Origin of the sequence: Flavobacterium chungangense LMG 26729 (assembly GCF_000735715.2) — a bacterium.
Classification (GTDB): Bacteria; Bacteroidota; Bacteroidia; order Flavobacteriales; family Flavobacteriaceae; genus Flavobacterium; species Flavobacterium chungangense.
This window is the reverse complement of record NZ_JASY01000012.1, coordinates 1-57,671: the sequence shown is the minus strand read 5'-3', so window position 1 is coordinate 57,671 and position 57,671 is coordinate 1. Positions and strand designations below refer to the sequence as shown.

The following is a 57,671-nucleotide window of genomic DNA, read 5'->3' as shown; positions in this document are numbered from 1 at the left end:
CTTTAAGAGTAGATTCCTGTTGAATGATTTCCTGTATATTGGTAAACCTGATCTGGCGAGCCAACTGTACATTGGCAGTTTGTTGTATCAGGATGTTGTCTGTATCTTTTAATAAAGCACCTTTGAAAAACAAAAGCGCGCAATATTCCTTAAAATCATGTATTAAAACAATATTGTTTTCCTGAAATGTATAACAAGGAACACCCCATTTTAATTCTTCGTATAGTTGACAATCGAGAACTATTGCTCTTAATTTCTCGGTTTCGTTTTGCCACTTTTCGTTTTTGCTAAAATAAAAATCAACTTTAGGATTCATTCTTTCTCAATTTAATTTTCTGTAAAAGTTTGATTATTTGCAAATGCTTTATTCAGTTTTTGAAATGGTGTATCGCATAAACATTTTTGTTCATATGTTTGATATTTCAAAATGCAGTTATAGTTATTTTTTCTTTTTAGATGTTGTTACAATTAGAACTCCGGCTTTTCCAAAATTGCCAAAAATATTGATGCCTTTTTGCCTGTCAATTGGTATAATTGTAAGAATTTCATTTTTCGATAATGGAAGTTTGTTTTTTTCTAAATCCTGAAAACGATAAGGAACACCATCAATCACAACAATAGGTTCGCTGGTAATGATTTTTTTTTCAGCCATTTTTGAAATAGTATCAGAAAGGTAAAGTTTCTCTTTTCCTTCATCTTGCAATTCGTATCTGTTTTGTGAATACACTGAAAATGATAAAAGTGAAATAATCGAAATAATAAAGGCTTTCATGGGGTTGGTTTATGGTTAATTAATTTGTGTATACTAAATTTAATGTAATCAACAATGCTGTTTTATTCAGGAGCTAAAATACGCTTTTATAGTAAAAAATATCTCACAATAATTATTTCTTTATATAAATAGGCGTCACTTTGAGAAGCAGATAGTCAGGTCTGGACAAACGTCCTAAGAATTTATTACAGTTTACGTTTCTTATATTTGCGGTCACATAAAGTTTTATACCATGGCTAAAGGACCCGAAAAAAATACTAAAAACAAGGCTTTGCATACCAAATTGTTAAATCGGAAAAATGCTAAGCTTCAGGAGGAAAAAAAAGAACGTGCATTGCGATTGAAAGCCTTAGTCGCAAAAATGAATGAAAAAAAGAGTAATAACAGTGATGTCCTATAAAACAATCCTAAAACAAAAATAAAAATGGAGGAATTCGGAAGAATAATAATTTCAGAAACAGCAATAAACAGCGAATATCCTCAGGATGTTGTTAATTCAAATATTTCGGTAATCAATTTAATGCGCGAAGAAAAAATCGATGATGATTTAATACATGAAGATGCTTTATTGAGTTATTATTTAGATTATTATACTTCAAAATATACCGAAGGTAATTTTGCAAAGTTTGTATATGATTCCGGATGGAATAAAGAACTGAACGAATTGATTGAAGAAGGTTTGACCATAATTGGCGCCGAAAAGCATTTAGCGTTATTTCAGGAGCAAAGCAGGAAACTGCGTTTACAAAGCAATATCAAACTTGGTAAATTTTTAAAGGGAAAATTAGACGGACCAAATCCGTTTCGGGATCTTTTAAATAATGATTTGTTTTTTGAACTGGAGGAGAATATAACCGTATTAAATGCTGCATTCCTCAAATCACATCCTGATACCGAAGTACTTTCTGTAGATGATATGTTTGAGGTTTTGGAGAAATTTGTTGGGCATGAGATTAAGAGAGCATAAAACAGGAAACAAAGGTTCAGCGTTTAAAGTTTTTTTCAAAGTCTGAAATAAAAAACTTTAAAATTCTGTCTTTTCTAAATTTGTTAATTTTTTAAAAAATCTCTGCAAATTTTTGTATATCTATGTAAAATGATTTCAAATTTTTGATTTTATTTAAAAAGCTTATTAAGAATATTTTATATTTGAAAGCCCCAATACTAAAATCAAAACCAATGAAAATCAAAACCTACTTAATTCTCATCGGCACTTTTTTATTTTTAAGCTCCTGCGAAAAAAACAAAAAACAAGCCATCGAAGAAAATAACACTGCATTAGCCTTACACGCTCAGCCTGAAAATGTGAAACAAAAAGTTATTGAAAAACTTATTTTTAAAGATAATGATGCTATAATAGTGTCTGAAGAACTGGATTTGGCTCTTTTGAAAAAAGTAACCACAAATTTAAACATAAGGTATGCTGATTTAAAAATCAATGAAACAACTTCTATAAGTTACAACGATAAAATCGCCTTTTTTGTAATTACTTATTTTGTTAAAACAGAAGAATCCGAAAAAGAAAATACAGGAGAGGATGACCCGGGAGATTTTTTTGAAAGAAAATATCTTTTTGTTAATAAAGCTGATGGAAAAATCATTGATCAGGAAACAGATTTTAATTTGAGTTATAATGAAAATGAAGGAATGAAGTTTTCGAAAACATATATTCTTAATAATCTGTTTCAGCTCAACCAAAATACAACAGCAGTTGCATTTTATACAGAAGAAAGCTCAGGAAGTCGTGTTGCTTTATATTCTCAGCAAAAATTTACGATAATTGCATTGGTAAATAATAAAATTAAAAAACTTTTATACGAATACCCAATTAGAAAAACGCAGGGAGATTCTAATGACAGAGGCTCTTTTGAATTGGAAACTTTAGAGACAGGTTTGATAATTTCTGATACAGAAACAAATGGTTTTTTGGATTTAATTGTTTCAAAAAACTTTTTATATGAAGTTGCAGTTGAAGAAGATCCGGAAAATGGAACAAAAGAACAAAGTAATATTAAAGTTAAAAAAGAATCTGAAAGGATAAAGTATAACGGAAAGACTTATGAGTTTAAAAAAGATGACAGATACAGATTTCTGGATAATTAAAACTGTAAGTTCAAAACGATAACCTATAAATTATGTATAAAAAAATAGTATTTGCCTTTATGCTTTTCCCTGCCTTGTTATTGGCTCAGGGTTACGATAAATCTAATAGAGTTACCCGTTATTTTTATGATGATCAGGTACCTTCAATAGAGATTTGGTATGGTACGGATAACATTAAAGACAGCATTAAAACATATTATCCAAACGGAAATTTGAACGAGGTTTTTTATCATGATGAAAAGGGCAGGAAAAATTCGAATTGTTTTCAATATAACAGACAAGGGGAGAAACTCGTTACCTGGAATTTTTTGCACGGAAAACTGCTCAGCAGAATCGATCATAAACTGCCTTTTAATAAAGATAGTGAAGAGGCAACAGAAAAAATGCTCAAATCACTTACAGAACTGAATCTAAAAACGAATTATAACCCGACAAATATCAAAGATATTTCAACAAGGGGCTATCTAAGGGCCCGCCTTGGAAATAAAACTTTAGCGCTCGAGGATTTAAAAAGAGCCGAATTTCTGATAAATAAAAAACCTAAAGATACTACTAAAGTGGTTTCAGAATCTATAAAGGCAAGCAGAGAAAAATTCAAAAGCTCCCTTTATGATGTACTGGCAAATACCTATATGAGCCTTGAAATGGAAAATCCTGCATTTCAGTATTTTTACAAAGCAATGATTTGTGCTCCGTATGATTATCGAATTTTATACAATTTTGCTAATTATTTACAACTAAGAAAATCCAATGATCTGGCACGATATTATTTAGAAAAAATTATAAAAGAAAAGCCGGAACATGGTCATGCCAGATGGGGGATTGCTAAATTATATTCGGATTTAGGAGAGTATGATAAGGCAATGGAAAATATTGAAATTGCTTTTAAGAAAGAAAAAACAATAATAGATCATTCATCAGATTACGGTGGAAGGGATTTAAAAACAACAAGAGGTTTGCTTTACCATAAATTAGGAGAATCTGAAAAAGGGATTAAAGATCTCAAAGAAGCTTTGGAAATGGATAAAAACAATTCCTATGCAATGAAAAATCTTGGAATTATTTATTTGGAACAGAATAAATATAACGAAGCATGTCAGTTATTTACAAAAGCAAAAGAGCTGAATTATACCTTAATGTTTGATGAAAATGATTTGGATCTACTATTAGAAAGCGCCTGCAATAATATTCAGCGCGAAACAGTTCAAAAACAAGCAGCGTATGTTTTTCCTAATCCTGCAGTTTCTGTGATTTCAATTGAGAATTTCAATTCTAAAAACTTTGATTATTCATTCTTTGATTTCGAATCTAATCCAATCCTGAACGGAAAAAGTACAAATGGATCAATTGATGTTTCAGGCTTACCTTCAGGATTTTATATTCTTAAAATTTCAAACAGAGAATCTTCAGAAACATTTAAAGTGATTAAGGAATAACATTTTCTAAAATCGGACTTAACTAAAATGGATTTTACAATTGAAAAAATAGGTAATACCGAGTATAAAAACATACAAAAGCGTTATCAGCAAATTAACCGTATGAAAAAATAAAAAAGCTGTTTTTTCGTCTTTGGGAAAATTCATTTTGATCTTCTTTAATAAAAAACCTGACAAATCTCTGTCTAACCTTGGTAAAACTTTGCGAAACAACCTTTATAATGCATTTTTCCCTTAAAAGTTTGTCGTAATCTTAGGAAACATTTCCTTAAATTTGCTTCCGTTATAAAAAATACAATAGTTATAAAAACCAAGCTATGTTACAAATCGCATTTATTAGAGAAAATCAGGAGAAAGTAATCAAGGCTTTAGCAAAACGAAATATCGATGCTAAAAGCGTTGTTGAAGAGGTGGTGCAATTAGACGAAAATCGTCGCGCAACACAGGCAGAATTAGACAATACTTTAGCTGAATCTAATAAATTATCCAAGGATATTGGTGAATTAATGAAAGCGGGAGAGAAATCAAAAGCCGCAATCTTAAAAGAGAAAACAGTTTCACTAAAAGAAAAAAGTAAAGAATTAGGTGAAAAAGCAGAAGCTTTAGCTACCGAATTAACGAATAAATTATATACATTACCTAATCTTCCTGCTGATATTGTTCCGGAAGGGAAAACGCCCGAAGAAAATCTAAATGTTTTTGAAGAAGGTGATATTCCGGTTTTACATGAAGGCGCACAACCTCACTGGGAATTGGTGAAAAAATACGATATCATCGATTTTGAATTGGGTGTAAAAATTACTGGTGCAGGTTTTCCGGTTTACAAAGGAAAAGGTGCCCGTTTACAGCGTGCTTTAATCAATTATTTTTTAGATAAAAATACGGCTGCAGGTTACAACGAAGTTCAGGTGCCTCATTTGGTAAACGAAGCTTCAGGTTACGGAACAGGACAACTACCGGACAAAGAAGGACAAATGTATCATTCAACGATTGATGATTTATACTTGATTCCAACGGCTGAGGTTCCGGTTACAAATTTGTTCCGCGACGTACTTTTGACAGAAACGGAATTACCTGTTTTATATACAGCTTACACCCCATGTTTCCGTCGTGAGGCAGGTTCTTATGGAGCGCATGTACGCGGATTAAATCGTTTGCACCAATTTGATAAAGTTGAAATTGTACGCGTTGAACATCCTGATAAGTCTTACGAAGCACTTGACGGAATGGTAGAACATGTAAAAAATATTTTAAAAGAGTTAAAATTACCATACAGAATTTTACGTTTGTGTGGCGGTGATATGGGTTTCACTTCGGCTTTGACATATGATTTCGAAGTATTTTCTACCGCACAAGATCGCTGGTTAGAGATTAGCTCTGTATCTAACTTTGAGACTTTCCAGGCAAATCGTTTGAAATTACGTTTCAAAGATAAAGACGGAAAAAACCAATTGGCTCATACGCTTAATGGAAGTTCATTAGCTTTACCAAGAGTTTTGGCCGGTATTTTAGAAAATTACCAAACTCCGGAAGGAATTGTAATCCCTGAAGTTTTACGTCCTTACTGCGGATTTGATATTATAAATTAATTATATAGTAATTAGCTAAACCTAACAGGTTTCCAAAACCTGTTAGGTTTTCTTTTTTACAATAAACAATGGAAAAATGAGTGGAATATTAAACTGGAATGTCGATCCTGTTATTTTTTGGATAACAGATACTTTTCCTCTAAAATATTATGGAGCATTTTTTGCTGCCGGACTCCTGCTTGGTTTTTATATTGTTAGAAATATTTATAAAAAAGAAAATGTATCTTTAGAAAGTCTGGATAGTTTGCTGATTTATGTTATTGTTGGTACAGTACTTGGAGCCAGGCTTGGACATTGTTTTTTTTATGAACTGTCTTATTTTATTCAACATCCGATAGAAATACTTTTGCCAATTCAAAAAGTTAAAGGTTCTTATGAATTTGTTGGTTTTCAGGGTTTGGCAAGTCACGGTGGAACTATTGGCGTTTTAATTGCGATACTGTTATACTGCAAAAAACACAAAGTACAACTGCTGTGGATCTTAGACAGAATGGCCGTTGCCGTTCCCATTACAGCTGCTTTTATCAGGTTTGGTAATTTCATGAATTCAGAAATTTACGGGAAACCAACTAATGGAAAGTGGGGAGTAATATTTCAAAGAGATGATTTGATTCCCAGACATCCAACGCAGTTATATGAGGCATTCTCGTATTTGTTTATTTTTGGTTTCTTGTTTTTTATGTTCCGATCACAAAAAATAAAAGAACGAGAGGGACTGATTTTTGGTTTTTTCCTGACTTTATTGTTTCTGGCTCGTTTTATAATTGAATTCTTCAAAGAAAATCAGGAAGTTTTTGAAAACAATATGCCAATTAATATGGGACAGATTTTAAGCATTCCCTTTATTTTAATTGGATTAACTTTGATAATCTGGAAATCAAAGCAAAAAAGGAATACATTGAAATTTGATAATGCTTAAAGTTAGCTTCTAAAAACCGAAATATGAAAAACATCTGTATCTATATCGTTTTGTTGTGGTCTACTTTTGTATTCTCCCAAAATGAGCAGCTCGCTCAATATTATTATGATAAAGGTGATTTCGAAAAAGCAAAGATCAGTTATGAAGAGCTTTTAAAAAGTGTACCATCCAATACACAGTATTTTTTAAGAACAGTTGAATGTTATCAACAGCTGCAGCAATTTGCCAATGCTGATAAAGCCATTCAGGAAAGGTATAATAGATATAAACAGGGTGTTTTTTTAGTCGAATTAGGATATAATTTTCAATTACAGAAAAACGAATCTAAAGCTAAGAATTATTATGATCAGGCTATCGAAAAAATAAAAACGAATCCGAATGATGTTTACGGAGTTGCGAATTCTTTCGAGAAAAAAGTATTGCTTGAATATGCCTTGAAATCCTACCAAACTGCAATGCAGGTGCAGCCCAATTACAATTTTAATTTCCAGATTGGAATGTTGTACGGGCAATTAGGCAAAACCGATTTAATGATCGATCTTTTACTGACAGAATCATTTCAAAATCCACAAAATTCAAATCTGATACAGGCACAATTATCCCGTTTTATGAACGGTGAAAATGATAATACGGCTTTTAAAGATGCTATGCGTAAGGCTCTAATTCTGAAAACACAACAAAATCAGGATGTATTTTGGAACCATTATCTAAGTTGGTTTTATGTACAGCAGAAAGAATTTGGAAAAGCTTTTATTCAGGAAAAAGCCATTTATAAACGTGAACCGGAATCGTTGACAAGTATAGTTAATCTAAGTCAGTTTGCACTGAATGAAAATGATACTGAAACGGCTACTGAAATTTTGAATTTTATTTTACAGAATACCAAAGATTTAAATTTACTGATTCAGACCAATGCTAATTTGATGCAAATTAAAATTGATAAGGCGCAGGAAAAGGATTACCCGGGCATCACTATCGAATTGGAACATTTGCTTGCAACTTACGGAATAACTCCTTTTACCTTATCTTTGCAAATAATTCAGGGGCATTTCCTGGCTTTTAATTTAAAAAAGACAGAAGAAGGCAAGGCAGTTGTGAAAAAAGCCTTAGAGCTTAATTTGAATGAGTATCAGAAAGCAGATGCCAAAATGGAATTGGGTGATATTTTACTTTTGGAAGAAAAATACAATCAGGCATTGATTTATTATTCCCAAATTCAATTGGATTTGAAGAATGATGTGATGTCTCATGAAGCAAGTTTAAAAGCAGCAAAAGCAAGTTATTTTAAAACAGATTTTGAATGGGCTTTAAAGCAATTCAAGGAATTAAAGTCGGCCAATACACAATTAATTGCAAATGATGCCCTGGAATATTTTTTGCTGATCAATGACAACACAGTTGCTGATTCGACACAAACGGCTTTGAAGCAATTTGCAAAAGGTGATTTTTTAATTTATCAGAATAAACAACAAGAGGCAATTATACAGTTTCAGAATATTTTGAAGTCTTTCAAGGGACAGGAAATTGAAGCTGTAACAATGTTGCGTTTAGGTAAAATATATGAAAGCCTGAAAGATTATAATTCGGCTTTAAGCCAATACCAGCAAATCATTGACCATCATAGCGACGGAATTTATGTAGATGAAGCGCTGTTTTTTTCGGCAGAAATTTACAACGATGAATTAAAAGATACAGAAAAAGCAAAACCTTTGTATGAAAAGGTGATTTTTAATCATCAGGATAGTATTTACTTTGTTGATGCCAGAAAAAAATACCGCGAGTTAAGAGGAGACAAGAATTTATAAAAATAGATTTTTGGATTATTAGAAAGTTAGATCATTAGATGTCTAACAATCTAAGATGTCTAACAATCTAATAATCTAAGAAAAAAAATGATTATTTACAACGTTACCACCAATATACACGAAAGCGTTCATGACCAATGGTTAAAATGGATGCAGGAAAAACATATACCGGAAATTCTGGCTACAAACAAGTTTTCTTCAGCACGAATCGTAAAAGTTTTGATTGAAGAAGACATGGGGGGAATTACATATTCTGTTCAGTATTTTACAGACAGCAAAGCAACTTTAGAGAAATATTATCTTGAAGATGCACCAAAATTTCGTCAGGAAGCCCAGGAATTGTTTGCCGATAAAATGCTTTCTTTCAGAACCGAATTAGAAGTGATCTCGGAACATTAAAATAGATAGTTAGATTTTTAAACTTCTTAGACAGTTAGAACCTTTTTCTAAAAATCTAAGAAGTCTAACGATCTAATAAGTCTAACAATCTAAAAGAAATAATGGAAAAAGTAAAAGCCAAAAAACATTTAGGACAACACTTCCTGAAAGACGAAAGTATCGCAAAAGCAATTGCTGATACTCTGAGTTTACAGGGGTACGATGAGGTTTTAGAAATAGGGCCGGGAATGGGTGTGCTGACTAAATATTTGCTTGACAAACCAATTAACACACACGTAATCGAGATTGATACGGAATCTGTAGTGTATTTGGGTGAAAATTATCCAAAATTAAAAGACAAGATTATCTCTCAGGATTTCCTGAAATACAATATTAATGAGGTTTACGAAAACAAGCAATTTGCCATTATCGGAAACTTCCCTTATAATATTTCGACACAGATCGTTTTTAGGACTTTAGAATTTAAACATCAGATTCCGGAATTTTCGGGGATGTTTCAAAAAGAAGTTGCTGAGCGAATCTGCGAGAAAAAGGGCTCTAAAGCTTACGGAATCTTGTCCGTTTTAGCACAGGCTTTCTATGATACTGAGTATCTGTTCACTGTTGACGAAAATGTTTTTATTCCTCCGCCCAAGGTAAAATCGGGTGTGATGAAAATGACCCGAAAGGAAGATTATAGCCTTCCTTGTGGTGAGAAGTTGTTCTTTACGGTAGTGAAAACTGCTTTTCAGCAAAGACGAAAAACATTACGTAACAGTTTGAAAACATTAAATTTAACTGATAATTTGCGATTAGACACTATCTTTGATAAACGTCCCGAGCAACTAAGTGTAGATGAATTTATTGAACTGACTCAAAAGATAGAAGCCGATGGAGTTCAAAGTTAGCAAAGAATTAATACATCAATTAGAAGAGCACATTGTTCACAAAAACGACAAAGAACTTGAAGTTTTACTTAACGATCTGCACCATGCCGATATTGCCGAAATCCTCGATGAACTGGATTTTGACGAGGCAACCTATATTTTTAAGGTTTTAGATAGTGATAAAACCGCAGAAATTCTTCTTGAACTGGAAGATGATTTGCGGGAGAATATCTTAAGCCGACTTTCGCCAAAAGAGATTGCAGAAGAGCTTGATGAGCTCGAAACTAATGATGCGGCAGATATTATTGCCGAACTTTCGCAGGAAATTAAAGCCGAAGTAATCTCGGAGTTAATTGATGTTGAACACGCAAAAGACATTGTTGATTTATTGCGTTACGACGAAAACTCGGCCGGAGGTTTGATGGGAAAGGAGCTGGTAAAAGTCAATGAGAATTGGAATGTACTGACTTGTGTGAAAGAAATGCGTATTCAGGCCGAAAATGTGTCCAGAGTACATTCAATTTATGTGGTTGATGATGAAAATCGCTTAAAAGGAAGATTATCACTTAAAGATTTATTGACAACTTCAACCAAAACCCAGATTGGAGATATTTATATTCGAAAATTAAATTTTGTAAACGTAGATACTGAAGATGTTGAGGTAGCACGTATCATGCAAAAATACGATTTGGAAGCTATTCCGGTTGTAGATGAATTGGGTCGTCTTGTTGGTAGAATTACAATTGATGATATCGTAGACGTAATCAAGGACGAAGCTGATAAAGATTACCAGTTAGCGGCGGGTATTACACAGGACGTTGAATCAAATGACAGTGTTTTAGAATTAACAAAAGCACGTTTACCCTGGCTTTTAATTGGAATGGTAATCGAAATAGTAGCTTCTTTTGTTTTAAAAGGAAATGAAGAAACATTTCAAACCTATTCAACCTTAATTATTTTTGTGCCTTTGCTTTCGGCAACAGCAGGAAACATAGGCGTTCAGGCTTCAGCAATCGTAGTTCAGGGGCTTGCAAACGGAACGTTGAAAGAATTTAGCCGTGGTTATTTTACCAAAGAAATTACGGTTTCGATGATTTCAGGAAGTATTATTTCATTGCTTTTACTTGGATATCATTCCATTATGTATCAACAGTACTTAGTAGGTCTGGCAATTTCAATTTCGATGATTGTAGTGATTTTATTTGCTGCAACTTTGGGAACTTTGGTGCCGCTTTTCCTTCATAAAAATAAAATAGATCCCGCTATTGCAACGGGTCCGTTTATCACAACAACCAATGATGTTTTTGGGATTATGCTCTATTTTGGAGTTGCCAAACTGATTCTTGGATTTTAAGTTTTGCAACAAATTAATAGATTGGAGTGATTTAAGATCTTTAAAATCTGTGTAATTTGGGGCTTGAAAAATACGCTATTAATCAGCAATAAATAAGCATGAAAGTACATATTATAGGGGGAGGAAATCTAGGGGTTTCTGTTGCCGTGGGGATTGCAAAATTTTCAAAAAATAACCAGGTTACCGTTACTAGAAGAAACACTGCGAGTATTCAGTATTTAACAGAATTAGGAATTACCGTTTCATCTGATAACAAGCATAATATCCAAGAAGCCGATGTAGTAATTCTGACTATAAAACCGTATCAGGTGGATACTGTTCTGGCAGAGATTTTACCGGTTGTTCAGGGAAAAACCATTGCATCTGCAGTAAGCGGTTTGTCTTTGGAAATGCTTCAGTCAAAAACGAATAATGAATATCCGGTAGTGAGAATCATGCCGAATATTGCTGCACAATTTGGAGAATCAGCTACTTGTATTTCTTTTCCTGAAAAAGACAGAGAGAAGGCTTTGCCAATCGTAGATTTGTTTCAGGATTTAGGGACTGCTCCGGTTATTGACGAAAAACTAATGGACGCTGCAACTGTTTTAGGTGCTTGTGGAACCGCTTATGCTTTAAGATATATTCGTGCTTCGATGCAGGCCGGTATCGAAATTGGATTTGATTCTCAGACAGCTTTGGCAATTGCGGCACAAACTGTAAAAGGAGCAGCAAAAATGTTGTTGGAAGAGAAAGTGCATCCGGAACAGTTAATCGACCGTGTAACAACTCCTCAGGGCTGTACAATTGTAGGTTTAAATGAAATGGAACACAATGGTTTCAGTTCATCTTTAATAAAAGGAATTAAAACTTCTTTGAAACAAATCAAGGGATAGTTTTTAAAAGAAATTCCAATATAAAAAATTCCAAATATCAATTATTATTGAGTTTGGAATTTTTTGCTTTTAGAGTTTAATATTGTGTTTTTGAACAATAATCTATTAGGAAAGTAAGATTTTCTTGATTGAGAACATCTTTAAACATTGTTCGATGATAATCTATTCCTAAGTTTTCAATTTTGTTACTGTCGATTCTGTGATTTTTTATGAGCATCCATTTTACAAAAACTAAAGAATCAATATTACGAAGTGCTGGTCCAGTACTCTTGGCATCTAGTTTGTGGCAGGCAGCACAATTGGAGTTAAAAATCTCTTTTCCTTTGTATCGGCTTCCTGTTAATTCAAAAGATTGAGTTCCACAAAAAGGAACGGGAATTTGACAATTCAGATCAGGACTTGTGGAATTATATTTTATTTGATAAAGTATTACCCCTACCAGTAATATTATAAGAGATAGTGATACAGTAAGGATTTGTCTGGTTCTTTTCATTTTTCTCAATTACAAGTTCTGGTTTTTATTAGTACAGGCATAAATTGCAGGAATGTGTCGAAAAATTAAATGGATTTCATATTAAGCTCTTTTCTTTGATAAAATAAACTTCAAATAAACAAATCCGAAAATACCCGAAATCACAGAAGCAATCAGAATCGCAATTTTAGAAAAAACAATGATTTCAGGATCTTTAAAGGCTAAAACAGTAATAAAGATTGACATCGTAAAACCAATTCCGCCAAGCATTCCGGCACCTAATATGTGGGACCATTTTAACTTTTTTGGTAAAACACAAAAACCGGCGTTTACTCCAATAAAGGAAAAAAGTAAAATTCCTAAAGGTTTCCCGACAACTAATCCTAAAACAATTCCGAATGTGTTTGTATGGTTTAAACCTTCATGCCAATCAGATTCTATGGTGATGCATGTATTTGCAATAGCAAATAATGGCAAAATCAGAAACGCTACAGGTTTGTGTAAAAAGTGCTGTAGTTTATAGGATGATGATTTTTTACCGCCATCTCCAAACGGAATTACAAATGCTAATATAACCCCGGTAATGGTTGCGTGAACTCCTGAAGTCAGCATGAAATACCACATCGCAGTTCCGCCAATTAAATATGGAATCAGGTTATGAATTTTCATTCTGTTCAAAACAAATAAAAGTCCCCAGATTCCTAAGGCAATAGCAAGATTTATAAAAGCAATTGAAGACGTATAAAAAATAGCAATTACGATAATAGCACCTAAATCATCAATAACTGCCAATGCTGTTAGAAATACTTTTAGTGATACTGGGACTTTATTTCCTAATAGGGATAAAATTCCAATAGCAAATGCAATATCAGTTGCCATTGGTATTCCGGCTCCTTTTTGAGTAGCAGTTCCGTAGTTAAGTGCTAAAAATAATGCTGCTGGGACCAACATTCCTCCTAATGCAGCGATCATTGGTAAAGATGCATTTTTGATACTTGACAATTCACCATGATAAATTTCCCGCTCCAGTTCTAATCCAATCAGTAAAAAGAAAATGGTCATCAAACCATCATTAATCCAGTGATTGATAGAGTGTCCACCCCAATTTTTCCCCCACAGTGCAATATAATCTGTCTGAAATGATGAATTGGCCAGTGTAAGCGAAAGAATAGTAACAAAAAGTAATAAGAGTCCTCCCGATTTTTCGTTTTCAAAAAAAGCTTTAAATGTTTTGGTCAATTTCATTTGAGATGAGTTGTATTGCAGTAAGGAGTTGTTTTCAAAGTTAAAAAAAATAGGTCAATAAAAACCTGCGTTTATCAGTTTGAAACAATCTCAATTAAAAAATAAAGAATAAACTGTATTTTTGTTTTATCTAAATTTAAAAATAATGAGCATAAAAATTCTACATATCGATAGCAATCATCCCACTCTCTGGAAGCAATTAGAAGAGGCCGGTTTTGAAAATCATTCTGATTTTGCATCTTCAAAAGAAGAGATTGAAGCCAAAATTCAGGATTATAACGGAATCATAATCCGAAGCCGTTTTAAAATTGACAAACAATTTATCGATAAAGCTGTTAACCTTCAGTTTATTGCCAGGGTAGGAGCAGGACTAGAAAGTATTGATTGCGATTACGCATTAGATAAGGATATTCATTTGATTGCTGCTCCTGAAGGTAATTGCAACGCTGTTGCAGAACATACTTTAGGGATGATTTTGTCACTTTTTAATAAACTAAATCAGGCAGACAGCGAAATCCGATCTGGTGCATGGAATCGTGAAAGTAACCGCGGATATGAACTAGACGGAAAAACAGTCGGAATTATTGGATATGGTAATATGGGGAAAGCCTTTGCTAAAAAGCTCCGTGGTTTTGATGTAGAGGTATTGTGTTATGATATTGTGGATAACATGGGAGATGAAAATGCAAAACAGGTTTCATTACAGGAATTACAGAAAAAAACAGATGTTTTGAGTCTGCATATTCCATGGACACCGGACACAGACAAAATGATCGATCTGAATTTTATTAATGCATTTGCAAAGCCGTTCTGGATTATTAATACATCTCGTGGTAAAAATATAGTGACGGCAGATTTAGTTGAAGCCATGAAATCTGAAAAGGTTTTAGGAGCTGGTTTAGATGTATTGGAATATGAGAAATTATCTTTTGAGACCCTTTTTCAGGATAAAAATACTCCAGAAGCTTTTCAGTATCTCTTAGATGGTAAAAAAGTGATTCTGACTCCTCATATTGCCGGATGGACATTTGAAAGCCATGAACGTTTAGCCCAAGTAATTGTAGATAAAATAAAAGCTCTGTATGTAAAATAACAGGCCCGTTAAGTTTTAGGTTTTAATAACAGGTTTTTTCTGTAAAATATATTTTGCAGAATTAGTTTTTGAAGTTATTTTTTTTTAATATTGTTGCTAAATTTAACAAAATTTTAAATTAAGGAGGAACTGAAAATCCTAAAAAAGAGTAGGGACTAACTAATTAAATTATTAATTATGATTGAATGGTACAAAAAAGTAGTTTTTGAAAATTATGCAAATTTTAATGGAAGAGCAAGAAGAAAAGAATATTGGATGTTTTTTTTAATGCATATAATTATTGTCTTTGTATTAGCTTTTGTTGCCGGATTAATTTCACCAGCTTTAATGATAATAATAAATATTTATAGTTTAGCGGTTCTTGTTCCTATAATTGGGGTAGGTGTTAGGAGAATGCATGATGTAGGTAAAAGTGGATGGTTTATTCTTATCCCTATATATAGCTTAATATTGGCTTGTACAGAAGGAGATAAAGGGACTAATGAGTACGGACCAGATCCTAAAAATGATTTTAGTGAAATCAATGAAATTGGAAATATTGAAGCATAATTTTGTTAACTTATAGATATGGAAACTACAAAGCCAGAAGAATGGAATAATTCAAATCCTGAAATACCGGTATTTAAGGTTGACCCAATTATGGTATTAGTCTTCGGATTTTTAACTTGCGGATTATATTTGATTTACTGGAATATTAAAGTTGCAGAAGTTTTTAATACAGTGGCTAAAAGAGAAGTTATTTCTCAGCCAATTGCAATCTTTGCCGGATGTTGTATGCCTATAAATATTTACTTCTATTATTTAGCAGGTAAAGAGGCTTTGCCAAAAGTATACGAACAAACAGGTGAACTTCAAAAAGATCAATCAACTTTATTAATCCTTTTAGGTTTCTTTTTTCCTATAGCCGCAGCAATGATCGTACAAGGTGACATCAACAGATTGTATAAATAATAATAGAATAAAACGTAAAATTTACGGAATTATCGGTGCATTAATAACACTGATAGTTCCGTTTTTTTTAATGCTGCAAAACCATAATAATCATTTAGAATCGGATCAGTCTTTATGTCCTTTTAAAATGCTTACCGGATTTCCTTGTCCGGGTTGCGGTATAACTAAATCGTTGGTATACTTTTATCAGGGAGATATTTATAAAAGTATTAGCTATCATATTTTAGGCCCGTTTGTAATTCTTTTTTGCTGCCTGACAATTATTGTACTGACAGTAGAGATAATTAATAAAAAAGAATACTTTACCACTCTTTTGTACAATAAAAAATTAGCTTATAATCTGGCTTATTTTCTGGCTATTTATCACTTTGTAAGATTGATAGTTTTTATTGCAAACCATTCTTTTGATGCTATTTTGCATCAGTCTGTCTGGTTTTAAAACATAAAAAAATCCCAACCTTAGTTGGGATTTTTTTATGTTTTTCTTTATTAATTAATGTCCTCTTTCTCAGCTAATTTACGCTCCAGTTCAATCTGAAACTCTTCTATTACAGGTTTCATCGTGCTTTCAGGGATATCTGCAATCCTGATGTACATTAAACCATCGACGGCATTATTAAACAACGGATCAACATTAAAAGCTACTACTCGCGCATTTTGTTTGATATATTTTTTGATTAATACCGGTAAACGCAAGTTCCCTGGTTCCAGTTCATCAATAATTTTATCAAATTTGTTAAGGTCTGATTCTGCTTCATCAAAAATAAAATCTTTGTCAGCATCTTTCAGTTTCACCTTATAAGCCTTTTTCGGATGAATATACTGAGCGATATAAGGATCATAATAGTTTGACTTCATAAATTCAATCATCAGCGATTTTGAGAAGTCAGAGAACTGGTTACTGATGCTTACGCCACCCAATAAATATTTATGTTCAGGATAACGCAAAGTCGTATGAATAATTCCTTTCCATAGTAAGAACAATGGCATAGGTTTTTGTTGGTATTCTTTGACGATAAACGCACGACCCATTTCTATTGATTTATGCATCATATCATGCAACTCCGGTTCAAATCTAAAAAGATCGTTCAGGTAGAAGCCTTCAATTCCGTATTTTGGGTAAATTTCAGAGCCTAATCCCATACGGTAAGCACCCGCAATTTTTTTAGTATCCTCATCCCACAAAAACATATGATGGTAATACTGGTCAAACTGGTCTAGATCTATTGATTCATTGGTTCCTTCACCTACTTCACGAAAAGTAATTTCGCGTAAACGGCCAATTTCATGCAAAATATTCGGAATCGATTTTGCTCTTGCAAAAAAGACTTCGTAATTTTTACTTTGCAATAAACGACAGTCACTGTTTCGTAAAGCATCTACTTCAGCAATCATTTTTGCTTCATTTGCAGGAGTAGCAATTTTTTTAGGTGCTTTCGTAATTTTTAAATTAGCCGTATCCAGTAACTTATGATCTTTTTCAAAAGGATTGGCCAGCATATAGGTTTTCTTTCTTAAAAACTCAGAGTATTCTTCAAACGATTCAATTTCGTTTTGTTCGTTTACTGAAATTGGTTTGCCGATACGAACCTTAATAACCCGGTCTTTTTGAGTAAGCAATTCCGATGGTAATTTTGCAGTACGCAAAGTATCATCAATTTTAGAAAGCCAATAGAACAATCTGCTGTTTTTGGCATGAAAATAAATCGGGACAACCGGAACTTTTGCTTTTCTGATCAGTTTTAAAGCCCCTTCTTCCCAAGGTTTATCAACTACTAATTTACCGTCTTTATAAGTCGAAACTTCTCCGGCAGGGAAAATTCCCAATGGTTTTCCGTCACTTAAATGGCGTAAAGTTTCCTTGATTCCAACTACACTTGATTTAGCGTCCTTATGATTTTCAAAAGGATTAACCGGCATAATGTATTTTTTAAGCGGAACAATTCGGTGCAATAAAAAATTGGCAATAATCTTGAAATTTGGTTCTCTTTCGAGCATTAATTTCAAAAGCAAAATACCATCAATTCCTCCAAGCGGATGATTAGAAATGGTAATGTAAGCGCCATCTTTTGGTAATCGTTTTAAATCTTCTTCAGGAATTTCAAATTTGATTTCCATTTCATCTAAAATTCCATTCAAAAAAGGAACGTCTTCAAGATGTTTATTGTGGTCGTAAATTTTATTAAGGGTCGATATCTTAAGAACCTTCATAAGAATCCAGCCAGAAAAAGTACCAAAAACTCCGTACTTATCTACATTTATTGCCTTTGCAACTTCTTTTGCGGTAACTAAACCCATTTACTATTTTTAATTTATTAGAACAGCGAACAAAGATAACAAAAAACTCTACTTTTAGTGTTTGTTATGTAAACTTTCCGCATTTTTATTACTTTTGAAAATCTAAAAAAATCGAATGAAAATTATTTCTTATAATGTAAACGGAATACGTGCTGCTATTTCAAAAGGCTTTATCAACTGGCTTCAACAGGCTAATCCTGATGTAATTTGTCTTCAGGAAATTAAGGCTACTCAGGAGCAGATTCCCACAGAAGATATTACTGCTGCGGGTTATCCGTACCAATATTATTATCCGGCTACCAAAAAAGGATACAGCGGTGTAGCTATTTTATCTAAAACAGAACCTAATCAGGTTGTTTATGGAACCGGAATACACCATATGGATTTCGAAGGACGAAATCTTCGAGCTGATTTTGATGATGTATCTGTAATGAGTTTGTACCTTCCTTCAGGAACAAACATAGAAAGGTTAGACCATAAATTTATGTTTATGGATGATTTTCAAGTCTATGTAAATGAATTAAGGACTACAATCCCTAATATAATTATTTGTGGAGATTACAATATTTGCCACGAAGCAATCGATATTCATGATCCGGTCCGCAACAAAACAGTATCGGGATTTTTGCCTCAGGAACGTGCCTGGCTGGACGGATTTATGAAGTCCGGTTTTATCGACAGTTTCCGTCATTTCAACAAAGATCCGCATCATTATACGTGGTGGAGTTACCGCGCCGGAGCAAGAGGAAATAACAAAGGATGGCGTATCGATTACAATTTGGTAAGCGAACCTTTAGAGCACAGATTAAAGCGTGCCGTAATCCTTCCGGATGCCATACATTCAGACCATTGTCCGGTTTTAGTCGAAATCGAGTAATTTTGGTATTGTTATTGTTAGAAAAAGTTCAGTTTTAAGTCAAAATAATTGTCATGCTGAGAGGAGTCGAAGCTTTAAGATTAAAAGTAAGGAGCTAATTCCTGCTTTTCACTGCAATCTTTTTGTTTTTAAAGAAAAAACAAAAAGGATTTCCGTTTCAATCAGGGCTAGGACTTCACGGTAATAAGAATTTCAAGAAAGAATAATAACCTAATTTATTAAATACCATAAACAAAAATGATTAAAAAAGCCTCACTGGGATTGCTTGTTATAGCTCTTTCGACGTCTTGTGTTTCCAAAAAAATATACAACGATCTGGAAACTAAATATTCAGATTTAAAAAAAGAAAACCGTTCTATAGCTGATGAAAATGCAGATCTAAAAACTGCAAAAAACCAATTAGAATTAGATCGTGATAAATTAACCAAAGATTTAGCAACTACCAAAGATGATTTAGCCAAACAAAAAGCTGATTTAGCTGCTGCACAAAGCAAATACAAGGTTTTACAGGATTCGTACAATGCTCTTGAAAAGAACAGTAATGACGCTTTAGAGAAAAACATGAGTAAAAACCGTGATTTATTGGCTGAATTAGAAGCAAAATCAAAAAAATTAGCTGAAGAACAGGCTCGTTTGGATAAAACAGCAAGCCGTCTGAACGAACTTGAAGCTATGATTGCTGCAAAAGAAGAAGCTATGAGAAAGCTGAAAGAAACTTTGTCTAAAGCTTTGAATGGTTTCGAAGGAAAAGGACTTACAGTTGAACAGAAAAACGGAAAAGTATATGTTTCTATGGAAAACAAATTACTTTTCAATTCAGGAAGCTGGGCAGTAGGTTCTGAGGGTAGAAAAGCAGTTGTAGAGTTAGGAAAAGTATTGGGCGACAACCCGGATCTTTCTGTCTTAATTGAAGGACACACAGATGATGATCCTTACGCAGGTTCAGGACCAATTGCAAACAACTGGGATTTATCTACCAAAAGAGCTACTGCAATTGTGGCTATTTTGAGCGAAAATGCTAAAATCAACAAACAAAAATTAACAGCTGCAGGTCGTAGCGAATTCTCTCCTTTGGCAAGCAACGCAACTCCTGAAGGAAAAGCTAAAAATCGTAGAATCGAAATCATCTTAACACCAAGATTAGATGAAATCGCTGATATGTTAAACAGCATCAACTAAGCTGATTTTTATAACATTCAAAAGGCTCAGAGTTTTCAAACTTTGAGCCTTTTTTATTGACATGTTTTTATGATTTATGCTTTTTCAATCAAAATACTCACGGCATTTCCTCCAAAACCAACGGCATTAATCAGGACTTTTTTGATAGTTCTTGTTTGATTTTGCGTTTTTGCAAACGGAACATTGATAAATTTATCGTGCTGTATCATCAAAAGAGCCAATTCTAAACTCAAAATTCCTGAAGCTCCAAAAGTGTGGCCGATTTTCCATTTGTTGGTAGTCAGTAATGGTGTATTTGATCCAAATACTTTTTCAATGGCACGAAGTTCGGTTAAATCGCCTTTTATGGTTCCCGGAGCGTGCATAACGATTACGTCTACTTCTTTTATATCGGTTTCTTTTAAAGCCATTTTCATCGATTTCTGAAAACAGTCCGCTTCTGCAGAAATCGAAATATTATGTTCCAGGATTTCAGTTGCATAACCAACACTAGTCACATAAGCAATAGCATTTTCTTTTTCGCCGGCTTCCAGACAACAAACGCCGGCAGCTTCGCCCAAAATCATGGTGTTTTGCGTTTTCTCAAAATCAAATGCAAGATTGGGCCATGTCTCTTCGATTTGATTAATACGCGAATATATCTTTAAAGCCCGCATTTGAGCAATCGTAAAATCGGTTAAGGGAGCTTCACTTCCGCCAACTAAAAATTTATCTGCCATTCCTGATTTTAGCCATGCAACGCCATTTAGTATTGCATGAAGCGCTGTAGAACAGGTTATCGAATGCGAAATTTCAGGACCGGTGCTTTGTAAATCGTGGGCAATCCAGGAAGAGATATTTCCTAAAGTGGTTGTAGGTGAAGCGAGAGTCTGCGCTTTTCCGGTATCGATATATTCTTTATAATGCTTTTCGAATAAATCGGTTGCCCCGCGTGAAGAGCCTATGTTGATTCCGAATACATCTCCTGATTTCCAGCCTGCGTGTTCAACCGCTTTTCGTGAAGCTGCCAATGCAAACAAAACAGAATCATCCAGAAATTTATATTTAGGATCTGATTCACGGACTTCAGTAATAATTTGTTTGGATTCAGCTTCAAGTGCTGCTACAGAAGTTTCCTGATGATCTAAGAATTGCTGCGAAAAGCAATGCTGATCGTTTAGGTATTTTTTCCAGACTTCTTCAGGATTATTTCCTAATGGAGAAATAGACGAAAATGCTGTTATGGAGATTTTAGTATTCAATTTTTTTTATTTAACCGCAAAGTTCGCAAAAGTTTACGCAAAGTTTGCAGGGTTTCAAATAAAAATTAAACCATATAAGTGATTTAAGTTAGTGTTTTACTTTTCTTATATACAATTGAATGTCTGGATGGGCAGAGTCGAAGCCTTTGTTTTCATAAGCCTTAGACTCTGCTCAGGATTACAGTCAGGTATGCGAGGCAAAGTTAAATGAACTTATATCACTTATATGCTTTTTAGTCGTTAGACCATTTCAATAGCTTCTTCAATAGTTTTGTAAACTTTTTGAAGCTGTTCGTCTGTCATGATATATGGAGGTAAAATATAAACAATGTTTCCAACAGGGCGTAAAATAACTCCTTTGTCAATAAAAAAATTATACAATTTGGTGCGCATGGAACCGTAATAGCTTTCCTCAGAATCGGATTTTATTTCAACGGCAAAAATAACGCCTAATGTTCTGGCTGTAATTACTTTTGGATGACTTTCGATTTTCTTTTGGAACTCTAAATGATTTTTATTGATTCTCTCAATATTAGTCTGCATTTCATCGGTTTGCAGTAAATCGATACTTGCCAAAGCTGCTGCACAACCTGTTGGATTTGCAGTAAAAGTATGGCCGTGAAATAATGCTTTATTAATATCATCGTCATAAAAAGCATCAAAAACCTCCTGGGTAAAAGTCGTAATTGCCATCGGAATTGTTCCGCCGGTTAAAGCTTTAGACAAACAAATCATGTCCGGATCTGCATCAACATAGTCCATTGCAAAGGTTTTTCCGGTTTTGCCAAAACCTGTCATTACTTCATCTGCAATGGTCAAAACGTTATTTTTTTTACAAATTGAAATCAGTTTTGCCAAAGCTTCAGGTTCATACATTACCATTCCTGCTGCTCCCTGAACCAAAGGTTCAAAAATAAACCCGGCACAATTATTTTGCTGAATTACATTTTCCAGTACCTCAAAACTCACTTGTTCCTGACCTTTAACCGGAACCGGAATTCGGACAACATCGATAAACATTCCCTGAAAAGCCTGAGTATAGAATGAGATTCCGCTTGCTGCCATCGCCGCAAAAGTATCACCGTGAAACGCATTTTCAAAAGCAATTATGGTGGTTCGTTTTTCTCCTTTATTAAAAAAATACTGTAATGCGACTTTTATGGCAACTTCGACTGCAGTTGAACCATTATCAGAAAAGAAAATTTTCTGCTGGTTTTTGGGTAAAATTTTCATCAGTTTTTCAGCAACTTTTATGGCTGGTTCGTGAGTAAAACCGCCAAATAAAACGTGTTCTAAAGTTGTGAGCTGTTTGTAAATAGCATCGGCAATAAATTTATTACTGTGTCCAAATGGATTTACCCACCAGGAAGCGATCGCATCAATATATTCTTTATTGTTTTCATCCCAAAGTAAGGCGCCTTCGCCTCTCGAAATAGCAATTGGTGTTTGAGAAGTTTTGTGCTGGGTATAAGGATGCCAAAGATATTGGCTGTCTTTTTCTGTTAAAGTCATAATGGTGAAATGTTTTTTGTTAGATGTGAGATGAAAGCATTTTACTTTTTACAAAACACATTTTACATTTTTAATAGATTTTCCCGAAACAAATTAGCATATTCTTTAATTACATTTTGGTCAAAATACGGTTCTTCATCAATTCTCCCAATGCATTTAATTCCGGTTTTATTCAGAATCAAACTTTCGGTTGATTTGTTTTCGCTTCCGCTAAAGATGATTCCTGCGACTATAAAACCTCGATTCTGAATAGCTTCAATGGTCAATAAGGTATGGTTGATACTTCCCAGATAATGTCTTGAAACTATAATCACTTTGTAATCAGGTTTAATTAAATCAATAATGGTATCTTTTTCGTTTAACGGAACAAAAATACCACCAGCACCTTCAATAACCAGATGATTTTTAGTTTCCGGTTCCTGGATTTCTTTTAAATCAATTGTAATTCCATCAATTTCAGCAGCTAAATGTGGGCTCGACGGGGTATTTAATTGATAAGAATTCGAATGGAATTGAGATTTAGAATTTGAAATTCGGGATTTTACTTTATGGGTATCTGAATTGTCAAGATCGCCTGCCTGAATTGGTTTCCAGTAATCTGCTTCTAAAGCTTCCACAATAATGGAAGAAGCAATTGTTTTACCTACATCTGTGGAAATCCCGGTTACGAATAGTTTCATTTCTTTGTTTTAATGGAGTACAAAAATACCAATAAAAACAAAGCCCATCATTACGATAGGCCTGTGTTTTATTCTTCTTTTAATTCATCTATTACTTTTCTTATTTCTTTTGCATATTTACCATAAAAACGATGTACCCACCATTCTAAAGCCAGTCCCATGCATATCATGGAAAAAAATACAAGTAGTATAAAACCTATTAACTGCGTATTACTGATTTGATTTATTTGAAAATCGGATGATTTTGTCAGTACATAATATTGAAATCCAATTAAACCTAACACAACAAAAGGAGTTAATGCAAAACCAAATGTTTTGTATAGTTCCATGTTTAATTTTATATCAAAATAAGTTTCATACAAACTGTCTTTTGTTTTAAGTGTAATGTTGTTTAACCTCTTGTAAAAAAAGTAAAGTTTAGCAAGATAATAAGCGCATACAGCAGTAAACATGCTGAATATTAAGTAAAAAATCATAGAAATTCTATCTGAGAATTGGTAAACAATAGGGGCAAATCCGATTATAATGATGGAAATGATTTGGTAATAAAACTCATTTCTAAGGTTTTTTCTAATCTTGTCTAAAGGTGTATTTGCCGATTGTATTTTTTCTAAGTTATCCGGAAGAACTACATTTTCTGTCTTTTCGTTATTCCATGCGTTTTGTATGTCGTTAAGATCCATAACCTTGATTTTTTATAATTTCTTTTAATTTTTCTTTTGCTCTGTTTAATTTTACTCTGGCATTTCCTTCAGAAATTCCGAGATTTTCACCTATTTCTTTATGAGTGAATCCTTCTAATTGATAGAAAATAATTGCTTTGTCAATTTTTTTAAGTTTCTGAACTGCTTTGTAAAAATGATCTAATTGACTTTCTTTTATATGAGAATCTCCCTCATCATCTTTGATGTTTTCTGAAGCAATTTCATATTTGTCTACTTTTCGTTTTTCCTTTCTGAGGAAGACGATTGCAGTATTTACCGCTACCCGATACATCCAGGTCGAAAATTGACTTTCATTTCGAAAAGTATCATACGATTTCCAAAGTTGACAAACAATCTCCTGAAACAAATCCTGCTGATCGTCATGATTGTCCATGTACATCTTGGAAACTTTGTACAGAATTCCTTTGTGATTTTCTATCCGGGTTAAAAATTCTTTCTCTTTTTCTTTCAAAATAATGCTATTTCAATACAGGTTTAACGGTATATCCCGCTTTTCTTAATAAATTGATTATTCCTAAATCTCCAGCCAAATGCGCTGATCCTACAGCGATAAATGTACTTTCATTTTTGATTAGCTCAGGGATTGTTTTTAGCCAATTTTGATTTCTGTTGTCCAGAATCGTTTTTTTGGTTTCTTCGCTTATTACTTTTTTATCAGTAGTAATATCATATAAGGCAGTTATGTTTTCCTCTTTGTATTGTGCAACTAATTTATCGGTTTCTTCCTTGCTTAATTCTTCCAGCATTTTAATCATTTCCGTATCAGAATAGGCATTTTCAAACATATTCATTTGCTCTTTTACTGTTTCTAATCCGGCAATCTTAAGTTTTCGTTGTTTAGCTGTTTCAATAAAATTCATTTCGTAAAATTTCAGGTCATTACAACCAAAACTTTTCATACTTATTAAACTCATTACGGTAAATAAACTAAAACTATCAACTTGCTGAATGCTCATTCCGGCTTTTTTCTGCAGAATATTATCTAATTTTAATAAGTCTTGCGCATTTAGTGTTTTGCTAAGCGGTTGTTTACCCATTGCCATTTGCTGTAAATCTGTCATTTGTTTTGGATCAGATAGGTCAATCTCCAAAATTAATTTACTCGAAGATTCAAAGGCCTTTTTTGCTTTTTCAGAAAGAAAATAATCAGTTGAGCAAATCATATGGATAGTGCCGTATAAATAAGAAGGTTTTGATAATCCGTTTCCTGAAACTTCCCATAAAAGTGAATTTTCTAATTTTGGAGATTTTGTCTGTGCCTGAACTGCAGTGTTAAAAATAATTGTGATTGCTATTACTGCTGATTTGATTAAATTTTTCATGATGTTGATTGATTAAAGTTAGGATTAATTGATGATTGAAACTCCTTTTTGTTATTTACCGGATTTCTTTTTCTGTGAGGAAGATATATAATTCAGAAATAAAAATCCTATGATAAACAATAGCAGAAGGCTAAGAAGTTTTATGAAAAAATGAGTTATGATACCAATTGCAAGTCCTATTGAAGCAAACAGGATACAATTTAAAATATTTTCTTTTAATGAAGTAAATTGTGATTTCATAATTGTTTTGATTTATTTGATTACGACTCGTAAGTAATCGAATATTCAAAACGTTACAAAAGTTTTTAATTTTTTTTTAAAAGTGACTAATAATGGATTATGGATGTCTTTTTAAATTTCACAGAGATACAAAGTAAAACGCAGATACTCACGAAATTATTCTTTGTTGAGCTTTTTAAGGTTTTGAAGAATGGAACTAAAACACTAGATCCCTTAATAATTCTAAAATCTGATTGATTTCTTTTTCTGAATTATAGCTGTGAATACAAAAGCGAAGGCGTTCCTGGCCTTCTGGAACAGTTGGAGAAAGTATTGCTTTTACATCAAACCCTTTATCCTGTAGTTGCTGTGCTATACGCTTTACATTTTCATTACCTGGAACAATAGCAGATTGAATAGCCGATTTACTTCGCACAAAAATTGGTTTTAAACCTAATAAATTTTTCTGCTGATTAAAGCATATGATATTATGACGTAGGTTTTCAATCTTTTTCTTCTCGAATTCTAAATGTTGATAAGCCACCAGAATGGTTGCAACAGAATGCGGAGATAAGCCTGTTGTATAAATAAAACTTCGGGCGAAGTTTACAAGATATTCCTTAAGTTCATTACTTCCTAAAACCACTGCACCGTGACATCCTAATCCTTTTCCAAAAGTCATGATTCGGGCAAAAATTCTATTATGTAAATTCAAATATTGTGATAAGCCTTCTCCTTTTTCGCCAAAAATGCCAAGAGTGTGTGCTTCGTCAAGAACTAAATAGCAATTATGCTTTTCTGAAAGTTCAACTAATTCTTCCAGATTTGGGCTGTCACCATCCATAGAAAAAACAGTTTCAGTAACTATATAGATATTGGTATTGGGAAATTTTAGGATAAGTCGCTCTAAATCTTCAAAATCGTTATGGTTAAATTTATAGGATTTCGCATTTGACATTGATATACCGTCTCGAATAGACGCATGACTTAATTCATCATACAAAATAACATCGTTACGTTGAGGTACAGCGCTAAAGAAACCAACATTGGCATCGTAGCCTGAATTGAAAATTAAAGTCGATTCTGCTTCGTGAAATTCAGTAATAAAAGATTCTGTAATTTGATAGAGGGAATAATTGCCGGAAATTAAGCGGGAACCTGTTGCGCCATTTTGAATAATCCCATTTTCGATTAAATAATCATGAGTCAATTTAAAAATACTTTCAGATTTGGAAAATCCAATATAATCGTTTGAAGAAAAATCTACAAGATTATTAAAACAGGGCAAATGTCTTAACGCATTATTTTGCTTTCGGATTTCAAGCTTTTGAATAAGATTTTCAGGTAATTTCATAAAAGCAAAGTTAGAAAAAAATAGCAGGATCGAAATGTCAATGTGCTAAAGTAAAAATATTGATTTTTAATTATTAAAATTTTCATCAAAGAAAACTTCGTCACTAAATTTTAAAAAGTATTGTTTATTAACTCTTTTTTATTGTTTATCGATAATTTTTATATATTTGTGCTATACCAAAACTTCAAATTCATGAAAAACAACAACAGATTAGTAAACGTACTATATATTATATCGCGATTGAGTTTTCGCTTTTTTCAACTTCTTTTATTATTTGTACTCATTTTTGAATTCATTCCAAATGGCACATTAGGTAATTTTAGCTCTGGCATACATCATTCCACAGGATATCCATTAACGGCAAAAGTGCAATTAAACATTCCGGATACATTAATTAATTATAAAAATAAATTAGGGAATAGCTTTGGAATAGCTTTAAAAACAGGGAATAAACAATTCGATGATAATTTTAATAAAATAAAAAAAGACCCTAAATTGATTAAAACTTACCAGATCAATCATTTTGAAATCCATGGGGCTAAATTTAAGGATATCAAAAAGGAATTTGATAATGTAAAAATTCAAAGTGATACCGCTGAATTGAATGTTACGGTTAATCCGAAAAACTTATTTTTTAAATCAATCTTAATCATAAAAAGCTATTCCATTTTAGCTTTAATATTATTCATTACTTATCAATGTATGTGTTTGTTTGAAGGGCTAAAGGCAAATTTTTCTTTCGGCAAATTATTAAATCAAAGAATTAAAAATATAGGTTATTCATTAATCGTATTTCAAGCTGCAAAAATGATTTTCAGTATCATTATAATGCAGTATTTATCAAGAATTAATTACGATCACTATCTACCGTCAATTAAAAATTCAAGATTTAATTTTATAAATCTTACCACTACTGTTGAATATAACTTAGAAATTCTTTTTTTAGGACTATGTTTACTAGTTTTATCTAAACTATTGAGCTATGGGTATGATCTTCAAAATGAAAACGAATTAACGATATAATTATGCCAATCATTGTAAATCTAGATGTAATGCTAGCGAAAAGAAAAATGCGTTCGAACGAATTAGCAGAACGAATTGGCATTACAACAGCAAATCTTTCTATTTTAAAAACAGGAAAAGCAAAAGCTATTCGGTTTTCGACTTTAGAACTGATTTGTGAAATTCTCGAATGTCAGCCCGGAGATATTATGGAGTTTGTAAAAGAATAATAATTTTTTACCGGAAAAAGAAAGTTATTCCAGGACGATATGATAACCTCTAAACAAAAAAGCCAAACATCTCTGCTTGGCTTCTTTGTTAATTGAAAATTATTTTAGTCAACTAAAACAATTACTTTATTGTCTTTCATTTCGATAGTGCCTGACGTAATCTCTAATGTGTAAGTCTGGTCATTTACTTTCGTGAATTTATTCGCTACATCTTTAGAAAAATTGAAACTTTTAGCTGCAATTTTAATAGTTCCTTTCTCTAAGATAGAAACAATAGGAGCGTGATTATTCAAAATTTGAAAGCTTCCATCAACCCCAGGCAATGTAACCGATGTTACTTCTCCTGAAAATAATTTTGCTTCTGGTGATACTATTTCTAAAATCATTTTTTTTGAGTTATGAGTTATAAGTTATGAGTTATAAGTGAGCAGAAACTCATAATTCATAATTATATTAAGCTTCAGCTAACATTTTTTCTCCAGCTTCGATCGCATCCTGAATAGAACCTTTCAAGTTGAAAGCTGCTTCTGGAAGGTGATCTAATTCACCGTCGATAATCATGTTGAAACCTTTGATAGTATCTTTGATATCTACTAATACACCCGGGATACCTGTAAATTGCTCTGCTACGTGGAATGGCTGAGACAAGAAACGTTGTACACGACGTGCTCTTGATACAGAAAGTTTATCTTCTTCAGATAACTCTTCCATACCTAAGATCGCGATGATATCCTGAAGTTGTTTGTATTTTTGAAGAATCTCTTTTACTCTTTGTGCACAGTCATAGTGCTCATTTCCTAAAATTTGTGGAGTTAAGATTCTTGAAGTAGAATCTAACGGGTCAACAGCTGGATAGATACCTAACTCAGCAATTTTACGAGACAATACCGTTGTTGCATCTAAGTGAGCAAATGTTGTAGCCGGAGCCGGGTCAGTTAAGTCATCCGCAGGAACGTAGACCGCTTGTACAGATGTAATAGATCCTTTGTTTGTAGATGTAATACGCTCTTGCATAGCTCCCATCTCTGTTGCCAAAGTTGGCTGGTATCCTACTGCAGAAGGCATACGTCCTAAAAGTGCTGATACCTCAGAACCTGCTTGTGTAAAACGGAAGATGTTATCAACGAAAAACAATACGTCTTTACCCTGATCAGTTCCTGCTCCATCACGGAAATATTCAGCGATAGATAATCCTGAAAGTGCCACACGTGCACGAGCTCCAGGTGGCTCATTCATTTGCCCAAAAACGAAAGTAGCTTTAGACTCTCTCATTCCTGGCATATCTACTTTAGATAAATCCCATCCTCCATTTTCCATAGAGTGCATGAAATCATCACCATATTTTATAATTCCTGACTCAAGCATCTCACGAAGCAAGTCATTTCCTTCACGCGTTCTTTCACCTACTCCTGCGAATACTGAAAGTCCACCGTGACCTTTTGCAATATTGTTGATCAATTCCTGAATCAATACTGTTTTACCAACACCTGCACCTCCAAACAATCCAATTTTACCCCCTTTTGCATAAGGCTCAATCAAATCGATTACTTTAATACCTGTGAATAAAACTTCAGATGAAGTTGATAAATCTTCGAATCTTGGAGCTGGTCTATGTATAGATAATCCATTATCGCCATCTTTTGGTAAGTTTCCTAAACCATCGATAGCATCACCAATTACGTTAAACAAACGTCCGTAAACATCTGCTCCAACTGGCATTTTAATCGGGTTTCCTGTCCCAACCACTTCATAACCTCTGCTCAAACCGTCAGTTGAGTCCATCGAAATGGTACGTACCGTGTTTTCACCAATGTGAGATTGTACTTCTAGAACTAATAATGTTCCGTCTTTTTTAGTGACTTCTAGTGAATCATAAATTTTTGGAAGTTCAACATCTTTACCGTTGAAAACTACATCAACTACTGGTCCAATGATTTGAGCAACTTTTCCTATTACTTTTGACATTACTTATGTGTTTATTAAATAGCTATTTAGGTTTATCGAAAATACCTCTTTTTTCAGAGCGCAAAGATAAATTTTTAATATATAAAATCAATATTTTTTTTAATAAAAAATACTTAGTTTTTGTTATAATTCATAAAACTGATTATTCAAATACCTAAATTATATAAAATTTGGTATAAATGAAAAAAACCACTGCGTTATAAACGAGCGGCTTTCTACTAAAAAAAATTGGCTTTATTGTAAGCTGCCGGGATATTGAATTGGATATGTAGCCAAGTCAACATGACGCAATGTTGATTGATATTTCAAATTAATAGCATCGATAAATATATTAGCAATTAAGCCATATCCTCTTGCGCTGGGGTGTACTCCGTCTAAAGAAAATGCTCCTCCGGTAACATATGAAGATGTCATGGTAAAGTTTCCAAATTTAATTCCGCCACTTGATAACTGAGTTAATATAGATTTAGTGTCAACAAATGCTAACCCTTTTTCTTGGGCTACAGCCGCAATTGTTGCATTATATGAATCAGTAGCTTTTTTAACCTCGCCAACTTCATCTTTAGTCAAAACCCAATTATCAGCCAAAGGTACAGAAAGGCCATTGACTTTTGTGGGATCTCCCCCAACAGCTGTTCCTATAAATGTTCGTGCTGATAAAACAACCAAATCTTCTTTAGTTGCTTGTCTGTAGGAAGGAATTGTATAGGCTGTAAGATTGGTTAAATAGCTGTCTACTATTACTACAGGGTTGTTTCCTGCTTTAAAGGTAATAGTTCTTCTTGTTGCTTCATCCGCCGAAAGTAATTTGTTTGTTAACATTTGCTGTAAGCCGGCATTATATGCGGCATAGCCTGCATTTAATTGAGCAGCAGCAGATTCTGTTAGCGGTACTGGGTTATAAGGTACAGTTATAAAATAAGGTAGGGATGTGATATAAGGTAAGTTTGCTACTACTCCCTTTGCCCCATTGGCTGTCAAAGCTGTTACTAAAGAAGAATAGACACTGGCAAAAACGGTAGGATCTGTAATATCGTTACTTCCGTAAGTTGCAGGATTCATGTTTCCGGTTTGGTCTTTTCCAATTCCTCCTGAAGTTGCATAGCTCAATACATCGTTACCACCAATAAATAATGAGAAGAAAGTTGGGGACTGAGCTATTGCGTCTGCTAAAACTGTTGTTGATGATGTGCTTGCGAATCTTGCAAAGTAAGGATTTGCAGCACCAGAAGCTACACCTGCTACATTGCCGTAATTTGCTGCAACCAAATGAAAGCTTTTGGCTCCCGGGATTCCCATATTATTAAATGAGCCTGTAAGATGTGCTGTAACTTCGGTTGTTGGAGTGCCTGGTAGCTGAACGGGTGCTGTGCCGTTAAAATATAAACGCGTTCCTGCGATTACATTGCCTGCTAATAAGAGCCCTCCTTTGTTATCATTTGTGTAAGGTATTGTAAAAGTTCCACCTCCGGCAGCAACAAACTGCTGTGCCAAAACATTTACATACGAACCTTCCTGACCTCTCTTAAAAAGTGCATTATCACTATATCCGGCAGCAAAGGAATCTCCAAGTGCGACATATTTTGTAAATACTGCTGAACCCGGTGTTACAGGAACTTCTTCAGTAGTGTTATTGTTCTCGTCATTATTACACGCCATCATGGTTAAAGAAACCAACAACAGCCATTTTATATTTTTTTTCATGTTATAACTTTTAAAATTATTAGCTCTTTGTTCTTTTTTTAAAAAACAACTGAGAGAAGACAAATAGTTGATCAAATAATTATTTCTAATTAAGGATTAATTGTCCAGGAAGCAAACACCATCTTTCCAATCATACCCGCACCAACTACCTGAAGATAATCTTTTCCAAAAAGGTTTGTTGCTCCAACCTTGATAACAGATTTTAATTTTGGAATACCATAATTAATCTGAGCGTCAAGAACTGTATTTTCAGGAATCATACCGTCTCCAAAAGATGATTGCCACAGATATTCAGTATTCCATCTTACATTAAGATTAAAGCCTAAATTTTTAGTCAATTTCGCATTTCCAAACGAACCTTTAATTCTGTGTTTAGGGGTGTTAAATCCGGCAACAAAACTTGGATCTTCTGATTGGTCAAAATCAAACTGAGCATAATTATAATTAACTCCTAATTCAAAATCTTTATAGACTTTTTTGGATAAACCAACTCCAAAACCTAAAGATGTAATTTGTGCTGTAGTATTTGTATAAACCTGATACACTCTTCTGTCTCCAAATGCTAATGCCTGATAACTTAACAGAACTGCGGGTGTCGTACCTGTTCCTGCTGTTCCATAATAAGGTGAAATTACTCGGGAAGTATTCATGAAATCATTATAAATATTATAGTATCCATTAATATCTATTGATAAATCATTTTGAACAACTGTACGATATCCGGCTTCAAAGGCTTGTACTTGTTCCGGTTTTACTAATTGAACATTGGCTACTTTAAGATCTGTTACATTTCCTGAAGCAGCAAACGCCTGAACAGATGCTAATGTATACGCATTTTCATATGCATTACGACCAGACATTGGAAGAGTTGCTGGCTGTCCGGCAACAGCTTGGCCTGAAGCACTTACATTTACTGTTTCCTGAAAACGATCTAAGTTTTCGGCTGCAGAACCTATTAATGCAAATGGCCCTAAATCTAAACCAATATATTGATCTTGTGTAGTAGGATTACGGAAACCTGTTTGGTACGAAACTCTAAAATTATGTCTTTTAGATTCACCGGCAGAATATACAAATGATATTCTTGGAGAAAGATTGCCGTCAAAGTTTTGACTTTTATCATAACGCAAAGATCCTGTAAACTTTAATCTATCGTCTAACCATTTTTTTTGCAATTGTGCGTAAGCGCCATATTCTTTATATTCAATTGGACCATCATAATCTGTGAAGATTGTTCCTTCAGAATCCATAACATATTTTCTCCAGGAACCACCGACCTGAATTTCGGCAAATTTGATTAAATCTTTGAAATTATAATTCACATCTGAATGATATAATTTTGAATGATCAATAAATTTAGCACCTTGAGTAAGATCTGGATTGCTGGTTACTGTTGCAAGTGCATTGATGAATTGTGTAGATCCGGGTTCAAATCTTGCAGATCTTGGAGCGCTTGGATTCGCCGGATCTGTATTTGGGACTAATGGTAAACCAGGTGAAACATTATAATCGGCAAAATTTCTTGCATAAACAGCAGCTTCATTGGCATTTAGACCAAGTGCTGCAGAGGATAACTGAAAAGCCGTTCCGTAATCTGTAAACCAGTTTTTATCTGATTTAGCCATCCTGTTTATATTCCAGCCGGCAAATCTCATGTCATATGAGTCTCCGGCATCTTCACTCGTAAAATAAACTCTTGCAAAAAAGTTTTTACCTTTTACCTCAAATTTACCTTGCTGCATTAGGAAATTTTTCAAAGCATATCTATTCGCACCTTGATAAATAGTGTTTCCTGTACCTATTTTATATTGCAAGATAATTTCAGTATCGTCTGCCCAGGGTTTAAAATGCATGCCGAAATCTGCTTTCATACTTTTAACCTTATTATCAGTTAAATCTTGTTCACGATATCCAGTTCTGCTTACTTGTCCAACATTCGGAATAGAAGTTGTAACTTCATCTCCATAAATATTCAAACCATCATAATTTTGATTCATTGCATGTCCTATTGAGCCACCTGTCATGCTTCTGGTATCGGCAGCAATCCATTCTGATGCTTCCATATACGTGAAGTTTGCTTTCATTGCAAAATGTTTGGTAAATGCTTTCGCTGCTCTTATCCCAAAATCATTATAGTCGTTTGTTCCTGCAGCTTTCTGACTAGTCTGTCCGTATTTATAGTAAACACTAATTCCTTCATTTGTAAATGGACTTTTACTATTCATAAACATGATTCCGTTAAAGGCGTTTGCTCCATAAAGTGCAGATGATGCGCCAGGCAAAAGTTCAACACTCGCCACATCGATATCAGAAATACCAATTAAATTTCCTAATACAAAATTTAAAGCGGGTGAAGAATTATCCATTCCATCTACTAATTGCATAAAACGGGTATTTGCAACAGTTGCAAAACCTCTTGTGTTTACAGATTTAAAAGAAATACTGCTTGTGTTAAAATTTACTTCTTTTAAGTTTTCTAAACCATCATAAAAGGTTGCGGCGGTTGTATTTTTGATTTCTTGTATTCCCATTCTTTCAATGGTAACAGGAGATTCGATGACTCTTTCCGGTGTTCTTGATGCCGAAACAACTATTTCATCCAATTTGGTTTCTTCATCTTTTAAAATCACATCTGCTTTTTGATTCAACGAAGTAATGTTGATTGTTTTAGATTCAAAACCAACTGCCGATATTTTGATTGTAAAGGGAGGTTTTGATGGAGTATTTAACTTAAATGTACCGTCAAAATCGGTAGAAGTTCCACTTGAACTTCCAACAACGGTAATATTAGCTCCGGGAATTGATTGTTTGTTGGTATCTGTAACAGTACCACTAATTGTATTCTGCGAAAAAGATAATCCGCTGATAAACAACATTATTAGTAAATATGCTCTCATTGGTTAGTTTATTTGTTAGTTTATATAGCCAAAATACGAATAATTTTGATATTAATAAAAAAACGTTAAAAAAAATTAATATTTATCATAATATTGATGGTTATTCTAACTATTTGATATGGCTATTTATTAGATTTAAATCAAGAAACTAACTCGAATAAAACAAAATAGTATGCATACATAATAATTTTAAGAAAAAAAATGCATTTATCTTAAAAATTCAAGGAAGGATAAAAAAAATTGTCAATAAAAAAAGCGAGATGTAAATCTCGCTTTAAAATTTGTTTGCTTTATTAAAAATTACTCTACCGTAACTGACTTAGCAAGGTTACGGGGCTGATCAACATTGCATCCTCTCATAACAGCAATGTGATACGATAAAAGTTGTAAAGGGATTGTGGTAATTAACGGTGATAATGCATCAGAAGTTTCTGGAATTTCAATTACATAATCTGCTAATTCACGAACCTGAGTGTCGCCTTTAGTGACTACGGCAATGATTTTACCGCTTCTGGATTTGATTTCCTGAATGTTGCTTACAATTTTATCATAATGACCTTGTTTAGGAGCAATTACAATAACTGGCATTTGTTCATCTATTAAAGCAATTGGTCCGTGTTTCATTTCTGCTGCGGGATATCCTTCAGCATGAATATAGGATATCTCTTTAAGTTTCAATGCTCCTTCAAGGGCGACTGGAAAATTATAGCCACGTCCTAAATACAAACAGTTTGGTGCATCTTTAAAGGCTGCTGCAATTTCTTTAGCTCTTTCGTTAGTTTCTAATGCTTCAGCTACTTTTTCAGGAATAACTTCTAATTCTTGTAAATAAGTATGGAAATCGGTATTTGATAAAGTTCCTTTGGCTTTTCCTAATCTTAAGGCAATCATAGTTAAAACTGTGATTTGAGTAGTAAAGGCTTTAGTTGAAGCGACTCCAATTTCAGGTCCGGCGTGTGTATAAGCTCCTGCATGGCTCTCTCTGGAAATTGATGAGCCCACAACATTACAAACGCCAAATACAAAAGCGCCATTTTCTTTTGCTAATTTAATAGCTGCCATTGTATCTGCAGTTTCTCCCGATTGAGAAATAGCAATGACAACGTCATTTTTATTGATAATTGGATTTCTGTATCTAAATTCAGAAGCGTATTCTACTTCTACCGGAATACGGGAGAATTCTTCAAAGATATATTCTGCAACTAAACCTGCATGCCATGAAGTTCCGCATGCTACAATAAGGATACGATTTGCATTTAAGAATTTCTCGATATTGTCTTCAACACCTGCTAATTGAACAATTCCTTTATTTGCATTAAGTCTGCCTCTGTAAGTGTCTTTAATTACGCTTGGCTGTTCGTATATTTCTTTTAGCATAAAATGATCGTATCCGCCTTTTTCAATTTGCTCCAAATTCATTTGAAGTTCCTGGATATAAGGGTCTACTAAAGAATCATCTTTTATTTTTCTGATCTTAAGTGGTTTATGTAACCTGATATTTGCCATTTCGCCATCTTCTAAATATACTGCATTTGAAGTATATTCTATAAATGGGGAAGCGTCAGATGCAATAAAATATTCGCCTTCTCCAACACCAATTGCTAATGGGCTTCCAAGCCTGGCGGCAACAATCTCATCAGGATTTTTTTTATCAAAAACAGCGATAGCATATGCACCTACAACCTGATTCAGAGCAATTTGAACTGCTTTTCCTAATTTTATCTTTTCGTTTTTCTGAACCTCTTCAATTAAGTTAACCAAAACTTCGGTATCCGTATCTGAATGAAAGATATAACCTCTTTTTTTTAATTCTTCTTTTAAAGGAGCGTAATTTTCGATTATTCCATTATGGATAATGGCCAACTCTCCTGAATTAGACAAATGGGGGTGTGAATTTACATCATTAGGAACTCCATGAGTTGCCCAGCGTGTATGACCAATTCCGATAGTTCCGTTGGTTGTGAAATCTGCTTTTGCTTTTTCCTCAAGATCTGAAACTTTTCCTTTTGTTTTACAAAGTTTGATATCTGATTCCTGGTCGTATAGCATTACACCAGCACTATCATATCCTCTGTATTCGAGGCGCTTTAATCCTTTGATGACAATAGGATAAGCCTCTCTGTGACCTATATATCCAACAATTCCACACATATGTTATTTTTTTAATTTGGTTTCGTGTAGTAAATTTTAAGTTTTACTCTTTTAGCATAATTAGGAGCTCCTTCTGGAATATTGCCTCCATATAATACAGTTCCTAAAGGGCTCATTACTGATGCTGTTGGGATCTCTGAAATAGTACTTTCAACAGTTTTATCTAATTTAGATGATGCAGTTATGTCTATGCTTTCAGTAACCACTAAGCCTAATTTTACGTTAGTAACATCAGTATTTTTAATTAAATTTCGAATATGGTTTGTAATTCTTAATTTGTAAGTAGTTCCTCTTTTACTTGTTGCATCTATATTAATCAGGCCATTAAAAACAGTCCTGCTTTTTTTAGCGTCACCATTGAGGCTTGTACTACGATCTGCAGAATAATCTGAAAGGATAGTATTATTTGTTAAATCATATAGATAGATTCTGCCTGGCTCCCTTGCTGCTGTTGTTGGGTCGGTTCCAAATATACTTGCCATTTTTTGTGAATCAATAGTAAAAACTAAATTAGCTTCATTAGCCAGCCATCTTTTAGAGGTAACATTGTTTCTGATTTCGTCTAATTCATCAGGTACACTATTTGGAGTATTTTCCCAATCTCCATTGTCCTTGTACCTTCCCAAGTCAGTTTTGTCAAAAAGTTCAATAACTGCCATTGATCCCTGACCTCCTTTTAAATATAATTTCTCGTCTGGAGTAGCATCGTTTGTAGCAGCACTTGTGTAATAATCATCTGATGTGGGACCACTGTTTTCTTCTTTTAAAAGACTTACCGTATTTCCTGTCAAATTGATAACCAGTGTTTTTGATTCCATTTTATCGCCATCAGTAGTATCAGCTGTTTTTGCTTTGTAAAAAATATTTATTTTTCCATCACTAAACTTCATCATAGCCATTCTGGTTGTAGTTGCAGTAGCAGATTTTTCTACTTTAAAATACAGTCCTCTAAAATAATTTTTAAAAACATCATCAGAAGCTAATTTATTGGCAGGTGCATCAAATATTTTGGCTTTAAAAAAGTCTTTATTTAGATGCAGGCGCATTTCAGGTTTAACTCTTTTAATAATTTCAGCAGCAGTTTCTGTTTTTGGAGTTGTTTCTTTTATCTCTTTTGAGTTAAAAAAGAATTCATCATTTTCAGATTTAGTACTGTTTTCCAAATCATTTAACCTTGGGCCTAATGCTTCAGCTTTTGTTTGAAAATCAGTATTTCTGTCTGTATTGTAAAACCTGCTGATATCATAATTATTAGCATTATAATTGTTCAGGTAAATACCGGATTCGTAAACGCTTAATTTGAGTCTTCCGGTTTCAGGGCCATAAATAGAATCCAGTTCGTAAGTCGTTACTCCTTTGTCATCAATAGATTTGGCAGTACTAAAGTAAGGAATATTTAGGGTTACACTGTCAATAACGGCTCCTTCTCCTAATGTAGGGCCATATGATGCTAATGCAACCTGAGTATTAAAATTGGCTGTAGTTAATCCAAAAACAGGATTGTCATAAATACCCAATGCATTTATTGCTAAATTATTAGACGCTACAGGGGTCACTTTTTGATTGTAAGTATTGACTTTGTAACTTGTTGTGTCTAAATCAAAATTACTGTCACCAATTATATTATCGCCTATGGAATTAAATTCTTTATCGCAAGAATAAAATAGAGCAACTGTTGCTATTAATAGAATTTTCTTAAAAAAAGAAGTGTTATGCATGTTTAATAATAATGTTAAAATTTAAAGCCCCATCGTTCTGTAGAAATTTGTATACGCTTCTGCGAATGCATCTTTCGTGGCGAAAGGTAAAAAAGGTTTTCCTGAAGATTCTATAAATTTTGTTAAACTTGGAGATACATTTTCTGAAGCAATGATTACTGCGTCTGAATGTAAAATGCTTGCTTTTAGGATATTTTCGTAGTTTGGAGTTTCTAAATCTGCAACTGATTCGTGTGGTACTCCATCAAATTTTACCTTATTAATCATTTCCAGATCCAGATTTTCATCAAAGGATTGTCCGTAAACTGAAGTTACAATTTTAGTTTCAGAAAATAAAGCTTCATTTTTATAATAATGTTTCATGTAAATCGGCAGCATAGAAGCAAGCCAACCGTGAACGTGAATAATATCCGGTACCCAGTTTAATTTTTTTACAGTTTCAACAACACCTTTTGCAAAGAAAATTGCTCTTTCATCATTGTCAGGATATAAAACACCCTCTTCGTCGGCAAAAGTTGCTTTTCTTTTAAAATATTCGTCGTTATCAATAAAATAAACCTGAATCCTTTCTTTTGGGATTGAAGCTACTTTGATAATCAGCGGCATGTCTAAGTCATTCACTACCAAATTCATCCCTGAAAGCCTGATTACTTCGTGTAATTGATGTCTTCTTTCGTTAATGTTTCCATATCTTGGCATGAAAATTCTTATTTGTCCGCCCTGATCATTAATCATTTTAGGTACGTCATAAGACATTAATGAAACCTCATTTTCAGCCAAATAAGGCACGACTTCAGATGATACATATAATATCCTCTTATCTTTCATAATAGTATTTTACTTAATTTTTGGTAATAAAAACGTTGCAAAATTACAAAAATTTATGCAGTTTATAACTAATATATTATGTTTGCACAAATTTTAATAATACCGCCATGCATATCTTCTACGGCAAAGTAGCCCTGATAGCTTATTTAAAAACTATCAAAACCACAAATTCTACCGTAGGATTTGTACCAACAATGGGCGCTTTGCACCAAGGGCATTTGGCTTTAATGCAACGTTCTCTTAAAGAAAACAATGATACTGTTGTAAGTATTTTTGTAAATCCTACACAATTTAACAATCCTGAAGATCTTGAAAAATATCCCCGTACGCTTGAAGAAGATGTAAAAAAAATGCGTGGGTTAAGTGATAAAATTATTTTATACGCGCCTTCTGTAGATGATATTTATGAAGGAAATACAATGTCACAATCGTTTGATTTTGATGGGTTGGAAAACCAGATGGAAGGAAAATTCAGACCAGGACATTTTAACGGTGTGGGAACTATTGTTAAACGTCTGTTTGAAATTGTTTCGCCAACGAATGCTTATTTCGGCGAGAAAGATTTTCAGCAATTGCAGATTGTAAAAAAAATGGTTGAAAAACATAATTTGTCTGTGAATGTAGTAGGCTGCCCTATTTTTAGAGAAGAAAATCAATTGGCAATGAGTTCGCGTAATGAAAGATTAACTCCGGAAGAACGAAAAGAAGCAGCTATTATTTATAAAACTTTAACTGAAGCAAAAGAAGTATTCAGGACAAAAAGCCCTCAGGAAACAATTGAATTTGTCGAGAATTCTTTTAGAAACAATGAAAGATTTGAACTGGAATATTTTGTAATTGCTGACGAATCGACATTATTACCTGTCGAAGATAAAATTAAAGATAAAAATTACCGCGCATTTATAGCGGTATTTGTTAATTCTATAAGACTGATTGACACCATTTCATTAAATTAATTTACCTTTGCACCATGCAAATTCAAGTTATAAAATCAAAAATTCATCGTGTTAAAGTAACCGGCGCCGATTTAAATTATATTGGCAGTATTACTATCGATGAAACCTTACTGGATGCCTCAAATATTATTGAAGGTGAAAAAGTATCTATTGTAAACATTAATAATGGAGAACGTTTTGAAACTTATGCTATAAAAGGCGAGAGAAACTCAGGTGAAATTACACTGAATGGCCCTGCTGCCAGAAAAGTTCAAAAAGACGATATCATCATTATCATATCCTATGCAACCCTGGAATTTGAAGAAGCAAAAACCTTCAAACCATGGATTGTTTTTCCAAATGAAAATGACAATTCGCTAACCTAAAACCTTTCCGTTTTACTATTTTTTTTATTTGTCAAATTTATTTTGAACAAAGCAGATTTCTTTTGTCTTAAATTTCTTTTCTTTTTAAAATCACAGTTTACAAAAAAAGCAAATAAAGTATTATATTGCCACCTTATTTTAATGCTTTTTAATTATCCCAAATCATGAAAAAAGTTTACTTATTTTTTATTTTAATCTCTATTTCTGCTTTTTCACAAAAAACATTCGATAATATTAAATCAGAAAAACTGGGTACAGAGAGAAGGATAACTATAGGACTTCCTGCGTCCTATGAAACAAGTCCTTCAAAAAAATATCCTGTTTTATATTTACTGGACGGAGATTATTTATTCGATCCTTTTTTAGGAGCAATAAATTACGGTATCTATTGGGATGATTTACCGGAAATGATTGTTATCGGGATTCATCAGAATCATGATGGAGAACGCTTTGATGATTCTACCATAGACCAAAATGTAGGTGTGCCATTTGAAAAAGGGGCAGAGTTTTATGAATTTATCGGAGCAGAATTACTTCCATATATTGAAAAAAAATACCGTACTGCACCTTTCAAAATTATTGCCGGTCATGATATAACGGCAAGTTATATAAACTTTTTTTTATACAAAGACAGACCGCTTTTTAACGGATATATTTGTTTAAGCCCTGAACTTGCACCAAAAATGGAGGTTCGTATAGCAGAGAAATTTGCTCAGGTAAAAGAACCTTTCTTTTATTATTTGTCGGCAGGCGAAGGAGATATAAAAAAGATAAAAGAGCCAATTGAAAAATTAGACAGCAATATTAAAGTTGCCAATAATCCGTTGGTAAGCTACAAATATGATTTGTTTAAAAATGCAACACACTATACAGAAGTTTTACATTCGATTCCAAGTGCCTTATATCATATTTTTGAAGTTTACAGGCCTATTAATTCTGCTGAATTTAAAGATAAAATTGCTGTACTGAAGTCGGGTTATGCGGATTATCTGGATAATAAGTACAATACAATGTCAGAAGTTTTAGGAGTTGATATTCCGGTTAGAATGAACGACTTTAAGGTTATTGAGAATCTTATTCTGAAAAACAATGCTTACGATGAATTAGGAAAAATGGCAGAAATTGCCAACGTTGATTACCCAAGGGCAATGTTGGGTGAATATGAATTAGGATTGATGCATGAAAAAATGGGTGAACCAAAAAGAGCATCAAAAAGATATCAAAATGCTTCGCAAATGGAGCCGATTGGCGAGTTGACCAGAGATATGATGTATGAGAAAATTGATGAAATGAATACGCTTGCAAAAAAAACAAAATAATGTCTAAAGTTAAAACTTCCTTCTTTTGTCAAAATTGCGGAACACAATATGCTAAATGGCAAGGACAGTGTAATGCTTGTAAAGAATGGAATACAATTGCAGAGGAAATTATTCAGAAGCAGGAAAAAGTAGCCTGGAAAAGTGAACCAACTTCGACCGGAAAAGCACCACGGCCTTTAAAAATCACCGAAATTGATTCAGCTCAGGAAGTTCGAATGGACACAACTGATGGCGAATTGAACCGTGTTTTGGGTGGAGGAATCGTTCCCGGATCTTTAACGCTTTTAGGTGGAGAACCCGGAATTGGAAAAAGTACCCTTTTGCTGCAGATTTCATTAAAATTACCTTATAAAACTTTGTATGTTTCCGGCGAGGAAAGTCAGAAACAAATAAAGATGCGTGCCGAAAGAATTACGCCAGATAGCGATAATTGCTATATTCTGACGGAAACCAAAACACAAAATATTTTCAAACAGATTGAAGCCATTCAGCCTGAAATTGTCATTATTGACTCCATACAAACTTTACATACAGATTACATTGAATCAACTGCGGGAAGTATTTCTCAAATCAGGGAAACTACTGCCGAATTAATCAAATTTGCAAAAGAAACCAATATTCCGGTTATCTTGATCGGGCATATTACCAAAGACGGTAACATTGCCGGACCAAAAATCCTGGAACATATGGTGGATACCGTTTTGCAATTTGAAGGCGATCGAAACCATGTGTACCGAATTTTACGTTCGCTAAAAAACCGTTTTGGTTCAACGGCCGAATTAGGTATTTACGAAATGTTAGGAAGCGGTTTGAGGGAAGTAAGCAATCCATCCGAAATATTGATTTCACATAAAGACGAAGAAATGTCCGGAACCGCAATTGCTACAACCATGGAAGGCATGCGTCCTTTGATGATTGAAATACAATCTCTGGTTAGCACAGCTGTTTACGGAACGCCACAGCGTAGTACAACTGGTTATAATGCTAAGAGACTAAATATGATTTTGGCTGTTCTTGAAAAAAGGGCGGGATTTCGTTTAGGTGCGAAAGATGTTTTTCTAAACGTGACCGGTGGAATTTCTGTTGATGATCCGGCAATTGATTTAGCTGTTGTGGCTGCCATTTTATCCTCAAATGAAGATATTCCCGTAACAAAAGGTTTTTGTTTTGCGGGAGAAGTTGGCCTTTCCGGAGAAATTCGCCCTGTTAATCGTGTAGATCAGCGTATTCAGGAAGCTGAAAAATTAGGCTTCAATACTATCTTTGTATCCAAATACAACAAAATTGCCTTAAAAAATACAGGAATCAAAATTGAACTTGTAGCTAAAATTGAAGATGTGGCCAGTTTTCTGTTTGGCTAATTTTTATAAAACTTACTTATGAAATTTTCAAAGCAAAAAACTTTCAAAGTCTTAAAAATACTTATTGTAGTATTGATACTGCTCTGTATTGCACTTTACTCTTTTCGTAACTCGCTTTTAAAACAAGTTATTGCCAAAGTAACGCACAAAATGGCGGTTGATTACAATAGTGATTTTTCAATAAAAGAAGCTTCTTTTGATGGTTTGTCAGGAATTCAATTTACCGATATTGTTTTAGTTCCAAAAAATGCTGACACTCTTTTCAATATTAAAAAAGTAGAAACGACCATCAGCCTGAGTAATTTGCTGATTGGTGATGTACAGTTAGGAACTTTAAAAATCAATGATGGTTACGTTCAATTGGTTAAAAAAGGAAAAATCAGAAATTTTGATGCCTTTTTGAAAAAAAATGATACAGAAGAAACATCAGATGAAAAACGTAAATACGCTGACATTGCTTATCGCATCATTACAAAATTACTGAATCTGGTTCCAACCGATATGAAACTGGAAAATCTTGATTTTAAAATTGATGATAATGGAAAAAAAGCCACGATTGCTATCAATAAATTGGTTTTAGACAATAAACAGCTCACAACGAATTTACATGTTCAAAGTAAGAATTTTGACCAGCGATGGAATATAAAAGGTTTTGCAGACCCGAGAAATAAAAAGGCTGATATTCGTTTTTTTAATCTGGATACAGGAGCCATCAGGGTTCCTTATTTAGATGAACGCTATAATTTAAAGGCAAGCTTTGATTCGATACGTTTAAACGTTGCCAATATCGATAAAGACGGTAGCGAATTGCATATTGACGGTTACACTTCTATCGCCAATTTAAAAATTAATCATCCAAAAATTGCCAGTAAAGACGTTGTAATAAAAAATGCCCGATTTGATTATCGCTTTTTGTTGGGATCAGATTTTATTTCGATTGACAGCACTTCAACGATGCAGCTCAACAAAATAAAAGTAAAACCGTACGTTTCATATAATACGGAATCGGATACGGTTTATACCTTAAAAGTTGATATTCCAAAAATGAAGGCACAGGATTTTATCGTATCCTTACCTGACGGATTGTTTACGCATTTTCAGGGAATGGAAGCGACCGGAAACTTCGATTATAAACTGGATTTTAAATTCAATAAAAACAAACCAAATACTTTAGTTTTCGACAGTAAACTCAATAAAGAAAACCTGAGGATTACCAAATACGGAGAAGCAAACCTGAACAAACTAAATGGAGAGTTTGTGTATCGTGCCATTATTCAAAATGTTTTACAGCGCCCTGTTTTGGTAGGAAATGCGAATCCGAATTACACACCTTTGGATCAAATTTCGCCTTATTTGCAAAAATGTGTATTGACTACTGAAGATCCATCTTTCTTTTCGCATCGCGGATTCATCAACGAAGCTTTCAAACAGTCTATTCTAAAGAATATCAGAACGAAAAAATTCTCTCGTGGCGCCAGTACGATTAGCATGCAATTGATTAAAAATGTTTTCCTGACGCGTGAAAAGACACTTTCGCGAAAGCTGGAAGAAATTCTATTGGTTTATATTTTAGAAAATAACCGAATTGTAAGCAAGGAAAGAATGCTTGAAGTTTATTTCAATATTATTGAATGGGGACCAAATGTTTACGGAATTGGAGAAGCAAGCCAGTTTTATTTCCAGAAAAGCCCTGCAAATCTTAGCGTAGATGAATGTTTATATTTGGCAACTATTATTCCGAAGCCTAGAAAATTCATGTATCAGTTTAATGATGAAGGAAACCTGAAAGATTATGCACTACAAAACCAAAAATTCTTAAAGAATTTAATGTTCCGTCGTGGTCTTTTAATTCCGGAGGATACACTTGGTCAATTGCCGGTGTACATTTCAGGAAATGCGCGTTCATTAATCAAAATCAAAGTGCCGGATTCAACTGCGGTTCCTGTTGATTCTTTATCGATAAATGATGAATTTGATCTTTAAAATTTCTGCCTTTGTGGCAACACTATTTAAAATTCTTGAGAAAATCTTCTTTGTAAGTTGGAGAAACCTCAATTTCAGAATCATCATTAAGGGTAATAATACCGCCTTTGTTATACGATTTAACGCAATTCATATTGATGATATGCGATTTGTGAACGCGTATAAAAGGCAAAGGCAAAATTTCTGAAAAGTGTTTTAAAAACCGGCAGACCATTTTTTTGTTTCCGTTATTCAAATACAAATCAGTGAAATTCCCGTTTCCGCGCAGGCGAACGATTTCTTCCATTTTTACGACTTCAAATCCTTCCAGAGTGGGCAGAATAACCTGTTGTTTTTCAGGTTTAGATTCGTGGAAATTCTCAACAATAATTTTATTTCGGTTAAAGATTTCATGATTCATGATTTGGTGATGAACCTTGTTTACTGCCACAATTAATTCTTCAATAGATATAGGCTTTAGTAAATAATAAGCCGCACTTTGGTTCAGGGCTTTTAAAGAATATTCAGAAAAAGCAGTTACAAATATGGTTTCGAATTGTAAATCTTTACAGGCTTCCAGAACATCAAAAGCATTCCCAAATGGCATTTCGACATCAAGGAAAACCAATTGTGGCTGTATTTCATGCAAAAGCGGAACGGCTTCATTTATATTCTGTGCTTCTCCCACGACTTCAACTTGCGGGCAATATTTGCTCAGGTAATTTTTGAGTACTTCGCGTGCTGCGAGTTCATCTTCTACAATTACACTTTTTATTTTTTGAAAAGTCATCATATCCTGTCAATTAACGGAAAAACAATTTCAACTATAGTTCCGGATTCCGGCGATTCTTTCTCTTTTATTGCAAAAGAAATATTCTTTTTATACAATTCATTCAGCAAACTGATTCGCTCTTTTGTATTGTTGAGGCCTCGTGATTCATGTACTTTCTGATTACTGGTTTTGAGTTCCTGACTTTTGGTTAAACCAATTCCGTTATCCTCAATAACTACAATTACTTTTTCGTTGTAATACTGAAATTGAAGATGTAAAAATCCTTTTTTATCTAAGTAACGCAAGCCATGCCAAATCGCATTTTCTAAATGCGGCTGAATAATCATATTGGGTACAAAAACACTTTCGGTATCCAGATCTTTATCAACCGTAATTTTAAAATCAAATTTATCCTGAAAACGCAAATGTTCCAGGTCTAAGTATTTTTTTAACTGCTCGACTTCTTTATCCAGTATAATGAAATCCTTATTGGAGTTTTCCATCATATCCCGCATCAAAGTAGAGTAGGAAGTAAGATATTTGTTGGCTTCGAGTTCTTTGTTTTCAGAAATAAACTGATTGACGCTGTTGAGACTATTAAAAATAAAGTGCGGATTCATTTCACGTCGTAATGATTGCAAAGCAATTTCCTTGTTCTTTGTTTTGATCGAAAAAAGCGATTTTACAATAAAAAGGAACAGAAGTAAAAGCAAGATAACAGATCCTATTAAAAAATAATTGAAGGTGTTTTTCTTCGTAATTAATTCATCTTTAAGAGACTTTTCTTTTTCAAGCTGACGAATTTTACCTTCTGTAATCTGGAACTTTTTAGTATTAATCAAAGATGTGTCTGATTGGATTAACTGATCGAAATTTTGAAGAAATTCGTCATACAATGCGATGCTTTCTTTTTCATTTCCCTCGGTTTTGTAATATTTCACCAATTCTGATAAGGTTCTTTTTGCTTCCGTTGAATTTCCTTTTTTTGATGCCAGATCATACGCTTCTTTCAGAGAGACAAGTGCTTTGTTTGGTTCTTCTTTTTTAAAATAAAGAGAAGCCAGCGATTGTAATTGTTTTATTTGGGTATTAAAATCCTGTTTCGTTACAGCTTCTGCCAAAAGCTTTTCGTTGATGCCAATTGCTTTTTCAAACTGATTGTCTGAGGCATATACATTTGCTATTTCATTTTTAAGATTGATAACAGCTTCGGGTTTGTCTTTTGCATAAGCAATTGCTTTTTTGTAGCTTTCTATGGCAACCTTTTTATCTTTTAATTCTAATGAATTTTGGGCTTTCTGTACATAAGCTTCTGTAACTTCCTTGCTTTTGTTTTCCTTTTTGAGCAATTCGATATTCGAGTCTACATAATTGGTCTGGCTGGCGGGATTGGCGTTATTACGTAAACGATTGGCATCGTTTAAATTGATTTTTTCTTCAGAAACATCTTTTGCCAATGAACCGGCGACTTCATAATTTTTAATTGCCGAATCAAAGTTCTTCTGGTTTTCCTGAGTTTTGGCTAAACTTCGTGTTACACGGGTTTTATCTTCGGTGAGTTTTAGTTTGGTATAACTGTTTAATGCCCTTTTAAAATATTCCTCGGCTTTGGCATTGTCACCTTTATTTAAAAATTCGTTGGCCAGATTTTCGTAATTCCGTGCAATTTGATCTTCATCATTTACATCCAGCGATTTTTCCAGACTCTTCGTAATTTTGCTCATTTTGCTAGATGGAGCCGCTTTCTTTTTAGCAAGGGAATCCTGTGCGGTTATTCCAATAGGAATCAGCAGTAATGTGTATAAAATGATACTAATTATTCGTTGCATTCTTTGTTTTTCAACAAAACCGCAAAGGTTTCAGTTAATATTGTAAAGTAAAGTATTTTAAACTCCTTTTACAACTTGTTTTACCAAGTCAAAATACCGTTTCACCATTTCTTCAAAAAACGAGGATTTTAAGTTTTTAAGTTTGATCTGTAATCAACCAATTAAAACTAGAAATTATGAAATCTAAATTTTTTATCCCCGCCCTTTTTGCTGTTATAGTTTCTTTAGTAAGCTGTAATTCATCCCATGCAAATCCAAAAAAAGATATTAGAACTAAAAAAACAGTCACAACCGAAAATACAAAAATTCAGGTCGCCCTTTTATTGGATACCTCCAGCAGTATGGACGGATTAATTGATCAGGCAAAATCAAGGCTTTGGAATATCGTCAATACATTGACAACATTAAAATATGAAGGGAATGCTCCGGATATCGAAATTGCTTTGTATGAATACGGAAATGACGGATTATCAAAAGAATCAAATTACATCCGACAAATAACACCGCTTTCGACAGATTTGGATTTGATTTCAGAAAAACTATTTGCTTTAAGAACCAATGGCGGTAATGAATATTGCGGAGCCGTTATTCAGGATGCCACTAAACAATTAAAATGGGCGAGAGAAAAGAGCAATATGAAACTCATTTACATTGCCGGCAACGAAGATTTTAATCAGGGAGGCATCAATTACAAAGAAGCAATCAGTGATGCTTTAAAGAATGATATTTATGTAAATACCATTTTCTGTGGTGACAAGACCACGGGAATAAACATCTACTGGAAAGATGGAGCTGATCACGGAAAAGGAAAATATTTTAATATCGATTCGAATGAGTCCGTACGATATATTGCTACTCCATATGATGAAGAAATTTCAAAATGTGATGAAAAAATCAACAAAACCTATATTAATTATGGTTCAAAAGGTCATGAGAAAAAAATGAACCAGGCAGTTCAGGATCAAAATGCAAAAAAGGTTTCGAATGCAAATTATACAGATCGTGCGGTAAGTAAATCTAAAGCGGTTTATAAAAATCAAAGCTGGGATCTGGTTGATAGAGTTAAAGATGATGCTACAGCAATTTCAAAATTAAAGAAAGAAGAACTGCCAACAGAGCTTCAAAACAAATCGTCAGAAGAGATAAAAACTTTTGTAGCTCAAAAATCGAAAGAAAGAGAAACCATTCAAAAAGAAATTAGCGTCTTGGCGAAAAAGCGTCAGGAATATATAGATGCAGAGTCTAAGAAAAGTAAAAAACAGGATGATTTAGGTAATGCAATCAATACATCAATACTGGGTTTTGCAAAGGTGAAAGGTTATACAGTTGAAAAATAGCATATTCTAAAGCCAATCTGTAAAATATGAAAAAGAATATTTTCATCTTGCTTTTAATCGGAATTTTTGGCGTGAGTTTTGCATGCAGAAATAATAACGAAAAGACTTTAAAAGCCGTAAAGGCAAAACCGGTTTATTCCTATGAAGAGAATCTAAAAAAGGAGGTAGCTGTTATAAGGAGATTTTTGGGGAAATCTTCTAAATACAATTCAGATGTTGCCTTCTTTTTAGATATGAAGATAGAATCAGGAAAAAACCGGTTTTTTATTTACGATTTAAAATCTAATAAAATAACGAATAAAGGTTTGGTGGCTCATGGTTCCGGTTCAGAAACAGGAATTCCCGGAAAACTAACATTCAGTAATGTAAAGAATTCTAATTGCAGTTCCTTAGGTAAATATGCGATTGGAGGTTCTTATTCAGGAAGTTTTGGAAAAGCTTATAAATTATACGGTTTAGAGAAAACAAACAGTAATGCTTTTGACCGAAATATTGTCTTTCATAAATATGCTGATGTTCCTTTTGATGAACAGCCTTATCCAATCTGCAACAGTCTGGGTTGTCCAATGGTGAATGAAAAGTTTTTTGGAGTTATGGAAAAACTTATTGATAACTCAAAAAAGAAAATCATTCTTGTGATATACTATTAAATCAATCCATTTTGGGATATTTGTAATCTGTATCTTTCAAAAAAATAACTTAAAAACCTAACGAATGATTAAAAAACAAATCATAGTTCTATTACTACTGATTGGCACTTTTGCTTTTGCGCAAAAACCAATTTTTACAACAGCCAAAGTAAAATCAGCGACTGTATATTTTAATGCCGCTGAATTATCTCAAACCGCAAATGTTACTCTGCCTGCAGGTGCAAGTGAAATCGTTATCAAGAATGTTGCTGTGAATTTAAATGAAAATTCAATTCAAATAGGCGCACCGGCGAATCTAACGGTTCTTTCGGTTCAGTTTACCAATAATTATATTTCTGAGTATGATATTGATTCCAAATCTCCGGCGTTAAAAATTGTGAGAGACAGTATCGTTTTGGTTCAGAAGGAAATTTTGAAGGTGACTAATTTCATTAATTCAGAAAATAAAACGATTCAGCTTTTAGACAAAAACCAACAGATTTCAGGTGTAAATTCAGGTTTGAATGTAACCGAATTAATGAAAATGGTTGATTATTATAAAAATAAGCAAGTTGAGATTGCCAACAATATCAATACGCTTTCAGAGAAACAGCAAAAACTGAATGAGCTTCTGAAAAAACTCAACAACAAACTCGAAGTGAATGCTACTAAAGAAGAAAAGACCTCTTCTGGGAAATTAGTTTTACAGGTAATGAATCAAACAGCAGGAATAATTCCGTTTGACATTTCGTATTTGACCAATAATGCAACCTGGACTCCTTTTTATGATTTACGTGCTGAAAGTGTTACTTCGCCAATTAATATGATGTATAAAGGACAAGTGGTTCAAAACACCGGAATTGACTGGAAAAAAGTAAAACTGACTTTGTCAAGTGGTATTCCAAATCAAAACAATCAGGCTCCAATATTAAGTTCCTGGTTTCTGGCAAATCAGGTTTACAATGATGCAGTTGTTGTTGGTTATGGAATGAGTACAAGGAATCAGCTGCAGGGAAGTCTTTTCAAAAAAGAATCAGAAGAGAAATTGATGGAATCAGCTGCTCCTGTAATGATGGAATCATCCATTTCAAATTATACAACTGTCGCAGAAAACCAGCTTAATATTTCTTTTGATATTGATATTCCGTATGATATTTCATCAAATGGAAAAGTACACAGCGTTTCATTAAAAGAAATAAAACTGCCTGCTTCGTATAAATATTATTCGGTTCCGAAAGTTGAAAGTGAAGCATTTTTGCTAGCTGAAATTGCCGATTACAGCAAATACAATTTACTTCGCGGTGAAGCCAATATAATTTTTGAAGGGATGTATGTAGGTAAAACTTTTATCGAACCCAACCAAACAGGTGATACTTTAAACCTGAGTATGGGCCGCGATAAAAAAGTGTCAATAAAAAGAGAAAAGGTAGCTGACAAATCAGGAACTAAATTTTTGTCGGCTAAAAAAGAACAAACTTTTACTTTTGATATTACGGTTAGAAATAACAAAAAAGAGGCAGTTGAATTATTGTTGAAAGATCAATATCCGTTAAGCACGAATAAAGACATTGAGATAGAATTGCTGCAAAGCGACGGTGCAAAAGTAAATACTGAAACCGGAATACTTACCTGGCAATTACAACTGAATGCCAATGAAAACAAGAAATTCAGAATTAGCTATAGGGTAAAATATCCTAAAGATCAGGTTTTGAATTTATAACAGAATAGACTTGAAATACAAATTCCACAAATTTTCACGGACTCATCTGTGTTAATTTGTGGAATTTATTTGATTAAAAGTCTTTGTAACTCTGACTTTGAAATTACGGGGCCGGATCCGGAATAATAGTCTGAACTTCATCAATCTCAGCTAATATCTCTTTCGAAAGCGTTATATCTACAGTTGCAATATTTTCTTTTAATTGTTCGATGGTTGTAGCACCAATAATGGCACTTGTTAAAAAAGGCTGCTGTAATACAAAACCTAAAGCCAGTTCGGTTAAAGTCAATCCGTGTTTGTGAGCAATTTCCTGATATAAACGAGTGGCCTGAGTGCTTTCTTCGCTATTATAACGTTTGTATTGAGGGAAAAGATTGATTCTCGCTTTTGGGTGAGGCTCTCCGGTTAAGAACTTACCAGATAAAACTCCAAAAGCTAACGGAGAATAAGCCAGCAATCCCACATTTTCATGAATGGAAACTTCTGCAGATCCTATCTCGAAAAGGCGATTCAATAAATTATACGGATTTTGAATTGTCTTAATTCTTGGAAGATTTTGGTATTTGCTTTCTTCAAGAAAACGCATCATTCCCCACGCATTTTCATTGGAAACTCCAAGATGTTTTATCTTACCTTCTTTGATTAGACTATCAAAAGTTTCCAGAACTTCCCTGAAATTATCTTCCCAGGCTTCATCCTGAACTTTAAATCCGCGCTGTCCAAAACAATTGGTTTTACGCTCCGGCCAATGCAGTTGGTACAAATCAATATAATCTGTCTGCAGGCGTTTTAAGCTATTCTCTAAAGCATATTTAATACTCGCAGGTGAGAAATCTAATTTCTCACGCATATATCCAAAATTAGGATTTGGTCCGGCAATTTTAGAAGCCAAAATAACTTTGTCACGATTTCCTGTTTTTTTAAACCAGGTACCGATAATTCTCTCAGTGCTTCCATAAGTTTCTTCACGACCCGGAACTGAATACATTTCGGCTGTATCAAAAAAGTTGATGCCATTTTCAAATGCATAATCCATTTGCTGATGACCTTCTGCTTCTGAATTTTGTTCGCCAAAAGTCATAGTTCCCAGACAAACTTTACTCACTTTTATATCGGTATTGGGCAGGGTAGTATATTTCATATTTTGTGGTATTGCAATATTTTCTCAAAGATACAACCGTATTTTTTAAATGAAAAAGTTACAAGAGTTAAAAAACACTTAAGCATTTTTATGAAAACTCAATGGTTTGATTTATAGAAATCTAACTTTTTTGCTTCTTTTTTTTATAAAAAATCATTGAGGATTGAAAATCAGATGTTTTATGTTTTTTTATGTAGTAATAAGACTACTTATACCTGTAGCTAATGTAATTTTTATTGTAGGCAAATACACCGTATTCTTACTTTTTTTATTTCAAAATATGTCGCTCATCGACTAATAATGTTTTTCATCTAAAAGGTCTGAAATTTCATAAAAAACCTGATTTTACAAGCTAATTTTGTTTCATATTCTAATCGAAAATTGATTGAAAAAATTAAATCCTTCCTAGGGGTTTTTACGTAGGTATAAGGAAATACAAAATCTTACACACATTCGATTTTGATGCTGCTGAAATAAGGTAGTAATGTTAGAAAATAATCAACAAAATTTAGTTATTAAAAACTATTCTTTTATAAGAATTTAAAAATTTTTTTTATGAAGAAAATTTTACTTATTCTGTTAGTGGGTCTGTTTCAAAATTTCATTTTTGGCGCCACTATTACGAGTACAGGAACAGGTGGAAACTGGAACGCTGGTGCTTCTTGGGTTGGTGGTATTGTACCAACTTCAGCAGATGATGTGGTTATTGCTAGTGGAGCTACAATTACGGTAGATGGATCGAGGTCAGCAAAAACTATTGATATTAGAGGAATTTTATTATTTAATGCAAACAATACGAGCATTAATCTGCCAACAAATGGTACTATACGTATTGTGTCTCCTGGAAAAGTTGACAATATTGGTTGTACAAATAACATGGAAATAAATATTGGAGGTGTTAAGTATGCTGCTTGCCAAGGAAATGGTAATAGTCCATATACTTTTTCAACTCTTAATCAATCAGGTGGAAATTGTCCAACAACAGCAGGGACTTTGTCGGGGAATCAATATATTTGTGCATATGGTTCAAAAACTACGACTTTTTCTTCCACAGTTCCTGGAGGAACTTGGTCCAGTAGTAATACAGCAGTAGCTACTGTAAATGCATCTTCAGGTTTAATAACAAGTATTGATAATTCATCAGGGGTTGTAACAATAACTTACACAGTAGGAGGTACAGGTGGTTGTACACAATATACAGCAACTAGAACTGTTTATGTTGCAAATGGACAAGCCGGAAGTTTAGGACAAATATCATATAATGGTACTCCTTATCCAAACTCACCTAGCCCTCCCTTGGTTTTATGTAAAGGATCTACAAGTTTAACGTTTAGTATACCTGGAATTCCAAATGTTTCAGGTTATATCTGGAAAGGAGATTCTTCATGGATTATTACCCCATCAGCTGATGGATTATCAGCAGTAGTTACTTTTCCGTCAAATGCAAATCAAAACAATATTGAAGTATATGCTAAAAACGGATGTACTGATTTTGGTAGACAGTCATATATTTATATTACTTTGAGTGGTCCATCAAATACTGCACCAACGATAACAAGTCAGCCTTCAACTGCAACGCAAACTACTTGTTTGAATGGAACCGTTAGCTCTCTGTCGGTAACAGCTTCTGGATTTAGTAGTTATACTTATCAATGGTATAGTAATACAACATCAAGTAATTCTGGTGGAACTCTAATAGCTGGAGCAACATCACAAAGTTATACACCGTTAACTACGACTGCAGGGACATTATATTATTATTGTGTTGTTGGTGGAGCGTGTTCTCCAACAGTTAATAGTGCAGTTTCAGGACAAATTAAAGTTAATGCGGTACCTACTGCTACAGCAGGAGGTCCAGATAATTTATGTAGATCAGCTTCACCTGCAGCTATCACTTTAACAGGAGCAAGTGTTGGAGGAAGTGCTACAACTGGTGCATGGTCAATATCAAGTGGTGGCGGTGTTTTAAGTAGTACATTACAAACAGCAACACCAGCAACTGTAACATATACTCCGGCAGCAAATTATACAGGAACAGTAACTTTAGTTCTCACCTCTAATGCAGGAACAGGATGTACAGCAGTTACTTCAAATAGAACTATAAATGTAAATGCTACGCCAACGTTAACAATAACCAATCCGACGCCTGTCTGCTCACCAGGTACTGTTGATTTAACTGCGTCGGCAGTTACAGCAGGATCAACGTCTGGTTTGACCTATACATACTGGACAAATGCCGGAGCAACGACTGCTTATGGAACTCCTACGGCAGCGACAGCGGGAACGTACTATATAAAAGGAACTAACGCAGCAGGCTGTTTTGCAATTTCGCCTGTAACAGTTACAGTAAATGCTACGCCAACGGTAATAATAACCAATCCAACGCCTGTCTGCTCACCAAGTACTGTTGATTTAACTGCGTCGGCAGTTACAGCAGGATCAACGTCTGGTTTGACCTATACATACTGGACAAATGCCGGAGCAACAACTGCTTATGGAACTCCTACAGCAGCAACAGCTGGAACCTACTACATAAAAGGAACTACCGCAGCAGGCTGTTTTTCAATTTCGCCGGTAACAGTTACGGTAAATCCAACTCCAACAGTAACAATAACTAATCCAACGCCTGTCTGCTCACCAAGTACTGTTGATCTAACTGCTGCAGCGATTACAGCTGGTTCAACAGCTGGTTTGACCTATACATACTGGACAAATGCCGGAGCAACAACTGCTTATGGAACTCCTACAGTAGCAACAGCGGGAACCTACTACATAAAAGGAACTACTGCAGCGGGCTGTTTTGCAATTTCCCCTGTAACAGTTACAGTAAATGCAAATTTAACAGCAAGTGTTTCAATTGCAGCGTCCCCAACAGGAACAATATGTTCAGGAACTTCTGTAACTTTTACTGCTACAGCTACAAATTCGGGAACTACTCCAGTTTATCAATGGAAAGTCAATGGAGTTGATGCAGGAACAAATTCCTCAACATTTACATCGACTACTTTATCAAATGGTGATGTGGTAAGAGTAATTATGACATCAAATGCAAGTCCATGTTTAACTGGAAGTCCTGCTACATCAAACGCTGTAACAATGGCGGTAAACCCAAGGCCAACTCCAACATTTACAACTCCTGCTCTGGCTCAAACTTGTGCGGGTCCACATATGACTTATACCACACAGCAAGGACAATCCAATTATGTGTGGACTGTTTCGGGAGTTCGTGATACAGATTATATAATTCGAGGGCAAGGTACTTCTACAGATAATTATATTGTAATCGAATGGTTAACTGCAGGTTCTAAAACAGTTACAGTTAATTATAATAATTCAAATGGCTGTAATGGTGCAGCAGCAGTATACGCTACAAATGTGACTGTTATTGACAGAGGACAGGTAAACGGAGGAAGAGAAAATTTATGTAAAAGCGATCCATTGCCAACTTTGACATTACATAGTATTGCAGGAAATGCAGTTCCTTATACTGTTGATCCGTCATTGGTTGTAAAATGGCAGTATAATGATGATATTAATAATTCAGCAGCTACCTGGTTTGATATTCCAGATCCTCAAAATGTTATGAATAATGTAACTTATACGCCTCAGGCATTTCCAGGAGCTTTTAGAACTTACAGGGTTTTATTGCAAAACGGTTCTTGTACTGAAGAGTCTATAGAATCAAGAATTAGAATACTTGCTTTTAACGCTCCAACTTTAGGTACAACAACTTATCCTACTTGTTCAGTTTCAACAGGTAGTGTAGTTTTAAATAATTTGCCATCAGGAAACTGGACAATAAATCAAATAGGAACTGTAGCGGCAGCCTATACTAATGTTGTTCCAAATACTACTAGTTATACTATTACAGGATTAGCAACGGGTAGTTATACTTTTACAGTTAGTGAAGGAAGCTGTACTTCAGACGCTTCTTTGACTTTAAATATGAGTCAGGCAGTCAATACCTGGGACGGTACAAAATGGTCAAAAACAGGAGACACTACTCTGCCAGTAGCAGATGATAAAATTGTTTTTGAAGGTAATTATACGTTATCAACCAATTTGACTGGTTGTAGCTGTACGGTAAATACCGGAAATGTTGTAGTGAATTCAGGTATCACGCTTACAATTACTAATGCTGTAATTGTTAATGGAGGAACATTGACATTTGAAAACAATGCGAGTTTAATGCAAACGACCAATGCTGTAAATTCAGGAGCTATTATTTACAAGCGAACTTCATTTCCGATGAAGAATTTCGATGCTACTTATTGGTCATCACCTGTAGTTGGACAAACCTTGGTTGGTTTATCTCCTAACACTTTGTCAGATAAGTATATTGCCTATTACGACAGTGCCTGGAAAACAGAAGCCCGTACCAATGTAATGAAACCAGGAATTGGTTACGCTATCAGGGTTCCTAAACCTAATTATTGGCCTATACCAACGGCTCCTACTTATGCCCAGCCTGTTGAGTTTAAAGGAGTGCCTAATAATGG

The 57,671-nt window shown here is 34.0% G+C and carries 48 protein-coding genes and 2 pseudogenes (1 of these 50 running past the window's edge); 28 read left to right on the top strand and 22 right to left on the bottom strand.

The features are described from left to right. Together JE46_RS17910 and JE46_RS17905 are read right to left on the bottom strand one after the other, a co-directional pair. A protein-coding gene (locus JE46_RS17910; protein WP_031456659.1) for a YdeI/OmpD-associated family protein crosses the window boundary here: on the bottom strand, positions 1-316 show its 5' portion. It extends 263 nt beyond the left edge of the window; 316 of the gene's 579 nt are visible here — the first part of the coding sequence; it begins with the start codon at positions 314-316; the stop codon falls past the left edge of the window. Positions 317-439: 123 nt separating this feature from the next. Continuing rightward, positions 440-772, bottom strand: coding sequence for a hypothetical protein (locus JE46_RS17905; protein ID WP_031456658.1), 333 nt, complete (start codon positions 770-772; stop codon positions 440-442). Positions 773-1,004: 232 nt separating this feature from the next. On the opposite strand from JE46_RS17905, the gene JE46_RS24280 reads away from it, so the two are divergent. From JE46_RS24280 to proC, 11 genes are all read left to right on the top strand, one after another. Beyond that, positions 1,005-1,172 carry a hypothetical protein gene (locus JE46_RS24280; RefSeq protein WP_167343449.1) on the top strand — a complete coding sequence of 56 codons (168 nt, stop codon included), beginning with the start codon at positions 1,005-1,007 and terminating at the stop codon, positions 1,170-1,172. A 24-nt stretch (positions 1,173-1,196) separates the two neighbouring features. Then, entirely contained in the window at positions 1,197-1,739 is a 543-nt protein-coding gene (locus tag JE46_RS17900; RefSeq protein ID WP_031456657.1) for a DMP19 family protein, read from the top strand. Between the two features lie 212 nt (positions 1,740-1,951). Further along, a complete protein-coding gene (locus JE46_RS17895; RefSeq protein ID WP_031456656.1) occupies positions 1,952-2,875 on the top strand; it encodes a hypothetical protein in 924 nt (307 codons plus the stop codon). A 32-nt stretch (positions 2,876-2,907) separates the two neighbouring features. After that, positions 2,908-4,311 (top strand): T9SS type A sorting domain-containing protein, encoded by a 1,404-nt coding sequence (locus JE46_RS17890; protein WP_031456655.1) that lies wholly within the window; start codon positions 2,908-2,910, stop codon positions 4,309-4,311. Positions 4,312-4,628: 317 nt separating this feature from the next. Further along, positions 4,629-5,900 carry a serine--tRNA ligase gene (gene serS, locus JE46_RS17885; protein WP_031456654.1) on the top strand — a complete coding sequence of 424 codons (1,272 nt, stop codon included), beginning with the start codon at positions 4,629-4,631 and terminating at the stop codon, positions 5,898-5,900. A 76-nt stretch (positions 5,901-5,976) separates the two neighbouring features. Further along, positions 5,977-6,819 carry a prolipoprotein diacylglyceryl transferase gene (lgt, locus tag JE46_RS17880; RefSeq protein ID WP_031456653.1) on the top strand — a complete coding sequence of 281 codons (843 nt, stop codon included), beginning with the start codon at positions 5,977-5,979 and terminating at the stop codon, positions 6,817-6,819. A 23-nt stretch (positions 6,820-6,842) separates the two neighbouring features. Beyond that, the gene (locus tag JE46_RS17875; RefSeq protein ID WP_031456652.1) at positions 6,843-8,624 is read left to right on the top strand and encodes a tetratricopeptide repeat protein; all 1,782 of its coding nucleotides are present in this window, start codon (positions 6,843-6,845) and stop codon (positions 8,622-8,624) included. Positions 8,625-8,711: 87 nt separating this feature from the next. Next, positions 8,712-9,023, top strand: a complete 312-nt coding sequence (locus tag JE46_RS17870; RefSeq protein ID WP_031456651.1) for a DUF4286 family protein — start codon at positions 8,712-8,714, stop codon at positions 9,021-9,023. Between the two features lie 101 nt (positions 9,024-9,124). Then, positions 9,125-9,910, top strand: coding sequence for a 16S rRNA (adenine(1518)-N(6)/adenine(1519)-N(6))-dimethyltransferase RsmA (gene rsmA, locus JE46_RS17865; RefSeq protein WP_031456650.1), 786 nt, complete (start codon positions 9,125-9,127; stop codon positions 9,908-9,910). Next, on the top strand, positions 9,894-11,243 hold the full coding sequence (gene mgtE / locus JE46_RS17860) for a magnesium transporter (protein WP_031456649.1): 1,350 nt from the start codon (positions 9,894-9,896) through the stop codon (positions 11,241-11,243). Before rsmA ends, mgtE begins: the two co-directional genes overlap by 17 nt. 98 nt (positions 11,244-11,341) lie before the next feature. Beyond that, complete coding sequence (gene proC / locus JE46_RS17855; RefSeq protein ID WP_031456648.1) at positions 11,342-12,118, top strand: pyrroline-5-carboxylate reductase; 777 nt, start codon at positions 11,342-11,344, stop codon at positions 12,116-12,118. A 243-nt stretch (positions 12,119-12,361) separates the two neighbouring features. Here proC and JE46_RS24530 read toward each other — a convergent pair. Together JE46_RS24530 and nhaA are read right to left on the bottom strand one after the other, a co-directional pair. Then, positions 12,362-12,443, bottom strand: a pseudogene (locus JE46_RS24530) (c-type cytochrome); the annotation flags it as partial. Between the two features lie 249 nt (positions 12,444-12,692). After that, the gene (gene nhaA / locus JE46_RS17845) at positions 12,693-13,835 is read right to left on the bottom strand and encodes a Na+/H+ antiporter NhaA (protein WP_031456646.1); all 1,143 of its coding nucleotides are present in this window, start codon (positions 13,833-13,835) and stop codon (positions 12,693-12,695) included. Positions 13,836-13,980: 145 nt separating this feature from the next. Between nhaA and JE46_RS17840 the strand changes: the two genes are divergently transcribed. The 4 genes from JE46_RS17840 to JE46_RS17825 all read left to right on the top strand — a co-directional run bounded on the left by JE46_RS17840 (position 13,981) and on the right by JE46_RS17825 (position 16,318). Further along, entirely contained in the window at positions 13,981-14,928 is a 948-nt protein-coding gene (locus JE46_RS17840; protein WP_031456645.1) for a 2-hydroxyacid dehydrogenase, read from the top strand. A gap of 177 nt (positions 14,929-15,105) precedes the next feature. Further along, the gene (locus tag JE46_RS17835; RefSeq protein WP_031456644.1) at positions 15,106-15,477 is read left to right on the top strand and encodes a DUF805 domain-containing protein; all 372 of its coding nucleotides are present in this window, start codon (positions 15,106-15,108) and stop codon (positions 15,475-15,477) included. 18 nt (positions 15,478-15,495) lie between these two features. Next, positions 15,496-15,879, top strand: coding sequence for a DUF4234 domain-containing protein (locus tag JE46_RS17830; RefSeq protein ID WP_031456643.1), 384 nt, complete (start codon positions 15,496-15,498; stop codon positions 15,877-15,879). After that, on the top strand, positions 15,854-16,318 hold the full coding sequence (locus JE46_RS17825; RefSeq protein WP_031456642.1) for a DUF2752 domain-containing protein: 465 nt from the start codon (positions 15,854-15,856) through the stop codon (positions 16,316-16,318). The genes JE46_RS17830 and JE46_RS17825 overlap by 26 nt, the downstream gene beginning before the upstream one ends. A gap of 50 nt (positions 16,319-16,368) precedes the next feature. Here JE46_RS17825 and JE46_RS17820 read toward each other — a convergent pair whose 3' ends face one another. Continuing rightward, complete coding sequence (locus JE46_RS17820) at positions 16,369-18,177, bottom strand: GNAT family N-acyltransferase (RefSeq protein ID WP_031456641.1); 1,809 nt, start codon at positions 18,175-18,177, stop codon at positions 16,369-16,371. Between the two features lie 115 nt (positions 18,178-18,292). Here JE46_RS17820 and JE46_RS17815 point away from each other — a divergent pair, with 115 nt between their 5' ends. Then, positions 18,293-19,054 carry an exodeoxyribonuclease III gene (locus JE46_RS17815; protein ID WP_031456640.1) on the top strand — a complete coding sequence of 254 codons (762 nt, stop codon included), beginning with the start codon at positions 18,293-18,295 and terminating at the stop codon, positions 19,052-19,054. A gap of 237 nt (positions 19,055-19,291) precedes the next feature. Further along, entirely contained in the window at positions 19,292-20,233 is a 942-nt protein-coding gene (locus JE46_RS17810; protein WP_031456639.1) for an OmpA family protein, read from the top strand. Between the two features lie 74 nt (positions 20,234-20,307). Here JE46_RS17810 and JE46_RS17805 read toward each other — a convergent pair whose 3' ends face one another. The 7 genes from JE46_RS17805 to JE46_RS17775 form a co-directional block, all read right to left on the bottom strand. Then, complete coding sequence (locus JE46_RS17805; protein WP_031456638.1) at positions 20,308-21,474, bottom strand: beta-ketoacyl synthase N-terminal-like domain-containing protein; 1,167 nt, start codon at positions 21,472-21,474, stop codon at positions 20,308-20,310. A gap of 240 nt (positions 21,475-21,714) precedes the next feature. Beyond that, positions 21,715-22,986, bottom strand: coding sequence for an adenosylmethionine--8-amino-7-oxononanoate transaminase (bioA, locus tag JE46_RS17800; RefSeq protein ID WP_031456637.1), 1,272 nt, complete (start codon positions 22,984-22,986; stop codon positions 21,715-21,717). A 62-nt stretch (positions 22,987-23,048) separates the two neighbouring features. Beyond that, positions 23,049-23,666 carry a dethiobiotin synthase gene (gene bioD, locus JE46_RS17795; protein WP_031456636.1) on the bottom strand — a complete coding sequence of 206 codons (618 nt, stop codon included), beginning with the start codon at positions 23,664-23,666 and terminating at the stop codon, positions 23,049-23,051. A 68-nt stretch (positions 23,667-23,734) separates the two neighbouring features. Next, positions 23,735-24,349, bottom strand: a complete 615-nt coding sequence (locus JE46_RS17790) for a hypothetical protein (protein ID WP_031456635.1) — start codon at positions 24,347-24,349, stop codon at positions 23,735-23,737. Next, entirely contained in the window at positions 24,339-24,842 is a 504-nt protein-coding gene (locus tag JE46_RS17785) for an RNA polymerase sigma factor (protein WP_031456634.1), read from the bottom strand. Before JE46_RS17785 ends, JE46_RS17790 begins: the two co-directional genes overlap by 11 nt. A gap of 7 nt (positions 24,843-24,849) precedes the next feature. Then, positions 24,850-25,713, bottom strand: a complete 864-nt coding sequence (locus tag JE46_RS17780) for a TraB/GumN family protein (RefSeq protein WP_031456633.1) — start codon at positions 25,711-25,713, stop codon at positions 24,850-24,852. 436 nt (positions 25,714-26,149) lie between these two features. Then, positions 26,150-27,286, bottom strand: a complete 1,137-nt coding sequence (locus JE46_RS17775) for an aminotransferase class I/II-fold pyridoxal phosphate-dependent enzyme (RefSeq protein ID WP_031456632.1) — start codon at positions 27,284-27,286, stop codon at positions 26,150-26,152. Positions 27,287-27,478: 192 nt separating this feature from the next. Between JE46_RS17775 and JE46_RS17770 the strand changes: the two genes are divergently transcribed. Both JE46_RS17770 and JE46_RS17765 read left to right on the top strand, forming a co-directional pair. Then, positions 27,479-28,309, top strand: coding sequence for a DUF2975 domain-containing protein (locus JE46_RS17770; protein WP_031456631.1), 831 nt, complete (start codon positions 27,479-27,481; stop codon positions 28,307-28,309). Between the two features lie 2 nt (positions 28,310-28,311). Further along, positions 28,312-28,518: a helix-turn-helix domain-containing protein gene (locus JE46_RS17765; protein WP_031456630.1), complete on the top strand. Its 207-nt coding sequence runs from the start codon at positions 28,312-28,314 to the stop codon at positions 28,516-28,518. 104 nt (positions 28,519-28,622) lie between these two features. Here the strand turns inward: JE46_RS17765 and JE46_RS17760 are convergent, their stop codons facing one another. From JE46_RS17760 to JE46_RS17730, 7 genes are all read right to left on the bottom strand, one after another. Then, positions 28,623-28,904, bottom strand: coding sequence for a F0F1 ATP synthase subunit epsilon (locus tag JE46_RS17760; RefSeq protein WP_031456629.1), 282 nt, complete (start codon positions 28,902-28,904; stop codon positions 28,623-28,625). A 67-nt stretch (positions 28,905-28,971) separates the two neighbouring features. Next, complete coding sequence (atpD, locus tag JE46_RS17755) at positions 28,972-30,483, bottom strand: F0F1 ATP synthase subunit beta (RefSeq protein WP_031456628.1); 1,512 nt, start codon at positions 30,481-30,483, stop codon at positions 28,972-28,974. Positions 30,484-30,717: 234 nt separating this feature from the next. Further along, positions 30,718-32,187, bottom strand: coding sequence for an SGNH/GDSL hydrolase family protein (locus JE46_RS17750; protein WP_031456627.1), 1,470 nt, complete (start codon positions 32,185-32,187; stop codon positions 30,718-30,720). 89 nt (positions 32,188-32,276) lie between these two features. Beyond that, positions 32,277-35,084 carry a carboxypeptidase-like regulatory domain-containing protein gene (locus tag JE46_RS17745; RefSeq protein ID WP_031456626.1) on the bottom strand — a complete coding sequence of 936 codons (2,808 nt, stop codon included), beginning with the start codon at positions 35,082-35,084 and terminating at the stop codon, positions 32,277-32,279. 300 nt (positions 35,085-35,384) lie between these two features. Further along, on the bottom strand, positions 35,385-37,235 hold the full coding sequence (glmS, locus tag JE46_RS17740) for a glutamine--fructose-6-phosphate transaminase (isomerizing) (RefSeq protein WP_031456625.1): 1,851 nt from the start codon (positions 37,233-37,235) through the stop codon (positions 35,385-35,387). 11 nt (positions 37,236-37,246) lie between these two features. After that, entirely contained in the window at positions 37,247-38,953 is a 1,707-nt protein-coding gene (locus JE46_RS17735) for a DUF4270 domain-containing protein (protein WP_031456624.1), read from the bottom strand. A gap of 21 nt (positions 38,954-38,974) precedes the next feature. Further along, positions 38,975-39,781: a glycogen/starch synthase gene (locus JE46_RS17730; RefSeq protein ID WP_031456623.1), complete on the bottom strand. Its 807-nt coding sequence runs from the start codon at positions 39,779-39,781 to the stop codon at positions 38,975-38,977. A 107-nt stretch (positions 39,782-39,888) separates the two neighbouring features. On the opposite strand from JE46_RS17730, the gene panC reads away from it, so the two are divergent. From panC to JE46_RS17705, 5 genes are all read left to right on the top strand, one after another. After that, a complete protein-coding gene (gene panC, locus JE46_RS17725; protein WP_031456622.1) occupies positions 39,889-40,737 on the top strand; it encodes a pantoate--beta-alanine ligase in 849 nt (282 codons plus the stop codon). A gap of 14 nt (positions 40,738-40,751) precedes the next feature. Continuing rightward, entirely contained in the window at positions 40,752-41,102 is a 351-nt protein-coding gene (gene panD, locus JE46_RS17720; protein ID WP_031456621.1) for an aspartate 1-decarboxylase, read from the top strand. Between the two features lie 164 nt (positions 41,103-41,266). Continuing rightward, positions 41,267-42,421, top strand: a complete 1,155-nt coding sequence (locus JE46_RS17715; RefSeq protein WP_031456620.1) for an alpha/beta hydrolase — start codon at positions 41,267-41,269, stop codon at positions 42,419-42,421. Next, on the top strand, positions 42,421-43,782 hold the full coding sequence (gene radA, locus JE46_RS17710) for a DNA repair protein RadA (protein ID WP_031456619.1): 1,362 nt from the start codon (positions 42,421-42,423) through the stop codon (positions 43,780-43,782). The genes JE46_RS17715 and radA overlap by 1 nt, the downstream gene beginning before the upstream one ends. An 18-nt stretch (positions 43,783-43,800) precedes the next feature. Beyond that, positions 43,801-45,765 carry a transglycosylase domain-containing protein gene (locus JE46_RS17705; RefSeq protein WP_031456618.1) on the top strand — a complete coding sequence of 655 codons (1,965 nt, stop codon included), beginning with the start codon at positions 43,801-43,803 and terminating at the stop codon, positions 45,763-45,765. A 22-nt stretch (positions 45,766-45,787) separates the two neighbouring features. Here JE46_RS17705 and JE46_RS17700 read toward each other — a convergent pair whose 3' ends face one another. Then, on the bottom strand, positions 45,788-46,537 hold the full coding sequence (locus tag JE46_RS17700) for a LytR/AlgR family response regulator transcription factor (RefSeq protein ID WP_031456617.1): 750 nt from the start codon (positions 46,535-46,537) through the stop codon (positions 45,788-45,790). Next, complete coding sequence (locus JE46_RS17695; protein WP_031456616.1) at positions 46,534-48,345, bottom strand: tetratricopeptide repeat-containing sensor histidine kinase; 1,812 nt, start codon at positions 48,343-48,345, stop codon at positions 46,534-46,536. The genes JE46_RS17700 and JE46_RS17695 overlap by 4 nt, the downstream gene beginning before the upstream one ends. 176 nt (positions 48,346-48,521) lie before the next feature. Between JE46_RS17695 and JE46_RS17690 the strand changes: the two genes are divergently transcribed. The 3 genes from JE46_RS17690 to JE46_RS17680 all read left to right on the top strand — a co-directional run bounded on the left by JE46_RS17690 (position 48,522) and on the right by JE46_RS17680 (position 52,031). Then, positions 48,522-49,682, top strand: a complete 1,161-nt coding sequence (locus tag JE46_RS17690) for a vWA domain-containing protein (protein WP_031456615.1) — start codon at positions 48,522-48,524, stop codon at positions 49,680-49,682. A 26-nt stretch (positions 49,683-49,708) separates the two neighbouring features. Then, on the top strand, positions 49,709-50,332 hold the full coding sequence (locus JE46_RS17685; RefSeq protein WP_035136784.1) for a murein L,D-transpeptidase catalytic domain-containing protein: 624 nt from the start codon (positions 49,709-49,711) through the stop codon (positions 50,330-50,332). A gap of 64 nt (positions 50,333-50,396) precedes the next feature. Then, positions 50,397-52,031 (top strand): DUF4139 domain-containing protein, encoded by a 1,635-nt coding sequence (locus JE46_RS17680; protein WP_031456613.1) that lies wholly within the window; start codon positions 50,397-50,399, stop codon positions 52,029-52,031. 103 nt (positions 52,032-52,134) lie between these two features. Here JE46_RS17680 and JE46_RS17675 read toward each other — a convergent pair whose 3' ends face one another. Next, positions 52,135-53,172, bottom strand: a complete 1,038-nt coding sequence (locus JE46_RS17675) for an aldo/keto reductase (protein ID WP_031456612.1) — start codon at positions 53,170-53,172, stop codon at positions 52,135-52,137. A gap of 555 nt (positions 53,173-53,727) precedes the next feature. Here JE46_RS17675 and JE46_RS17670 point away from each other — a divergent pair. Then, positions 53,728-57,671, top strand: a pseudogene (locus JE46_RS17670) (hypothetical protein); the annotation flags it as partial.

Bases quoted from the DNA above. Each gene is read 5' to 3' on its own strand.
- JE46_RS17905 (WP_031456658.1), bottom strand. From the start codon at position 772: ATGAAAGCCTTTATTATTTCGATTATTTCACTTTTATCATTTTCAGTG.
- JE46_RS24280 (WP_167343449.1), top strand. From the start codon at position 1,005: ATGGCTAAAGGACCCGAAAAAAATACTAAAAACAAGGCTTTGCATACC.
- JE46_RS17900 (WP_031456657.1), top strand. From the start codon at position 1,197: ATGGAGGAATTCGGAAGAATAATAATTTCAGAAACAGCAATAAACAGC.
- JE46_RS17895 (WP_031456656.1), top strand. From the start codon at position 1,952: ATGAAAATCAAAACCTACTTAATTCTCATCGGCACTTTTTTATTTTTA.
- JE46_RS17890 (WP_031456655.1), top strand. From the start codon at position 2,908: ATGTATAAAAAAATAGTATTTGCCTTTATGCTTTTCCCTGCCTTGTTA.
- serS (WP_031456654.1), top strand. From the start codon at position 4,629: ATGTTACAAATCGCATTTATTAGAGAAAATCAGGAGAAAGTAATCAAG.
- lgt (WP_031456653.1), top strand. From the start codon at position 5,977: ATGAGTGGAATATTAAACTGGAATGTCGATCCTGTTATTTTTTGGATA.
- JE46_RS17875 (WP_031456652.1), top strand. From the start codon at position 6,843: ATGAAAAACATCTGTATCTATATCGTTTTGTTGTGGTCTACTTTTGTA.
- JE46_RS17870 (WP_031456651.1), top strand. From the start codon at position 8,712: ATGATTATTTACAACGTTACCACCAATATACACGAAAGCGTTCATGAC.
- rsmA (WP_031456650.1), top strand. From the start codon at position 9,125: ATGGAAAAAGTAAAAGCCAAAAAACATTTAGGACAACACTTCCTGAAA.
- mgtE (WP_031456649.1), top strand. From the start codon at position 9,894: ATGGAGTTCAAAGTTAGCAAAGAATTAATACATCAATTAGAAGAGCAC.
- proC (WP_031456648.1), top strand. From the start codon at position 11,342: ATGAAAGTACATATTATAGGGGGAGGAAATCTAGGGGTTTCTGTTGCC.
- nhaA (WP_031456646.1), bottom strand. From the start codon at position 13,835: ATGAAATTGACCAAAACATTTAAAGCTTTTTTTGAAAACGAAAAATCG.
- JE46_RS17840 (WP_031456645.1), top strand. From the start codon at position 13,981: ATGAGCATAAAAATTCTACATATCGATAGCAATCATCCCACTCTCTGG.
- JE46_RS17835 (WP_031456644.1), top strand. From the start codon at position 15,106: ATGATTGAATGGTACAAAAAAGTAGTTTTTGAAAATTATGCAAATTTT.
- JE46_RS17830 (WP_031456643.1), top strand. From the start codon at position 15,496: ATGGAAACTACAAAGCCAGAAGAATGGAATAATTCAAATCCTGAAATA.
- JE46_RS17820 (WP_031456641.1), bottom strand. From the start codon at position 18,177: ATGGGTTTAGTTACCGCAAAAGAAGTTGCAAAGGCAATAAATGTAGAT.
- JE46_RS17815 (WP_031456640.1), top strand. From the start codon at position 18,293: ATGAAAATTATTTCTTATAATGTAAACGGAATACGTGCTGCTATTTCA.
- JE46_RS17810 (WP_031456639.1), top strand. From the start codon at position 19,292: ATGATTAAAAAAGCCTCACTGGGATTGCTTGTTATAGCTCTTTCGACG.
- bioA (WP_031456637.1), bottom strand. From the start codon at position 22,986: ATGACTTTAACAGAAAAAGACAGCCAATATCTTTGGCATCCTTATACC.
- bioD (WP_031456636.1), bottom strand. From the start codon at position 23,666: ATGAAACTATTCGTAACCGGGATTTCCACAGATGTAGGTAAAACAATT.
- JE46_RS17790 (WP_031456635.1), bottom strand. From the start codon at position 24,349: ATGGATCTTAACGACATACAAAACGCATGGAATAACGAAAAGACAGAA.
- JE46_RS17780 (WP_031456633.1), bottom strand. From the start codon at position 25,713: ATGAAAAATTTAATCAAATCAGCAGTAATAGCAATCACAATTATTTTT.
- JE46_RS17775 (WP_031456632.1), bottom strand. From the start codon at position 27,286: ATGAAATTACCTGAAAATCTTATTCAAAAGCTTGAAATCCGAAAGCAA.
- JE46_RS17770 (WP_031456631.1), top strand. From the start codon at position 27,479: ATGAAAAACAACAACAGATTAGTAAACGTACTATATATTATATCGCGA.
- JE46_RS17765 (WP_031456630.1), top strand. From the start codon at position 28,312: ATGCCAATCATTGTAAATCTAGATGTAATGCTAGCGAAAAGAAAAATG.
- JE46_RS17760 (WP_031456629.1), bottom strand. From the start codon at position 28,904: ATGATTTTAGAAATAGTATCACCAGAAGCAAAATTATTTTCAGGAGAA.
- atpD (WP_031456628.1), bottom strand. From the start codon at position 30,483: ATGTCAAAAGTAATAGGAAAAGTTGCTCAAATCATTGGACCAGTAGTT.
- JE46_RS17750 (WP_031456627.1), bottom strand. From the start codon at position 32,187: ATGAAAAAAAATATAAAATGGCTGTTGTTGGTTTCTTTAACCATGATG.
- JE46_RS17745 (WP_031456626.1), bottom strand. From the start codon at position 35,084: ATGAGAGCATATTTACTAATAATGTTGTTTATCAGCGGATTATCTTTT.
- glmS (WP_031456625.1), bottom strand. From the start codon at position 37,235: ATGTGTGGAATTGTTGGATATATAGGTCACAGAGAGGCTTATCCTATT.
- JE46_RS17735 (WP_031456624.1), bottom strand. From the start codon at position 38,953: ATGCATAACACTTCTTTTTTTAAGAAAATTCTATTAATAGCAACAGTT.
- JE46_RS17730 (WP_031456623.1), bottom strand. From the start codon at position 39,781: ATGAAAGATAAGAGGATATTATATGTATCATCTGAAGTCGTGCCTTAT.
- panC (WP_031456622.1), top strand. From the start codon at position 39,889: ATGCATATCTTCTACGGCAAAGTAGCCCTGATAGCTTATTTAAAAACT.
- panD (WP_031456621.1), top strand. From the start codon at position 40,752: ATGCAAATTCAAGTTATAAAATCAAAAATTCATCGTGTTAAAGTAACC.
- JE46_RS17715 (WP_031456620.1), top strand. From the start codon at position 41,267: ATGAAAAAAGTTTACTTATTTTTTATTTTAATCTCTATTTCTGCTTTT.
- radA (WP_031456619.1), top strand. From the start codon at position 42,421: ATGTCTAAAGTTAAAACTTCCTTCTTTTGTCAAAATTGCGGAACACAA.
- JE46_RS17705 (WP_031456618.1), top strand. From the start codon at position 43,801: ATGAAATTTTCAAAGCAAAAAACTTTCAAAGTCTTAAAAATACTTATT.
- JE46_RS17700 (WP_031456617.1), bottom strand. From the start codon at position 46,537: ATGATGACTTTTCAAAAAATAAAAAGTGTAATTGTAGAAGATGAACTC.
- JE46_RS17695 (WP_031456616.1), bottom strand. From the start codon at position 48,345: ATGCAACGAATAATTAGTATCATTTTATACACATTACTGCTGATTCCT.
- JE46_RS17690 (WP_031456615.1), top strand. From the start codon at position 48,522: ATGAAATCTAAATTTTTTATCCCCGCCCTTTTTGCTGTTATAGTTTCT.
- JE46_RS17685 (WP_035136784.1), top strand. From the start codon at position 49,709: ATGAAAAAGAATATTTTCATCTTGCTTTTAATCGGAATTTTTGGCGTG.
- JE46_RS17680 (WP_031456613.1), top strand. From the start codon at position 50,397: ATGATTAAAAAACAAATCATAGTTCTATTACTACTGATTGGCACTTTT.
- JE46_RS17675 (WP_031456612.1), bottom strand. From the start codon at position 53,172: ATGAAATATACTACCCTGCCCAATACCGATATAAAAGTGAGTAAAGTT.